The sequence below is a fragment of the Ktedonobacterales bacterium genome (genome assembly GCA_036557285.1).
Taxonomy (GTDB): domain Bacteria; phylum Chloroflexota; class Ktedonobacteria; order Ktedonobacterales; family DATBGS01; genus DATBHW01.
The window spans coordinates 1-57671 of sequence record DATBHW010000076.1; the positions used below are offsets into that span (position 1 = coordinate 1).

At 59.3% G+C, this 57671-nt stretch carries 52 protein-coding genes (1 of these 52 running past the window's edge); 25 read left to right on the forward strand and 27 right to left on the reverse strand.

Annotated elements, in window-relative coordinates; genetic code table 11:
• Nucleotides 1-162: 162 nt before the first annotated feature.
• From VH599_20460 to coxB, 11 genes are all read right to left on the reverse strand, one after another.
• Nucleotides 163-393, reverse strand: a complete 231-nt coding sequence (locus tag VH599_20460; protein ID HEY7350694.1) for a hypothetical protein — start codon at nucleotides 391-393, stop codon at nucleotides 163-165.
• Between the two features lie 80 nt (nucleotides 394-473).
• Entirely contained in the window at nucleotides 474-1238 is a 765-nt protein-coding gene (locus VH599_20465; GenBank protein ID HEY7350695.1) for a cytochrome c biogenesis protein CcdA, read from the reverse strand.
• 53 nt (nucleotides 1239-1291) lie between these two features.
• The gene (locus tag VH599_20470; GenBank protein ID HEY7350696.1) at nucleotides 1292-1891 is read right to left on the reverse strand and encodes a TlpA disulfide reductase family protein; all 600 of its coding nucleotides are present in this window, start codon (nucleotides 1889-1891) and stop codon (nucleotides 1292-1294) included.
• Nucleotides 1892-1909: 18 nt separating this feature from the next.
• On the reverse strand, nucleotides 1910-2608 hold the full coding sequence (locus VH599_20475) for a response regulator (protein HEY7350697.1): 699 nt from the start codon (nucleotides 2606-2608) through the stop codon (nucleotides 1910-1912).
• 161 nt (nucleotides 2609-2769) lie between these two features.
• Entirely contained in the window at nucleotides 2770-4677 is a 1908-nt protein-coding gene (locus VH599_20480; protein HEY7350698.1) for a response regulator, read from the reverse strand.
• A 170-nt stretch (nucleotides 4678-4847) separates the two neighbouring features.
• Nucleotides 4848-5279, reverse strand: coding sequence for a DUF3054 domain-containing protein (locus tag VH599_20485; GenBank protein ID HEY7350699.1), 432 nt, complete (start codon nucleotides 5277-5279; stop codon nucleotides 4848-4850).
• Nucleotides 5280-5399: 120 nt separating this feature from the next.
• On the reverse strand, nucleotides 5400-5810 hold the full coding sequence (locus tag VH599_20490) for a hypothetical protein (GenBank protein ID HEY7350700.1): 411 nt from the start codon (nucleotides 5808-5810) through the stop codon (nucleotides 5400-5402).
• A gap of 126 nt (nucleotides 5811-5936) precedes the next feature.
• Entirely contained in the window at nucleotides 5937-6548 is a 612-nt protein-coding gene (locus VH599_20495) for a cytochrome c oxidase subunit 3 (protein ID HEY7350701.1), read from the reverse strand.
• Nucleotides 6549-6562: 14 nt separating this feature from the next.
• Entirely contained in the window at nucleotides 6563-6856 is a 294-nt protein-coding gene (locus tag VH599_20500; GenBank protein ID HEY7350702.1) for a cytochrome c oxidase subunit 4, read from the reverse strand.
• Nucleotides 6857-6929: 73 nt separating this feature from the next.
• Nucleotides 6930-8627, reverse strand: coding sequence for a cytochrome c oxidase subunit I (ctaD, locus tag VH599_20505; GenBank protein ID HEY7350703.1), 1698 nt, complete (start codon nucleotides 8625-8627; stop codon nucleotides 6930-6932).
• Between the two features lie 109 nt (nucleotides 8628-8736).
• Nucleotides 8737-9939: a cytochrome c oxidase subunit II gene (gene coxB, locus VH599_20510; GenBank protein ID HEY7350704.1), complete on the reverse strand. Its 1203-nt coding sequence runs from the start codon at nucleotides 9937-9939 to the stop codon at nucleotides 8737-8739.
• A gap of 250 nt (nucleotides 9940-10189) precedes the next feature.
• Between coxB and VH599_20515 the strand changes: the two genes are divergently transcribed.
• The 3 genes from VH599_20515 to VH599_20525 all read left to right on the forward strand — a co-directional run bounded on the left by VH599_20515 (nucleotide 10190) and on the right by VH599_20525 (nucleotide 13342).
• Nucleotides 10190-10486, forward strand: a complete 297-nt coding sequence (locus VH599_20515; GenBank protein ID HEY7350705.1) for a hypothetical protein — start codon at nucleotides 10190-10192, stop codon at nucleotides 10484-10486.
• 342 nt (nucleotides 10487-10828) lie between these two features.
• Nucleotides 10829-12703: a heme o synthase gene (locus VH599_20520; GenBank protein HEY7350706.1), complete on the forward strand. Its 1875-nt coding sequence runs from the start codon at nucleotides 10829-10831 to the stop codon at nucleotides 12701-12703.
• Between the two features lie 18 nt (nucleotides 12704-12721).
• A complete protein-coding gene (locus VH599_20525) occupies nucleotides 12722-13342 on the forward strand; it encodes an SCO family protein (GenBank protein ID HEY7350707.1) in 621 nt (206 codons plus the stop codon).
• A gap of 128 nt (nucleotides 13343-13470) precedes the next feature.
• Here the strand turns inward: VH599_20525 and VH599_20530 are convergent, their stop codons facing one another.
• The 9 genes from VH599_20530 to VH599_20570 all read right to left on the reverse strand — a co-directional run bounded on the left by VH599_20530 (nucleotide 13471) and on the right by VH599_20570 (nucleotide 22527).
• Complete coding sequence (locus VH599_20530; GenBank protein ID HEY7350708.1) at nucleotides 13471-13872, reverse strand: plastocyanin/azurin family copper-binding protein; 402 nt, start codon at nucleotides 13870-13872, stop codon at nucleotides 13471-13473.
• Between the two features lie 105 nt (nucleotides 13873-13977).
• Entirely contained in the window at nucleotides 13978-14334 is a 357-nt protein-coding gene (locus tag VH599_20535) for a DUF983 domain-containing protein (GenBank protein ID HEY7350709.1), read from the reverse strand.
• 21 nt (nucleotides 14335-14355) lie between these two features.
• On the reverse strand, nucleotides 14356-15192 hold the full coding sequence (locus VH599_20540; protein ID HEY7350710.1) for an alpha/beta hydrolase: 837 nt from the start codon (nucleotides 15190-15192) through the stop codon (nucleotides 14356-14358).
• 21 nt (nucleotides 15193-15213) lie between these two features.
• Nucleotides 15214-16212, reverse strand: a complete 999-nt coding sequence (locus VH599_20545; GenBank protein HEY7350711.1) for a dipeptide ABC transporter ATP-binding protein — start codon at nucleotides 16210-16212, stop codon at nucleotides 15214-15216.
• A 20-nt stretch (nucleotides 16213-16232) separates the two neighbouring features.
• On the reverse strand, nucleotides 16233-17204 hold the full coding sequence (locus VH599_20550) for an ABC transporter ATP-binding protein (protein ID HEY7350712.1): 972 nt from the start codon (nucleotides 17202-17204) through the stop codon (nucleotides 16233-16235).
• A 32-nt stretch (nucleotides 17205-17236) separates the two neighbouring features.
• Nucleotides 17237-18316 carry an ABC transporter permease gene (locus VH599_20555; GenBank protein ID HEY7350713.1) on the reverse strand — a complete coding sequence of 360 codons (1080 nt, stop codon included), beginning with the start codon at nucleotides 18314-18316 and terminating at the stop codon, nucleotides 17237-17239.
• A 71-nt stretch (nucleotides 18317-18387) separates the two neighbouring features.
• Entirely contained in the window at nucleotides 18388-19335 is a 948-nt protein-coding gene (locus VH599_20560) for an ABC transporter permease (GenBank protein HEY7350714.1), read from the reverse strand.
• A gap of 219 nt (nucleotides 19336-19554) precedes the next feature.
• Nucleotides 19555-21219, reverse strand: coding sequence for a peptide ABC transporter substrate-binding protein (locus VH599_20565; GenBank protein HEY7350715.1), 1665 nt, complete (start codon nucleotides 21217-21219; stop codon nucleotides 19555-19557).
• A gap of 375 nt (nucleotides 21220-21594) precedes the next feature.
• Nucleotides 21595-22527: a DUF1028 domain-containing protein gene (locus VH599_20570; protein ID HEY7350716.1), complete on the reverse strand. Its 933-nt coding sequence runs from the start codon at nucleotides 22525-22527 to the stop codon at nucleotides 21595-21597.
• 466 nt (nucleotides 22528-22993) lie between these two features.
• Between VH599_20570 and VH599_20575 the strand changes: the two genes are divergently transcribed.
• From VH599_20575 to VH599_20625, 11 genes are all read left to right on the forward strand, one after another.
• Complete coding sequence (locus VH599_20575; protein HEY7350717.1) at nucleotides 22994-23878, forward strand: FKBP-type peptidyl-prolyl cis-trans isomerase; 885 nt, start codon at nucleotides 22994-22996, stop codon at nucleotides 23876-23878.
• A 3-nt stretch (nucleotides 23879-23881) separates the two neighbouring features.
• The gene (locus VH599_20580; protein ID HEY7350718.1) at nucleotides 23882-24709 is read left to right on the forward strand and encodes an SDR family oxidoreductase; all 828 of its coding nucleotides are present in this window, start codon (nucleotides 23882-23884) and stop codon (nucleotides 24707-24709) included.
• 5 nt (nucleotides 24710-24714) lie between these two features.
• Nucleotides 24715-26325: a carboxyl transferase domain-containing protein gene (locus VH599_20585; protein ID HEY7350719.1), complete on the forward strand. Its 1611-nt coding sequence runs from the start codon at nucleotides 24715-24717 to the stop codon at nucleotides 26323-26325.
• Between the two features lie 40 nt (nucleotides 26326-26365).
• Nucleotides 26366-27535: an acyl-CoA dehydrogenase family protein gene (locus VH599_20590; protein HEY7350720.1), complete on the forward strand. Its 1170-nt coding sequence runs from the start codon at nucleotides 26366-26368 to the stop codon at nucleotides 27533-27535.
• An 11-nt stretch (nucleotides 27536-27546) separates the two neighbouring features.
• Nucleotides 27547-28908 (forward strand): acyclic terpene utilization AtuA family protein, encoded by a 1362-nt coding sequence (locus VH599_20595; GenBank protein HEY7350721.1) that lies wholly within the window; start codon nucleotides 27547-27549, stop codon nucleotides 28906-28908.
• A complete protein-coding gene (locus tag VH599_20600) occupies nucleotides 28905-29234 on the forward strand; it encodes a hypothetical protein (GenBank protein ID HEY7350722.1) in 330 nt (109 codons plus the stop codon). The genes VH599_20595 and VH599_20600 overlap by 4 nt, the downstream gene beginning before the upstream one ends.
• Nucleotides 29235-29241: 7 nt before the next feature.
• Nucleotides 29242-30024 carry an enoyl-CoA hydratase-related protein gene (locus VH599_20605; protein HEY7350723.1) on the forward strand — a complete coding sequence of 261 codons (783 nt, stop codon included), beginning with the start codon at nucleotides 29242-29244 and terminating at the stop codon, nucleotides 30022-30024.
• A 38-nt stretch (nucleotides 30025-30062) separates the two neighbouring features.
• Complete coding sequence (locus VH599_20610) at nucleotides 30063-32045, forward strand: acetyl-CoA carboxylase biotin carboxylase subunit (GenBank protein ID HEY7350724.1); 1983 nt, start codon at nucleotides 30063-30065, stop codon at nucleotides 32043-32045.
• Between the two features lie 305 nt (nucleotides 32046-32350).
• Complete coding sequence (locus VH599_20615) at nucleotides 32351-33217, forward strand: DUF2785 domain-containing protein (GenBank protein HEY7350725.1); 867 nt, start codon at nucleotides 32351-32353, stop codon at nucleotides 33215-33217.
• A gap of 81 nt (nucleotides 33218-33298) precedes the next feature.
• Nucleotides 33299-34993: a protein kinase gene (locus VH599_20620; GenBank protein HEY7350726.1), complete on the forward strand. Its 1695-nt coding sequence runs from the start codon at nucleotides 33299-33301 to the stop codon at nucleotides 34991-34993.
• Between the two features lie 150 nt (nucleotides 34994-35143).
• Complete coding sequence (locus tag VH599_20625) at nucleotides 35144-36880, forward strand: AMP-binding protein (protein ID HEY7350727.1); 1737 nt, start codon at nucleotides 35144-35146, stop codon at nucleotides 36878-36880.
• Here VH599_20625 and VH599_20630 read toward each other — a convergent pair whose 3' ends face one another.
• Entirely contained in the window at nucleotides 36881-37309 is a 429-nt protein-coding gene (locus VH599_20630; GenBank protein HEY7350728.1) for a TIGR03668 family PPOX class F420-dependent oxidoreductase, read from the reverse strand. It abuts the gene before it with no gap.
• Between the two features lie 193 nt (nucleotides 37310-37502).
• Between VH599_20630 and VH599_20635 the strand changes: the two genes are divergently transcribed.
• From VH599_20635 to VH599_20645, 3 genes are all read left to right on the forward strand, one after another.
• The gene (locus VH599_20635; GenBank protein ID HEY7350729.1) at nucleotides 37503-38156 is read left to right on the forward strand and encodes a sigma-70 family RNA polymerase sigma factor; all 654 of its coding nucleotides are present in this window, start codon (nucleotides 37503-37505) and stop codon (nucleotides 38154-38156) included.
• Nucleotides 38128-39279, forward strand: a complete 1152-nt coding sequence (locus VH599_20640) for a hypothetical protein (GenBank protein ID HEY7350730.1) — start codon at nucleotides 38128-38130, stop codon at nucleotides 39277-39279. Before VH599_20635 ends, VH599_20640 begins: the two co-directional genes overlap by 29 nt.
• Before the next feature lie 565 nt (nucleotides 39280-39844).
• Nucleotides 39845-41227, forward strand: a complete 1383-nt coding sequence (locus VH599_20645; GenBank protein HEY7350731.1) for a cytosine permease — start codon at nucleotides 39845-39847, stop codon at nucleotides 41225-41227.
• A gap of 232 nt (nucleotides 41228-41459) precedes the next feature.
• Here VH599_20645 and codA read toward each other — a convergent pair whose 3' ends face one another.
• Nucleotides 41460-42752: a cytosine deaminase gene (codA, locus tag VH599_20650; protein ID HEY7350732.1), complete on the reverse strand. Its 1293-nt coding sequence runs from the start codon at nucleotides 42750-42752 to the stop codon at nucleotides 41460-41462.
• 929 nt (nucleotides 42753-43681) lie between these two features.
• On the opposite strand from codA, the gene VH599_20655 reads away from it, so the two are divergent.
• Nucleotides 43682-45559, forward strand: a complete 1878-nt coding sequence (locus tag VH599_20655) for an alpha/beta fold hydrolase (GenBank protein HEY7350733.1) — start codon at nucleotides 43682-43684, stop codon at nucleotides 45557-45559.
• A 694-nt stretch (nucleotides 45560-46253) separates the two neighbouring features.
• Here VH599_20655 and VH599_20660 read toward each other — a convergent pair.
• Entirely contained in the window at nucleotides 46254-47249 is a 996-nt protein-coding gene (locus tag VH599_20660) for a methionyl-tRNA formyltransferase (GenBank protein ID HEY7350734.1), read from the reverse strand.
• Between the two features lie 49 nt (nucleotides 47250-47298).
• Here VH599_20660 and VH599_20665 point away from each other — a divergent pair, with 49 nt between their 5' ends.
• A complete protein-coding gene (locus VH599_20665) occupies nucleotides 47299-47631 on the forward strand; it encodes an oxidative damage protection protein (GenBank protein HEY7350735.1) in 333 nt (110 codons plus the stop codon).
• Nucleotides 47628-49019 carry a CUAEP/CCAEP-tail radical SAM protein gene (locus VH599_20670; protein ID HEY7350736.1) on the forward strand — a complete coding sequence of 464 codons (1392 nt, stop codon included), beginning with the start codon at nucleotides 47628-47630 and terminating at the stop codon, nucleotides 49017-49019. Before VH599_20665 ends, VH599_20670 begins: the two co-directional genes overlap by 4 nt.
• 31 nt (nucleotides 49020-49050) lie before the next feature.
• Here the strand turns inward: VH599_20670 and VH599_20675 are convergent, their stop codons facing one another.
• Entirely contained in the window at nucleotides 49051-50349 is a 1299-nt protein-coding gene (locus tag VH599_20675; GenBank protein HEY7350737.1) for an ATP-grasp domain-containing protein, read from the reverse strand.
• A gap of 270 nt (nucleotides 50350-50619) precedes the next feature.
• Nucleotides 50620-51204 carry a hypothetical protein gene (locus VH599_20680; protein ID HEY7350738.1) on the reverse strand — a complete coding sequence of 195 codons (585 nt, stop codon included), beginning with the start codon at nucleotides 51202-51204 and terminating at the stop codon, nucleotides 50620-50622.
• Nucleotides 51205-51458: 254 nt separating this feature from the next.
• On the opposite strand from VH599_20680, the gene VH599_20685 reads away from it, so the two are divergent.
• Nucleotides 51459-52055: a hypothetical protein gene (locus VH599_20685; GenBank protein ID HEY7350739.1), complete on the forward strand. Its 597-nt coding sequence runs from the start codon at nucleotides 51459-51461 to the stop codon at nucleotides 52053-52055.
• 33 nt (nucleotides 52056-52088) lie between these two features.
• Nucleotides 52089-52925, forward strand: a complete 837-nt coding sequence (locus VH599_20690) for a methyltransferase domain-containing protein (GenBank protein ID HEY7350740.1) — start codon at nucleotides 52089-52091, stop codon at nucleotides 52923-52925.
• Here VH599_20690 and VH599_20695 read toward each other — a convergent pair.
• Nucleotides 52897-54159, reverse strand: a complete 1263-nt coding sequence (locus VH599_20695) for a hypothetical protein (protein ID HEY7350741.1) — start codon at nucleotides 54157-54159, stop codon at nucleotides 52897-52899. The two genes, VH599_20690 and VH599_20695, sit on opposite strands and share 29 nt — an antisense overlap.
• A 188-nt stretch (nucleotides 54160-54347) precedes the next feature.
• A complete protein-coding gene (locus VH599_20700; protein ID HEY7350742.1) occupies nucleotides 54348-55274 on the reverse strand; it encodes a CHAP domain-containing protein in 927 nt (308 codons plus the stop codon).
• A gap of 285 nt (nucleotides 55275-55559) precedes the next feature.
• Between VH599_20700 and VH599_20705 the strand changes: the two genes are divergently transcribed.
• The 3 genes from VH599_20705 to VH599_20715 form a co-directional block, all read left to right on the forward strand.
• On the forward strand, nucleotides 55560-56033 hold the full coding sequence (locus tag VH599_20705; GenBank protein HEY7350743.1) for a maleylpyruvate isomerase N-terminal domain-containing protein: 474 nt from the start codon (nucleotides 55560-55562) through the stop codon (nucleotides 56031-56033).
• A gap of 104 nt (nucleotides 56034-56137) precedes the next feature.
• Complete coding sequence (locus tag VH599_20710) at nucleotides 56138-56515, forward strand: helix-turn-helix domain-containing protein (protein ID HEY7350744.1); 378 nt, start codon at nucleotides 56138-56140, stop codon at nucleotides 56513-56515.
• Between the two features lie 325 nt (nucleotides 56516-56840).
• Nucleotides 56841-57671, forward strand: partial view of a S53 family peptidase gene (locus VH599_20715; GenBank protein HEY7350745.1) — the 5' portion only. 939 nt of this gene lie beyond the right edge of the window; the window shows 831 of its 1770 coding nt (coding positions 1-831); it begins with the start codon at nucleotides 56841-56843; its stop codon lies beyond the right edge, outside the window.

Here is a 57671-nt window from a genome sequence, read left to right on the forward strand (position 1 = left end):
CCCTGGACGACCTGCACGAGACCCAAGCCAGCCGCTGCTTGACGCTTCAGGCAAACCCTGAGCGTATCTGTGGCCTCACCGCCTTCCATTGGTGGCCGCAACTCGCATGATAGCACTGCTATTTAACAGGATTTGGTATAACTTGGGAGAGAAAACCACTCCCTACGAACTGCTGCGGCTGCGCGCGCGCTGTGGCAAGATCACCTTGCCGCCCTCCTGCCAGCACTCCGAGTCAGGAGTTGGCAAGTGTTCACAACGAATCCAGTCGTTCGCATCTTTGAGAACCTTGCCCCGCAGACACTTGGCGTACTGAATGTTGTCGTTGACTGCTGGGTCTTCCGGGTCAATATCAGCCGTCACAATCTTGGGAAAGAAAAAACGACACCAGGCCACTGCTTCTAAGCCTCCATTGAAAAGGATGAATCCTTCGTGAACATAGTACCATTACAGGAAGTGCTGCGCCAGTCAGTTGTTTATTGAAACAACGGCGGCATCACCCGCTGCGCCCAGATAGAAAAGGTATATACCTGGCCTGAGAGAAAGAGGAGTCCCACCAGAATCAGCGCGACCCCGCTGACCAGCGACACCGCCCGCCCATACTTGCGTGTCCAGCCCAGCGCGTTCAGCCCACTCGCCCAACCAACACCAATCAAGAGAAACGGCACAGCGAACCCCAGCGCATAGATCGCCAGCAAGAAGCCCCCAAGCGCCAGACTGGCCGAAGCGCCAGCGTAAAGCAAAATGGAGCCAAGTACCGGGCCAATACATGGCGTCCAGCCAGCCGCGAAAACAATACCCAGACCAAAAGGCGCTGCCCCGCCTACCCACCGCCCGCGCAGATGCAGCTTTCTTTCCCGATACAGCACATTCATCAACGCCGGAGGCAGCAGGCCAAGTAAAAACGCCCCCATCAGGATCATCACAATCCCCGTGACGGCTTCCAGCGCCGGGCGATAGGCTCCGAGCAGCGCGCCAAACCACGCCGCCATAAATCCCAGCGCAATAAACGCCACAGAAAAGCCAGCCACAAACAACAGGCTCACGCGCAATGCCGGGCGACCATACCAGGGCCGTTGTTTATATGCCCCCTTCTCCGCTTCTGGCGCTGCGCCAGACCCCGACAGATAGGTGATGTATCCTGGAATCAGCGGAGCGACACAGGGTGATAAAAAAGAAGCTGCCCCGGCAACGAACGCAACCAGAGCAGCCTCCCAACTCAGTTGACCAGTGATAGGCACTCCAGTCTCTGCCTTTCAGAACTTCAGCCACTATATACAACGAAGAAACAACACTATTTTAGCAGTTGTTGTATTTCAGCATCCAGCGTTTTGGCGTCAACCGGGCCAAGATGCTGGCGCACGACGACACCTGAGCGATCAATAAACACAGTTGCCGGAACGTTGCTCACCCCAAAGTCAACGCTGATCGTGCCGGAAGCATCCGGGCCGTTGGGGTAAGTGACGTGATACTTCTGCAAAAACTGCCGGGCCGCTTGCTGCTGATCTTGATAATCAACCCCAATGAAGACCACACCAGCCGCCTGATACTGCTGCCAGGCCGCCTGAAACTCAGGCGTCTCCTGGTTGCAGGGAGGACACCACGACGCCCAGAAATTGACGATCACCGGCTTGCCTTTCAGCCCCGAAAGCTGGATCGTCTGCCCCGACGGGTCATTCCAGTTGGTAAGGGTAAAGTCAGGCGCGGGATGCCCAACGAGCGGAATGGTCGCTGCTCCGCTGATAATATGCTGCGCGGTAGCCAGGCGCGACCAGAGGACACCCACCAGCACGATATTCAGGGCAGTGAAAAAGACCAGAGTGATAATCGCCCGTCGCTTCTTCTGTGGCGGCTTTGCCGACTGGCTCTGTGTCTGTGCTGGTTCATCAAGCATACGCGCGGCCTATCTTTCTCACGCCGGGCCAGGTCTCGCGCCCGGCTCAAATCCCCACAGGAGCATAGACACCAGCACAACGCCAATCCCAAGCGCCACCAGAGCCGGATGAATCAGCAGCCCGCTAACCGCGATCATCAGTCCCAGCGCCAGCACAATCGGCCAGATACTCGGCGCTGATGTGCGCGTTTCTTCATCGGTCTCCGTCGGCCTGGTATAAGCAGGAGCATAGAGTTTCTCAGCCGCCATTTCAGCAACCGCTGCGGACTTCTGACCATCTGCGGAGGATAGGCTCTCAACGCTCGCCAGAAGAACGCTTTCGACCCGCCGACGCTGCAAGGCGGCCTCCAGCAGCGCCTCAGCCTCTGCAAAGAGACGGCGGGCATCAAAAGGCTTGGCAAGACAGACCGCCGCGCCATCGCTGCTCATCTGCTCTCTCAAATCCGGCGAACAATCCCAGGCCAGAACGACGGCAGGCGTCGCCGCCAGCCCATCATAAGCCCGCAGGTCCGGCAGCAGCATACGGTCACTGGCAAAGCCGCTGTCAACATCAACGACCAGCAGCGATGGACGCTGGTCCAGCAGCGCGCGCGCCTGCTGGGGCGAAGCAGCCTCCAGCACGCTCATGCCTTGCTGCCGCAAGCCCATCGCAATCACGCGCCGCAGCGCCGTATCTCCCTCTACCAGGAGAACAGTATTTGTATCAGCTGCTTCCATTGTGCTGTCCCCCTTCGATGGGAGCAAAGCCAGGTAAGGCGAACCCCTGGAGAACTTTTCCATGCTGAAATATACGGCAGGCGCTGTGCAAAGTTACTGACAAATTGAGGATACGCCTTACAATTACCTGAAAGCGGCTGTCGTGTGTCCCGCTTTCAGAGTCACTGTGCAGGGCGAGCCAGCTTATAGCCAACTCCAGGAACCGTCAGAATGTAGCGAGGCTGGCTGGGGTCAGGTTCGATCTTGCGCCGCACGCGCCGAATATAGACCCAGATAAAATCCATCTCGCGGTGATAGCCTGGCCCCCAGACCTTTTCCAGCAGCAACTCGTGAGTCAGAACCATTCCCGCGTGCTGCGCAAGCACCGTCAAAAGCTTGTACTCCGTCCGGCTCAGTTGCACATCCCGTCCGGCCATCCGTACCTGGCGTTGAGCAAAATCTATCGTGAGATCGCCCGACGAAAACAGCGCGCTTTGCGAACTGCGCTGCTCTGGCTGGCCGCCACGTCGCAGCGCCACGCGCACCCGCGCCAGCAGTTCTGGCATCCCAAACGGCTTGCCGAGATAATCTACCGCGCCCAGATCGAGCGCCCGCACACATTCATCTTCTCCGCGTCTCGCGCTGAGCATCACCACTGGCGCTGTTGAAAACTCACGCAAGCGCCCCAACAAATCAAAGCCGTCCATGCCTGGCATCCCCGCCTCAACAAGAATCAGATCAGGCTCCTCGCGCTCGACAAGCTGGAATGCCTGCGAGCCATCGGCTGCGGAGAAGACGCGATAATGCTGAGCCTCAAGGTTGGCGCGCACATAGCGTACAATGCCGGGGTCGTTATCTACAATGAGGATGGTTTGCCGGTCAGTAGCGCGATTCAGGCGTATGTTCTCAGTGGGGGGGGCCAGTGGGCCACTCGCGGGGCGAATCGGCGCTGAAACCGTTGATAGGCGGTGAGCCGCAAGCGGTAAGGCTACATGAAAGACCGCACCTTTTCCTGGGCCAGCCGACGCTGCCCAGATGCTGCCGCCATGCGCCTGAACCACCGCTTTGGCGACGGCTAACCCCATCCCGCTGCCAGGGATATGCTCGCCCTCACCAGGAACACGATAAAAGCGATCAAAAATGCGCTCCAGGTGGTCTTGCATAAGACCACGCCCCTGATCAGCAACGGTAATTTCAATTCGCTCTTCACCAGCCAGCGCCTCAATGGCAATTTCACCGCCCGCCGAATACTTCACCGCATTATCCAGCACATGATTCAAGACCTGCTCCAGTCGGCTTCGATCAGCCATCAGCGACGGAAGATCAGCAGGTAATGCCAGCGTTATGCGATGTTGAGGGGAAAACTTTTGCCAGCGATCCACGAGCGGTTCCAGCAGTTCCGGCAAGTGAATCAGCGTTGGATTGATCGGCAGCAAGCCCGCATCCAGGCGCCAGACATCGAGCAGACCGTTCACCAGTTCGTGCAACTGGTCGCACTGCTCATCAATCAATTGCAGCATCTCGCGCTGAGCCTCTGGATCCCAGCGCAGCGAATGAGCGAGCAGCGTCGTCGCCGAGCCTTTCATCACCGCCAGGGGCGTTTTGAGCGCGTGAGCGGCCAGCGCCAGCGCCTCAGCCTTCACCTTCTCTGAAGCGCGCTCCAGCGTCACATCATCCAGCAACATGCCCCAGCCCAGCAGATCGCCGGGCACATCGCGCACCGGAAAACTGCGCACCCGCAGCCAGCGAACCGCCGCGTGCGCCAGCGCCAGATCAGCGACCACTTCCTCATCACTGGCCCAGACCCGACCAAGCTCCTCTTCGGCCAGATACGGATCAGCCGCCAGGGAAAGCAATTGCTTGCGAAAATCAAACGCCGGGCGATCAATCAGCGCGCCTGCTTCCAGGCCCAGCAAATCCTCCGCGCGCGCGTTGGCGAAGGTAATGCGCTCCCGGCGGTCCAGCAGCACAAAGCCGCTCGTCATATTGCTGGTGACGCTGGCAAGAACCTGATGCTCCTGGGGAAGCTGCGCGAGTACGCTCTCCGACGCCTGAGTTCTTGATCTCCTTCCCCCGAAAGCGGTCTCCATAACTAGCTCCTGATTGATATATAGCAATAAGAGAATAGGCTAAGATGATAAAGAGGACTATATGATTTTATCATCTGCACAGCCGGGGCAACAAATATTACCCCTCCATACTATAGGTCAGCCCGGCCAGGAGCGCCTTGCAGTAGGAAGAAGGTCCGGCGGAACGCTTCCTAGCGGCTGCGATGCGCCAGCAGCGCAAACAGGCCACGCCAGACGCTCAGAAAGAGCAGATTGGCGATCAATACAACTATCGCAAAGCTGATTGGCGGAGCCTGCTGTGTAAAAAGCCAGCGCAGCAGCAGCCCCACCGGCCAGGCACAGACCCAGGCCAGCGCCGTTCGCGCCAGCATCGTGCGGGCGCTGGCTGCGACAGATTCCCGATAGACGCCAAAGAACGGTGCGACCACAAACCAGCCAATGGCAAAAGGCGCAGCCGTTTGCACGATCAGCAGAAACGCATCAAGCCCTGCCGCCTCATGATGGCTGGCGCGGCCAACCCCAGCAAAGATCAGGAACATACAGACATCGCCAACAATTAAACCGACCAACCGCCAGAGGTGTCCGGCGCTTGTGAGCGGCAAGATTTGTTTTTTGGAGGCCATCGCAGGCTCCTCTCAGCAGGAAGTGAGCGGCTTTCCTTTACACAGAAAACACGGCGAGAAAGGTCTGAGCCTCCCTCGCCGTGTGAAACTGGCATCGAGCAATCTTGATGCGCCGCGCCATCATTTGGCAAGCTGCGCCAGCAAAACGATAAGCGCCAGATGGAACAGCATTGCCCCGGCAAATCCCCAGTAGAGAAACGTTATCCAAAGCCGGTCTTCCCGATCAGCATTGGAGCGTTTTGCGCGGGGCCAGCGTTCGGAGGCCACCAGCCCAATCGCCACGCGCATCCGCATGGGGCTGCGCAGCGGCGAACGCTCAAGTTCCGCCAGCACCGCAGCGTGGCAGGGCTTGCAGAGTACCCAGGACTGTTGAGGCGCTGGAGCCTCATCTGGGTCTTGAAGCGTGAGCGCGCCAGCCCAAATGCGCTTGCGGCAGATCGCGCAGCGAATCACCGCATCACTCGATCCGTCGTTCTTCGCCGCGTCGGCTGCAATAGTCTGGTTGGCGCTGCCTGAAATCTCTTGATCCATCTGCTGGCCTGTCCTTCTCAGCCCTGGCGAGCTGTGCCTGAAACGCCATTTCGCGCTGACGCCATACAAAGAAGTACCCTCTCTGTATGGACTCGCATTCAACAGGCCAGGACTATCGCTGGCCTGCTAGAGCAGATATACAAGACTGAACAGAGCAATCCAGACAACATCAACAAAGTGCCAATACATCTCGCCTGCCTGGAGCGAAAAGTGCTTCTCTTTGGAGAGTTGCCCCCGCAGCGCGCGGAAGAAGTTGACCAGCAGGAAAATCACGCCAACCGTCACGTGCGCGCCGTGAAAGCCGGTCAGGGTATAGAATGTCGAACCTACCAGACCATCCCCGATGCTAAAACCGTTGTTGATATATTCTACCGCCTGCAAGCTCAGAAAGGTCGAACCCATGACAATCGTTGTCAGAATAAGCCAGGGGACATTCCGCAGATGACCTCTGCGAATAGCCCTCCCCGCAAAAATCATCGGGATGCTGCTGCCGAGCAGGATGACCGTGTTGATGAGCGGCACCGGATTTCTAAAAACACTTTCCAACTCTGGCCCGCCAGGGGGCGGCCAGGTGCCTGCCCGCACGCGGAGGTAAAGATAACCAGCAATCAGATTAGCAAAAAGCAGGGCTTCGGAAGCGATAAAGAAGACCATGCCCCACCAGCCAAGGCTTCGCCCTGTCTCGTGGGCAGCCTCGCCGCTCACACCAATGGGCTGTTCTTTATGGGCAATGCTCATAACGCGCTATTCCTCTATTCTACGTGTGCTTCTTGATGGCCCTCCAGCCCCCAATTCATTCCCCAGCCTATGCCAAAGATGAAGGCGAGCAGCAGCCCGACAGCAGCAAGGCTAATATCAATCAGCAGCCCAACCATCGTGAGCGCCATCGCAGCCGCCAGCAGGATCGGCCAATAGCTGGGGCCGGGCAGATGGATATGCTCCTCTTCCGCGTCGTGGTGTTTGGCTGCCCCATATGAGCCAGCCGGAGTCACTGTATCTTCTTGTTCAGCAGTATCGCTGACTTGTTGAGCATGTTCTTGTGACAAGGCTATACACCTCCTGATAAGGGCATAACGGACGCCGGGGTTTGCCCTGATTCTATTATACCCGACCAATCGCCTAATGGGAACGTTTTCGCCAATCGGCATTCTCCGGGTTCTTCTTGTCATAGAACGGGCGTCGGCTGCGCACTGTCGGGATCGTCTTGAAGTTGTATTCAGCCGGCGGCGAGGTCGTCATCCACTCCAGTGTAAAGGCATCCCACGGATCATCCCCAGCCGTCTTGGGGCCGCGCATGCTCAGGAAGAAGTTGGTGATGAAGATCAGCACCCCTATGGCAATAACAAACGCGCCGATAGTCGAGAACAAGTTCAATTCATCCCAGGGGGGATTCGAGGCGTAGGTATAGATGCGGCGCGGCATCCCCAGCAGGCCCAGCAGGTGCATCGGGAAGAACGCCAGGTTCAGGCCAACGATGAAGAACCAGAACTGAACCTTGCCCAGCTTCTCGTTCAGCAGCTTACCGCTCATCTTGGGGAACCAGTAGAACAGCGCGGAGAAGACGCCCATTACCGTCCCGCCGAAGAGAACATAGTGCAGATGGGCAATGACAAAGTAGCTGTCTGTGACCTGATAGTCAAACGGCACAATGGCGAGCGCCGCGCCGTTCAGACCGCCGATCAGGAACATCGCCACAAACCCGACGGCAAAGTACATGGCTGTCGTGAGATGGATTTTGCCGCCGTAGACCGTCCCCACCCAGTTGAATATCTTGACCGCCGTAGGAATAGCGATCAGCGTCGTGCTGGTGGCAAAGAAAGTTTGGGCGCTGATCGGCAGACCTGTCGCAAACATATGGTGCGCCCAGACGGTGAAGCTCAGGAAACCAATAGCGATCCCTGACCACGCCACGAAGGTGTATCCGAAAATCGGCTTACGCGAGAAGACCGGCAGCACCTCTGAGACGATGCCGAAAGCCGGTAAGATGAGAATATAGACCTCCGGGTGGCCGAACGACCAGAAGAGATGCTGCCAGAGCAGCGGGTCGCCGCCAAAAGCGAATTGGTAGAAGTGCGTACCCAGGTGGCGGTCCAAGAACAGGAACGCGCTGGCTGCCGTCAGGCTGGGGATCGCAAAGAGCAGGAGGAAGGAGGTAATCAGCGTCATCCAGGTGAAGAGCGGCATGCGGTTAATCGTCATGCCCGGCGCGCGCAGGCGCAGAATCGTTACCACGAAATTGAGCGCGCCCACGATGGAGGCCACGCCTAGAATCTGAATACCCAGAATCCAGAAGTCCATATTCGTGCCTGGCGAACAGAGACCCGGACGGGAGCCGCAGGGGATGTTTTCCGTCAGCGGCGCGTAACTGAACCAGCCAGCATCAGGCGCGCCACCCGCGATGAAGCTGATATTCATAAAGACGCCAGCAAACACGACCAACCACAGGCCCAGCGCATTCAGGCGCGGAAACGCCATATCGCGCGCGCCAATCATCAGCGGCACAATATAGTTGCCCAGGCCCGTCAAGAACGGCATCACGAACAGGAAGATCATCGTGGTCCCGTGCATCGTGAAAATCTGGTTGTAGAGATTGGGGCTGAGTACCGTATTGTTCGGTTCAGCAAGCTGCGTGCGGATCAACAGCGCCTCACTCCCGCCGACCAGAAAGAAGAGGAAGCCGGTCATCATATACATGACACCGATCTTCTTATGGTCAATCGTGGTGAGCCACGCCCCAACAGGGGTCTGACTGAAGCGTCGGGCCGAGAATATGCGTTCCTTTCTCTGCGGAACGGCTATTCCTCCCTGGATCGCCATAAGTGTCTCCTCCAACGCTCTGCTAGTGTTCGCTCAAAGATATATCAGCGCCCATCTGGAGCGCATCGGCGCCAGATGGTTTTGCAAACGTTCTGCTATCTCAGACTGTCTATTTTAGACTGTCAAGGTAGGCGACCAGCGCCGCAACCTGATCGGGGGTCAGGCCCAGATCGGGCATATCGTTCCCCGGTTTGAGGTTTTGCGGATTGGTGAGCCATTGGGTAAGGCCATCTGGCGTATTTGGCGCGACGCCACCGGCAATCAAATCGCGGCTGCCAAAGTGCGTCAGGTTTGGCCCGACGATGCCCTGCGCGACGATGCCACCATAATTGCTTCCGTAGATCGAGTGGCATTGGATGCAGGCAGTATTATTCGCAAAGGTTGCGCAGTAGAAGAGGTATTTCCCCCTCAGCGCCTGATTGCTGCCGCCAGGATCGCCATCGGCGCACTTGCGGGCCGTCGGCTGGCTGCTCTCAGGGTCAACTGCTGGAGCCTGCTGGGCGAGACTCCACTCGCCGAAGCTGTTTGCGCCTGTGCCTTGCTGCTTGACGACCACCTCAAAGCGCATATGCGCGTGCTGGTCGCCGCAGAACTCCGCGCAAGCCCCCTGATACGTTCCAAGCGTATCGGCCTGGAACCACATATGATTGGTATGGCCGGGAATCACATCCGTCTTGCCGGTAAGCTGGGGTATCCAGAAGCTGTGAATGACGTTATCCGAGACCAGATTGAGATGCACCGTCGTCCCTACTGGCACGACCAGTTCATCGGCAGTCACAACGGTTGGTTTGGGCGAGTCATCGGTAGGATTGGCGTGCGGCGTTTCGGCATTGGTGAGCGCATCGTTCGCGTTATCGTAATAGCGGAACTCCCACCACCACTGATGCCCATACACGTTGACAGACATGGTGGGGTTATTGGGGTTGCTGGCCGGTTCCTGAATATTAAAGAGCGTTTGCACCGTCAGGCCCAACACCAGAAAGAGAATCAATGAGGGTACAATCGTCCACCAGATTTCCAGCTTGGTGTTGCCGTGAATCTGGCGCGGCTCTGGCGAATCGGGGCGGGCGCGGAAGCGAAAGACGGAATAGATCAGAGCCGCTTCCACGAGGACAAACACGATGGTTGCCACAACCAGAATAAACCAGAAGAGACCGGATTCTTTAAGCGCAACCGGCCCTTGCGGATTCAGCGTGTTGGAGTTACCAACGCTACAGCCAGCTACTATGAGCAGACACAGGCCAAGCAGCACCGGCAGCAGCCAGCGCATCAGCCTGCTCGGAACTAACCCATCAGGCGAGAATCTTCGCACCCTGGGACCTGCCTTCCACAACGTATTCTAAAAGGGACAGACTTCTCCCGCTATTACGCGGCTATTCTAATGTGAACTGCTAACATTTGGCTTGCAGGGATGCCAGAACCCCTTACAAAGCCCTGAACACAGCAGAAGCTTCAAGAAAAGGCGAGCTAAATAGCTGAGATTGCGATCCTGATCGGCCCCTGATATAGTAAACACTGCACAGACAAAAACCTCTTTCAGCCAGAATCAAGGATATGACACCATGCAGGGAAAAGTTGCCATCAGTCTCATTTTATTTCTCTTCCCCGCTCTGATAACGCCGCTCTTGCTGCTCTCCTTCCTCACCAGAGCGCCAGGGGGGGTCGGCTTGTTCTTCAAAGACTATTCGTTTGCGTTCCTGTGGGGCTGTTATCTGCTGCTGATCGCTGGCGGCGTCTTCCTCTATTACTATTTCAAGCGACGGACAGCACGGCAGGCGCAGGCCGATTCAGCCGCTCACGACGCCTCCGCCAATGAGCCACGCGCGGTGATGAGCGAATCGCAGCAAGACGAGTGCTGAAGAGGTATTCGTCGCTGGTGCCAGAAACATGACAGCCGTACCGCTCAGAAAAGCGGCGATCTGGCCGCGCTTCACCGCTGGCCCCCAGCCGTAATGCTTCCTCAACGGGCCACACGCTTCCTCTCTGGAAAACGACCTGCGCGCAGGTCTGATACTCGTACTATAGCGTCTGCGTCAGAATGTCGCAACTGGCGCATCGCGCATTATAGCGGCTGCACGGGCGCGCAGATGTTCAGGCTTTTGTAAGGTAGAGACTGGAGCATTGCAAGGTGGGTGTCAGGGGTAGGTGGGACAATCCGGCATGTTATAAGGCTATCGTTATTATATTACGAGGGAATGAGCATGACCCGACTACGCCGTCTGGGCTGGGTGACTGTTGGCTTTACGTACTTTCTGGTGCTTGTCGGCGGGCTTGTGCGCATCACCGGCTCCGGCGAAGGCTGCCCCGATTGGCCGACCTGCCACGGGAGCCTGATCCCCAGCTTCGATGAACATACGCTGATTGAATACTCCCACCGGCTGACCGCCTCTGTGGTCAGCTTCCTCGTTATCGCGCTGGCCCTGGCGGTGCTGATCTGGGCGCGACGGCGGCGCTATGTCATCCCCGCACTGATTGCCGTTGGGCTGCTTGCCGTTCAGGTCGTGCTGGGGGGGATTACCGTTCTCAATGATCTGCCCGAAAACATCGTCACCGCGCATCTGGGTACGGCCCTGGCGCTCTTCGCCACGCTCATCATCGCGGCGGTGCTGCTGCGCCAGAATACCCCCGTTGTAGGCAACTTCCAGAGCGCCCGACGCTTCGCACGCCTGGCCCTGACAACCGCCATCCTGACGTACCTGCTGCTGCTCAGCGGCTCGAATGTGCGCGGCAACAGCGCCGATCTGGTCTGCCCTGGCTGGCCGCTGTGCGGGCGCGAAGACATCCCTGGCTCGGTGGTGTCGCTGGTCGTGATTAACCTCTTCCATCGCTTTTTTGCCAGCTTCGTTGGCCTCTTTATTATCGCCACGATCATCTATGCCTGGCGGCGCAGGCGCGAAGCGCCCAAACTGGCCGCCATTGCCCTTGCTGCAGCGGTCTTCTTCGTCATTCAGGTCGCGGTTGGCGCGGCGATGGTTCTGCTCGGCTCCCACGCAGTAGAGGGCGGATATGAAGCGGCGCAGGGTTTCCATCTGGCGTTTGCTACCGCCGTCTGGGGAGCTATGGCTGCTCTGGCGGCTGTGGCCTATCGTGACCTGCCCGCAAAGACCGACGCAGAGTCGCCATCCGGGCAGCCCGCCCCCGAAAAAGAGTGGGTACGCGCGCCAGCAGATGCAGCGGTAGCCGCGCCGGAAGCGGCAGGCGAGGCAGGCTCCTTGAAACTGCTCCTGAGCGGCTACCTCAACCTGATAAAGCCGCATGTCACCGTGTTACTGCTCGGTGTGACGCTCGCTTCAATGGCAATTGCTCAGGGTGGCTTCCCGCCCTGGCAACTGGTCATTGCCACCCTGTTTGGTGGAGCCTGCGCGGCAGGCAGCGCCAACGCGATGAACTGCTATTTTGATCGTGACATCGATCAGATAATGAGCCGCACAAAACGCAGATCGCTCCCCGCCGGGCGCATCCCGCCCGCGCATGCCCTCATCTTTGGCGCGGCGCTGGCCGTGATCTCTTTTGTAGACCTGGCGCTGTTCGTCAATCTGCTGAGCGCCCTGCTGGCTTTCTCAGGCATCGTCTTTTACATTCTGGTGTACACGCTCTGGCTCAAGCGCAATTCCACCCAGAATATTGTCATCGGCGGGGCAGCAGGCGCAGTTCCTCCGCTCGTCGGCTGGGCTGCCGTCACAAACTCGGTTGGCTTGCCTGCCCTCTGGCTCTTTGCCATCATCTTCTATTGGACGCCGCCGCATTTCTGGACCCTGGCGCTGCTTATCAAAAACGATTACGCGCGGGCGCATATTCCTATGATGCCGGTGGTGCTGGGCGAGAAAGAAACCAAACGCCAGATTGTCCTCTATACCCTGCTGCTGATCGCGGTGACGCTTGTCCTCTTCTCAACCCGTGAAATGGGCTATCTCTATCTCGCCTCGGCTATCTCGCTGGGCGCGGGATTTCTGTACCTGGCTATCCGCGTACTGCGCGATGAAACCAAACGCTGGGCGCGCACGCTGTTCTGGTATTCGAACTGTTACCTGGCATTGTTGTTTGCCCTGATGGTCATTGATCGCGTTCTTACCTGACCCACCGCGAGGAACATCATGAGCTGGCGTCTTGCTTCCCGTCTCTCGGTTCTTGTTTCGGCGATCCTCGTCATCATCGTCATCGTCATCATTACGCATGGCTCCTCGAACAACCAGCCGACTCTTCAGGGGACCGATCTGGGCGGCGTCAACGCGCCCGATTTCCGCCTGAGCGATCAGTTCGGCGATCCGGTCTCGCTTTCCCAGTTTCGCGGGCATCCCGTCGTGCTGACCTTCCTCTACACCCACTGCCCCGACACCTGCCCGCTCATCGCAGATAAGCTGCACCTTTCACTGGAAAAGCTGGGGGCCGATAGCTCCAAAGTGAGTGTCATTGCTGTCAGCACCGATCCTCAAAACGATACGACACAATCAGCCTATCAGTTCTCGCAGGTTCATCACCTGCTCAATCAGTGGCACTTTCTGGTTGGGAGCAGCGCCCAGCTTACGCCCATCTGGTCGGCTTACCATGTCTTCGCCGCGCCTACAACGCCCACAACTACCGATAAGAATACGGTCGAACATACCGTTGCCATCTATCTGATTGATAAGCAGGGGCATGAACGTGTCTTTCTTTCCGAAGATTTTGACCCAAATGTCCTGGCAAGCAATCTCCAGACGCTTCTGAAGGAGTCATAACCTGTCGCTCGCGCGTCCCTTCCAGGCGGCGAGCGATTAGCCGCCGGGGACGGCGGCGCTACAAGTGTAAGAAGGCCACCCAGCCAGATAGAGCGGCTGGGTGGCCTTCTTCCTGCTAGAGTTGCGGTCTAGCCGGGTACAGTGACAGTCAGATTCATCGTTGTCGGATGAAGGGCGCAGGTGACATGAAAGGTACCGGCAGTGTTCCAGGCTCCTGTCGTGAAGCTTTTCCCCACCTGGATAGTCTGGCCGTTTGCGCCAAAGTCAGGCGCGCCTGTTTCGTTAGTAGCAGGGGTACCCTGGGTTCCAATCAGCAGAATATGCTCTGTGCCGCTGTTCGGGTCGTTCGTAAAGGTAATCGTGCTGCCTTTGGTAATCGTAATCGAGTTTGTGCTGAACGTCTGCACACCCATCGTAATAGTGTTGGAACCGCCATTGTTGCCAGTATTGCCGCTATTGTCAGAGCCGCCACAAGCTGCAAGCAGAGAGACAGCCAGAGCAAGCAGAGCGAGAAGAGCTACTTTTTTCACAGGAAATCACACCCTTTCGATAAACATGGGATTGCCCTCAAAAATCAATCCCTGCAATCTCATACGGCATGGGATACAGGCTGGGCCGCCAAAAGTGATTTGGCTTCAATCCTCAACAGGGTGGAAGATGTGATCGAGGCTCATCCAGAGTCCCTTGGAGTGGCGATAAAAGAGGAGCGGCAGGAGGATAGCTAACGCGCCACCAACCAGTACAAACAGGAGAAGTGACATTCCAGGCAGAAGGGCCAGCGGGATAGCAACAGCCGCCAGCAGCAGTTCGGTAGCAACCAGATTGACGGCCATCGCGCCGGTAAAATAGCCTTCTTCGCGCTCGAAATGAAAGCCGCAGACAGGACAGTCGTCATGCATCTTGAACCAGCCAGAAAAAATTCGACCTTCACCACAGACCGGGCAGGCCAGGCATATTCCCCGCCAAAATAAGATGAGGCTTTCTTTGAGCAAGACCGCCTTTCCCCCTCTGTGTTACGTCCCTGTCAAAAAGTCCCGTACCGCCTGGATATAGCGATCTGATTCCTCCATCTGAGGCATATGGCCGCTGTGCTCAAAGATAACCAGCCGTGCTCCAGGGATACCCTGGAGCATTATTTGCGCCGGGTTCAGGCTGCACACGCGGTCATGCCTCCCGGCCAGAATAAGCGTAGGCATACGAGCCTCGCCTAGACGCGGGCGCACGTCATAGAGCGGCATCTGATTGACACTCCACCAGCTTGAAAGGGCCGCAGAATAGCGCGTGCGCTCCGCCCAATCTTCAGCCACGCGCCTGATCTCATCAGGATACGTAGCAAAGTAGAATGGCAGTTCATCGAGGATGATCGCCCGCATATCTTCATCAGATTGTATCTCATTTTCGCGGGCAAAAGCAGCTTCGACTTTCGGATCACCAAAAGCGGCCAGTTGTTCTTCTACTTCCGCCCCAATATCGTAACTGGGCGCGGAGCAGCTAACAATCAGGCGCGAAACAGACGAAGGGTGGGCCAGAGCGTAGCTGAGAGCGATAAATCCGCCAAACGAATGACCCAGGACAGCCATCTGCTCGAACCCAAGCGCCAGGCGCAGCGCCTCGACATCCTCCACCACCGCAGCCGTCGTAAACTGCTCTGGCGCAATACGCTGTGAACGTCCATTCCCCCGGTGATCGAGGTAGATCAGCCGGGCGCTGGTCGCCAGGGGCGAGAGCCAGGGAACGAATTCCTGATGATCCAGCCCTGGGCCACCATGTAAAAACACACACGGCGGCCCATTTCCTTCTTCAGCGTAGAAGAGTTCAGTCCCGTTGACGACTATGCGATGCTCTTGCACAGCAGCATACTTCTCCTTCGGTTATCCTGGGAAAAAGCAGGCGGCCAGATGTTCGCTGTCTTTGCGCTCCAGACGCGGTACCTCAGTGCGGCAAATCTGCTGCGCTTTCCAGCAGCGCGGGTGAAATGGGCAGCCACTGGGCGGATTGAGTGGGCTGGGTACGTCGCCCTCCAGAATAATCCGCTGGCGCTGGCTTTCGATCTCTGGATCGGGGACCGGAATCGCTGAAAGCAGCGCCTGGGTATAGGGGTGCAGCGGCTTTTCATAGAGCGCATCGCGTTCTGCCACTTCAACGACTCGCCCCAGATACATCACCGCGACGCGGTCACTGATATATCTGACCACAGAAAGATTGTGCGCGATGAAGAGATACGTCAGGCCGAAACGCTCTTGCAGGTCTTGCAAAAGGTTCAGCACCTGCGCCTGAATCGAGACATCCAGGGCGCTGACCGGCTCATCACAGACCACAAATGCTGGATTCAACGCCAGCGCGCGGGCGATACCAATACGCTGACGCTGGCCGCCGCTGAACTCATGGGGGAAGCGGTTGATATATTTGGGATTGAGGCCCACCACTTCAAGCAGTTCCTCAACCCGGCGGCGGATGTCTGTCCTTGAGCCAGACTGGAAGTTTTGGAGAGGCTCAGCGACAAGCTCTCCGACAGTAAAGCGGGGGTCAAGCGAGCCATAGGGGTCTTGAAAGATCATTTGCATATCGGCGCGCATCTGGCGAACCCTGTTCGCTTTCAGGCTTGTTAGCTCTTGATTTTTAAAGCGAACAGAGCCAGCCGTTGGCTTAATCAATTGCAGGATAGCGCGCCCGGTGGTTGATTTGCCACAGCCGCTTTCACCAACCAACCCTAACGTCTCCCCTTGCTTGACCGTCATGTCCACCCCATCCACCGCTTTGACATTGGCGCTTGTCCTTCCCAGCAACCCGCCACGCACAGGAAAATAGACCTTCAAATCTTTGACTTCCAGCAGCGTGGTACCCGCTGCAACTTCAAGAGTCTTCTCCATCTGGGCGCTCCTCTCGCTGATTAAAACGGATAGAAGCAGGCGGCCATTTGATTGTCAGCCACCTCTTCCAGAGGTGGTGTCTCCACCTGGCAGCGGTCCTGCACTTTGGCGCAGCGCGGTGCGAAGGGACACCCAGGGGGCAGGTTCACCAGATCAGGCGGCTGCCCCTTAATAGGAGCAAGGCGCTCTTTTTTGTCGTCCACCAGACGTGGGATGGACTGCAAGAGCGCCTTCGTATAAGGGTGGGCGGGCCTGGCGAACAGTTGTGAGGTTGGCGCTTCTTCCATTACCCGCCCGGCGTACATCACTACGACCCGTTGGCACATCCCCGCAACGACACCCAGATCGTGGGTAATGAGCATCACCGCCGTCTGGAACTCTTTGCTGAGTGCTCTCATCAGGTCAAGAATCTGCGCCTGAATCGTCACATCCAGCGCGGTTGTCGGCTCATCGGCAATCAACAATTGGGGATTGCAAGAGAGCGCGATGGCAATCATGACACGCTGACGCATGCCACCACTGAACTCATGCGGGTAGCTCTTCAAGCGTCGGCGCGCGTCAGGAATGCGCACGCGCTCCATCATCTCCAGCGTCCGAGCCTCGGCGGCCTTGCCGGTCAGCTTAAGATGGGTCTTTACCGACTCAGAGATCTGGAAGCCCACCGAAAAGACCGGGTTGAGCGAGGTCATCGGATCCTGGAAAATCATCGAGATTTTGCCGCCACGGAGTTCGTGTAATTCGTCCTCCGTCAGTTCCATGATGTTATCGCCACCAAAGACGATCTCGCTCCCGGCCTCTATCTTCCCTGGCGGGCTGGCAACCAGGCGCATGACGGAGAGGGCGGTCACGCTCTTCCCTGAGCCGCTCTCGCCCACAATGCCAAGGGTTTCCCCCTCTTTGATGTGAAAACTCACTCCGTCAACGGCCTTGACCACACCGCCACGGGTGTAGAAATTTGTCTTGAGGTTTTTCACCTCCAAGAGCTTCTGCATCACAATTCCTCAATCTTCGTACCCAGTGGTTGTTAATCTTTTGAGCGTGGGTCAAAGGCATCGCGCAAACCATCGCCAATGAAGGAGAAGGAAAGCACCAGGATGACCAGAGCAAGGATCGGCCATATGATCTCAAAGGGGAACGCCTGGAGATAGCTTGAATACTGGAAGATCATCAGTCCCAGGCTGGACCCCGGACGCTGCACACCCAGGCCAAGCAGGCTCAGCGCGCCTTCGGCGACTACCGTCGCGGCCATGTTCAGCGTGGAGACAACGATAACCAGGCTGGCAATATTTGGCAGGATGTGGCGCCTGATGATCTTGAAATTGCTCGACCCATTCGTGCGCGCGGCTTCAATGAACTGCTGTTCTTTGAGTTGCAGCGTCTGACCGCGCATGAAGCGAGCCATTTGAGGCCAGACGATGAATCCGATGACCAGCGCCGCCAGCACTATCCTCCCATACGGAGCAAACCCATGACCGAAAATCTTTTCAGTCTGAAGCTGAAATGGCTGCCCAAAAATGGCCGTAACCAGAATGACAAAGAGCAGGCCAGGGAACGCGAACATCAGGTCCGTGAAGCGGGCGAGGATCGTATCAACCATGCCGCCAAAATAGCCGGCCAGGACGCCAAAGAAGACGCCGAAGAGAATATCCTGTATCTCAACAGCTATCGCAACGAATATTGAGACCTGCCAGCCTTTGAGCAGCCGCGCCAGAATATCCTGGCCGGCATCATCGGTCCCCAGCCAGTGCATCCCGTTGGGCATGTTGATCAGGCGCGTAGCGTCTTGATAGTCCGGGCTGTGATACAGCGTGGAGGGGAGGGACACCACAAACCCAGGAGCCGGGTGAAGCTCAAAGGTCTGACCGACATGCTCGTAAATGGGGGGAAAGACTATGGAGATAAAGAAAACAACACCCAGGACGAACACCGAGGTCATGGCACGCTTATCGCGCCGCAAGCGCCTCAGTGATTCACGGAGCGGCGAAACTGCTGGCCCTTTGGCCCCAGTTTCCTCAAGGACCGCAGGCACTTCCAGTTCGATCTGAAAAAGGCCAGCCGCCATCGGCTCCTGGATCTCATGTTCAGAACTCTTTTGCAGATCCATCAGGGCAACCTCCCTTTAAGCTAGCAACGTAACCGTTAGGTAGCCAGAGAACGACACAATCGGGGGCGCCATCACGAAAGCCGGATGCGCGGATCGACAATGCTATAGGCAATATCCGTGAGGAAGTTCATCACCACGACTGTCAGCGCCAGCAGCATCACTGTTGCCTGCACCACCGGCCAGTCGCGGGTCGAGATCGAATTGATGGTGATAAAGCCGATGCCCGGCACAGACATCAACAACTCGGTGATAAAAGCCCCGGTGACAATAAAGGCCAGTGATGGGCCAATGACCGTCAGCAGAGGAATCATCGCGTTGCGCAGCGCGTGCGTATAGATCACGACTCGCTCGCGCAGCCCCTTGGAGCGCGCGGTACGCACGTAATCCTGGCCCAGCACCTCCAACATGACGGTACGGGTCAGCCGCGCAAAGAATCCCATACCAACTGCCGCCAGGACCACTACAGGCACGATTTTATATTCCGGTCCACCCTCCCAGCCAGAGATGGGCAGCGGCGGACTCTCCATGCCGAACTTCTGGACAAAGAGCACCATCAGCAATTGGTAGAGGGGGATGAGTACAAACGTGGGCAGCGCAAACAGGAAGAGCATCACACCCATGCTGGCGGTGTCCATCCAGGTGTTGCGGCGCAGCGCCGCGAAGATGCCCACCGGAATGCCCACCAGCAGCGTCAAGGCAAAAGCCATGAGTCCTAGCTGCACGGAAACCAGCAATGGGGGGCCAATATAACTGGTCACTTTCTGGCCCAGATTCTCAAAGGAAAGGCCAAAGTCACCACGCAGCGCGTGGGTGATGTAGTTCCAATATTGTTGGTACCAGGGTACGTCAAGCCCGTAGGTGTGGAGCAGCCTTTCATGGATACCGCCAGTACAATGGACGCCGCACAAGCCAATGATGGGATCGCCTGGCGCAAGATACCCCATGATGAAGGTGACAAACGAGACCCCAAACACTACAAAAATCAAGCCTATCACACGTTTGATAATGAATTGTACCAAGGGAAGCCTCCTTCCGTCAGGAAGAGCCGCGAGATTTCCAGGTTACTGCGTGAACATCCTCAGATTCCGTGTGAACGCCTTTAAGGGGGGTAGCTATTGGGCGCTGGAGAGATAATACTCCACAGCGCCCAATAGCGCAAGAGACTGTTACAACGAGTGTCTACGCCTTCAGACCCTGCGCATCAATGCTTCAGAATCTTGACAGACGACCAGGCAATATCAGGAATGCTTCAGAATCTTGACAGACGACCAGGCAATGTCAGGGGTCGTCCCCTGAGCAGACACGTTGTAGCCCGACACCCACTTCTGGAAGACATAGATGGTCTTGCCCTGCGTGATGGGAATCCAGGCCACTTGCTGGACAGCAATCTCTTCAGCCTGATTGTAGAAACCGAGGCGCGCGTTGGCATCCAGCCCTGAATCGCCCTTCGCAACCAGTCCGTCTACATCAGTGTTGCTGAAGTTCATGTTGTTGTTGCTCGAAGTGCTGATCACCAGATCCATGAAGTCCTGCGGATCAGGATAGTCAGCGATCCAGCCGAGCGCGTAGAACTGATTCGGGTAAATGCCCGCAGCGTTCTTGCTGCCGACATCATTGAGCAGTTGTCCGAAGTCTACCGCGTTCAGGTTCACATGCACGCCCAGGTAGGTCTGCCAGTCCTGCTGCATGGCTGCGTACAGCTTGTCACCAGTCACACTCTTCGAATACTCCAGCGTGACTGCTGGCATCTTGCTCACATCAGGATAGACCGAAAGCAGCTTGGCCTTGGCATCATTTGGATCGAAGGGCAGGCCCTTCAGATTCGCATTGTACCCCGGCATGCCTTGCGGGACGATATGATTGGATGGGAGGCTCGCGCCCGAAAGAACCTGGTTGGCAAGCTTATCGCGGTCAACGGATTCCGCGAACGCCTGGCGCACCGTCACGTTATCGAAGGGAGCGACCTTGCTGTTGGGGGCAACATAGCCAACCGACAGCGACGGGCCTTCGTAGAACCTGCTGGGGCCATACGCCTTGGCAATGTTGTAGTCTGCCGCGGGAACAGGGGAAACATCAACCTGGTTGGCCTGGAAGTTGTTCCACGATGTGGTGGAGTCGGCAATAATCGGCATGTCAACTTCGGTCAACGTGGGCTTGTCGCCCCACCAGTTGGGGTTCGGCACCGCGACCAGTTTCACCTTATGCTGGAAGGACTTGAGTTCGAAGGGGCCTGCGCCTACAAAGTGTCCATCCCACCAGGACGCGCCAAACTGATCGACGACTTTCTTGTCAACTGGATAGCTGACGGGATAGGTCAGGGCTTCCAGGAACCAGAGGGCCGGGCCAGTAATGTTGATCTGGAGGGTCGTGTCATTGACGACCACCAGCCCCTGGCCGATCATTGAGGGGATTTTGCCGTTGCCGCGATCTTCGCCACCAACGATCCCGGCATTGATACCACCCTGACCGCCCAGGTAGTAGTCCGGCGTATACGACGTACCGAATATGTCTGGACCAAACGCGCGGTCAATGGCATAGGCAAAATCATTTGCCGTCAGCGGATCACCGTTGGAGAACTTGAGGTTGGGGCGAATGTGGAAGGTGTAGCTCTTGCCATCCGCTGAGACATCCCAACTGCTGGCGAGGTTTGGCTTCACCGCAAGTGTCTTGGGATCGAGCGACACCAGGCCACTTCCTATCAGGCTAATCACCTGAGCAGAGTACAGGTCTGTGATTAACGCGGGGTCGAGCGTCTTGACATCCTGCGACGCCACGATGGGGTACGTGAATATCTGCTTATCTGCAAGGTCAGAGCCTTGCGGCGTCCCGCAGCCCGCGAAGACAATGCCAAGCACTCCCATAAAGAGGAGCGCCTGAGAGACAATAAACATTTTCTTCCGCATGAGATCTGTGTCCTTCCGCTTTTGCTCTACGCTCGCGCATCAGCGAGGGTAGGCTGTGGTTCCGACGTGAAGTTGTTCACGCAGACTGGACTGATTAGACAAACCGACCAAGAGGCAGTGATGCGTAAATTGCCCCAAAATTATCGCTGCGTTGCTACAACCTGGTCGTTCTTTCCTATGTGTGCTATCCCCCTTTCCTGTAATTCGCAGCCACATGCCGGAGGCTGTCAGCCATCATTTTCATATGGCATACACGGCTGGCGGGCAAATTGTAGTAAGCGCAAAAATACTTACTACACCGCGAGAGACACTCCCTCGCTATTAGATACGCTCTTCCACTAAAAGTTTTCACAGTAAGCAGGGGGAGTTCGTATCTCACGATTGGACAAAACGCTGGCGAATAAAGCGCAGCGCGACCCCATCAATCTGCGGCCCTTCCACCCAACGATCTTCCAGGTTCTCGCGCATACTGAACGCATTGAAAGCGTTGCGCGTCGCTTCATCGTAGACCCCGCTGATGGCCCCCTGGTAATCACCCACCCGCTTGAGTACCCCTTGAAGTTCGCGGGCGATGGCCTCATCAATCGGCACAAGGTCAGCAGGGTTCGTCTTAAAAAGATAGAGCTTGTGCAGATCAAGCAAACGCGCCAGCTCCTCGATGGGGTGCGGATGGTCATCAACCCGCAGATCAATAAAGCGGTCATTGAAACCCCCGTAGCCGCCAGCCTCGCGGACCACCAGCAGCGCCGCCGATTCCTGGCCGCGACTATCACCACCAGCCGCCTGACCAGCCGCCAACGCCGCTAGCAAGCGATCCCACAGGCCGCCCGCTGTGGCCTCAAACGTGCGCGCCAGCGCCTGCACTGTGGCCTCGCTGACCAGGATATTGCCCTGGCAGCTATAGTTTGGTCCGACGATGCCACCAGCCCAGGCAAAACATTCACCGCCCGTATAGGTTGCCGCCTGGCCTTTGGCGTCCACAATGCCCACCTGCCGCTGCGCGCGGTGTTCATCCGGCTCAGTCAGCGCGGCCATCACTTCATTGGGAGTCTTTCCCTGGGCCAGCAGTTCCAGCCCTTTTGGTCCATAGGTGGTATTCGCCCATGATTGGGTAGCAATGGCTCCTACCCCTGCTTTCGCCCAGGGTACTACTGCGCCCACAGCCAGGAACTTTGACTCGACGGCAATTCCCAGATCGCCAGTGGCAGGATCGCAGGCAACAATGGAAAACGTGGAGACACATCGGTCAGCTTGCGAGGGAAGACGTGGGGGAAGCGATGGTGTTCGCCGGAAAGATGGTAACGACACGACAAGGTTCCTCCTCGGAGCCGAGAAGTTGGCACATCAAAGGATATGCTCTTGCTCAGTAGTATAACGGATGAGAACTATTTCTGACTAGCCCCCTTTCATCTCAATCGTTAAAGCATGAGAAGCGGTTCCGCCACACATGAGGTGTTGGCAAGCGAGACCTGGGACTTGTAGCGCCGCCTTCCAGGCGGCCAGCCCGTAGCGCCGCCTTCCAGGCGGCTCAACGTTGGCCCGCCGGGACGCTGGCCCCAAGGGCGCACGCTCGCCAGGGCGCAGCGTTGGCCGCCAGGAAGGGACGCGCGAGCGACCAACGGGAGCGAGACTGCCGAGGCCCAGCCGAGGCAAGCGGCCCTTCCCGAAGGGAGGCGGCGCTACAGGTGGTGGAAGCATCAGAAGCTGAGAGTTGCCTCAACGGTGGCCCCATTGTATACTAACCACCGAAAACCGTCTGGAGGAAAGCACTACTATGCCACCAATTGAAAAAACCAAAAAACCCACTGCTGGGGCTGCCGATAGTCGCGCAAAGGGTTCTCAAAAGGCAAGCCAACGCCAGGCCGCTCAACCTGGCCCCAAGGGAGAGAAGGAACCAGAAGCAGCAGAGCCAGCGGCAGGAGGGGCGCGCGAACGCAAGGCCAGCTCAAAACTTCCGGCGTCTGCCTCTAAAGAGCGTAAATCGGCTGCCTCGCGCGTTGAAGCGCGTGAACGCAAGCTCACCCCTCAGCAGCAAGCCCACCTGGCGCGCGCCCGTCGCCGCCAACTCAACCAGCGGCTAGGGTTAGGGGCCATTGCCGTGATAGTGATCGTGGTGATCGTGGTGGTTGTTCAGCAGGCCATTACGAAGAATGAAGAGGCGACACGCCTGGCAAATCTACACGCCGCAGCCACCTCTACCGCTATCGTGAAAGCCACCGCAACCGAAAATGCCCACTGCCCTGCCATTCCGCCCACGCTGACCGAAACCCCGGTCAAATTGAAAAGCGATCTCCAATATATTGACACCACTGTAGGGACAGGGCCAGCAGTTAAAGCAGGCGATACCATCAGCGTGCAGTATATAGGCTGGATAGAATCAACCAACGTCAAGTTCGATTGTTCCTACGATCACGGTACCGACGGGCAGCCAACCAAGTTCCAGCTTATAGGTGGGCCTAACGGTGTTATTCAAGGCTGGGTTGATGGGATTCCTGGCATGAAAGCTGGCGGGAAGCGTCGGCTCATCATTCCCCCGGCGCTTGCCTATGGAGAAGCTGGTATTCCCGGTCAAAATGAAGGCGACCCACCATTAGTTCCACCCAACACGACGCTTATCTTCGACGTTCAATTAGTGAGCATTGACACAGCGAGCAGTTAAAATATGGGCTATCGCTCCATCTTTCGAGATGGCCTCTTCAACGAGCAGGTCATCATCGTCAGCGGCGGGGGTACCGGCATTGGCCGCTGTATCGCGCATGAGCTGGCGAGCCTGGGCGCAGCCGTCGTCGTCTGTTCGCGCAAGCTCGCCAACGTGGAGCGTACCCGCGATGAGATTCTGGCGTCGGGCGGCAAGGCGCTGGCGCTGCCCTGCGACATTCGCAGCGCCGAGCAGGTGGAAGCCCTGGTGGACACGATCATAGAGCGATTCGGCAAGATTGATGGGCTGGTCAACAACGGCGGCGGCCAGTTCATCAGCCCTGCCCAGGACATCCGGCTCAAAGGCTGGAACGCCGTCATCGAAACGAATCTGACAGGCGCGTTTTTGATGTGCAAAAACGCCATGCTGCGCTCCATGCGCGATCACGGCGGCGCTATTGTCAATATCCTCATGGACCTCTGGAGCGGCTTTCCAGGCATGGCCCACAGCAGCGCGGCCCGCGCGGGCGTGGAGAATCTGACCAAAACGCTGGCGGTAGAATGGGCGCCCTATCACATTCGCATCAACAGCGTCGCTCCTGGTATCATTCAATCAAGTGGTTTGAGCAACTATGATCCCGCTGTCCTAAAAGATATTGTCAGCTATATCCCGGCCAGGCGTTTAGGCAGCGAAAGCGAAGTGGCGGCTGCTGTCACCTTTCTGCTTTCGCCTGCCGCCAGTTATATTACCGGCGATACCCTGCGCGTTGACGGCGCGAGTTCGCTCTGGCGAACTAATTACGACATAGCCGAACATACTCCAGCCCAACCCTACCACGGATTCGAGGAGTGACCCCCTTGAGCATCCTCCGCTCACAGATTGATATGCAGAGCGCGGAGTACCAGCAGAACCGCGAAGCCTGGCAGCGGCTTGTGGACGAACTGCGCGAACGTCAGGCAAAGGTGCGCGAGGGCGGCGGCGAGAAATATACCCGCAGACACCGCGAGCGCGGCAAGCTGCTGCCCCGCGAGCGCGTTGAGTTACTGCTGGACCCCGGCACGCCATTTCTGGAACTCAGCCCGCTGGCCGCCTGGGGCATGTATAACAATGAATCGGTTGGCGGCTCGCAGATTACCGGCATCGGCATCGTCAGCGGCGTCGAGTGTATGATTGGCTCAAGTGACCCGACGGTGAAGGGCGGCTCCAGCTATCCCATGACCGTCAAGAAGGGCTTGCGGGCGCAGGCCATCGCCAGGGAGAACCGCCTGCCCAGCATCCATCTGGTCGAATCTGGCGGGGCCAATCTGCTCTATCAGGCAGAAATGTTTGCCGAGGTTGGCGGGCGTACCTTCGCCAACCTGGCGCAGATGTCAGCGATGGGCCTGCCGCAAATCTCGCTGGTCTTTGGCAGCTCGACGGCTGGCGGCGCGTATGTGCCTGGCCTCTCGGACTATACCGTGATGGTGCGCAAGAAAGCCAAAGTCTTTCTGGGCGGGCCACCGCTGGTGAAGATGGCAACTGGCGAAGAGGCCGATGATGAAACGCTGGGCGGCGCGGAGATGCACACGCGCATCTCTGGCCTGGGCGATTACCTGGCCGAAGACGACGCCGACGCCATTCGTATTGGCCGAGAGATTGTCGCCCGGCTGAACTGGCGCAAAGAGATCAAAGCTGTGCTGGCTCCGCCGGAAGAGCCGCTCTATGACCCCGACGAACTGCTGGGCATCGTGCCGATAGACACGCGCAAGCCCTACGAAGTGCGCGAAGTGATAGCTCGTCTTGTGGATGGCTCGCGCTTCACCGAATACAAGCGCGACTATGGCCCGACGCTGGTTGTCGGCCACGCGCACATCAACGGCTTTCCTATCGGCATCATTGCCAACAATGGCATCCTCTTCTCCGAGTCGGCCAACAAAGCGGCCACCTTCATCCAACTGTGCAATCAGACGCGCATACCGCTGATCTATCTTCAGAACACCACCGGCTATATCGTTGGCTCCAAATACGAGCAGGATGGCATCGTCAAGCATGGCTCCAAGATGGTCAACGCCGTCGCCACCTCGACAGTCCCCCAGTTCACCGTCATCATCGGCGGATCGTTTGGCGCGGGCAACTATGGTATGTGTGGCCGGGCATATGATCCGCGCCTGCTCTTCACCTGGCCCAACAGCCGCATTGCCGTGATGGGCGGCGAGCAGGCGGCTGGCGTGATGGCAATTATTCAAGAGGACGCCGCGCGCGCCAGGGGCCGCGAAGCCGACCAGCAGCAGCTTGAAGCGATGCGCAGCATGATCGTAGGAAAGTTTGACGAAGAAGCGTCCGCGTATTACGCCACCGCGCGTATCTGGGATGATGGTATCATTGACCCACGCGAGACGCGCAAGGTTCTTTCCATTGGTCTCTCGATGGCCTATAACCGCGATTTCGTCTCTGAAGGCGCGCCCAGGTACGGGGTATTTCGGATGTGAATGTCGAATGTTCCCAGCACGCAGCAGGAGGTTCCCAGCCATGCACTACAGTCCCATGTACTTCACCGAAGAACACGAGATGTTTCGCCAGAGCGTTCGCTCGTTCGTCGAAAAAGAGATCAACCCGCATGTGGATGAGTGGGAGGAAGCGGGCATCTTCCCAGCCCATGACCTTTTCAAGAAGATGGGCGACCTGGGCTTTCTGGGGCTGAACTATCCCGAAGAGTACGGCGGAGTCAACGCGGATTACTGGTATACCGTCGTCTTTGCGGAGGAGCTGGCTCGCGCCAACTGCGGCGGCGTGCCGATGGGCATCGTCGTGCATACCGATATGTGTACGCCCGCGCTGGCCCAGCATGGCTCGCATGAACTGAAAAAGAAGTTTCTGGAGCCAGCCATTCGCGGCGAGATCGTCGGCGCGATTGGCGTCAGCGAACCCGACGCCGGATCGGATGTAGCCTCCATCCGCACCCGCGCCGAAAAAGACGGCGACGACTATATCATCAACGGCACAAAACTCTATATCACTAACGGCACACAGGCCGATTTCATTTGTCTGCTGACGCGCACCAGCAACGAGGGCGGCTATCGCGGTATGTCGCTGATTATCGTGCCTACCAAAACGCCGGGTTTCAGCGTGGGGCGCAAGCTGCGCAAGCTGGGCAATCTCTCCAGCGACACCGCCGAACTGGTCTTTGATAACGTGCGCGTCCCCCAATGCAACCGGATTGGCCCCGAAGGCCAGGGCTTTATTCTCCAGATGCAGCAGTTCCAGAAAGAGCGACTGATCGCCAACGTCATGGCCCACAGTTCCGGCGAACGCACTGTGCGTGATACCATCGCCTATACCCAGCAGCGCAAAGCCTTTGGTCGCCCGCTGATTGAAAACCAGTGGATTCACTTCAAGCTGGTCGAACTACTCACCGAGCTTGAGGCGCTGCGCCAACTGAATTATCATTCTGCGCGCATGCTGATGGCCGGGCAGGATGTGACCCGCGAAGTTTCGATGGGCAAGCTCAAAGCCGGACGCCTTGGACGGGAAATCAACGACACCTGCCTGCAATTTTACGGCGGCATGGGCTATATGGAAGAGACGCCCATCTCGCGGCGTTTCCGCGATGGTCGGCTGCTCTCCATCGGCGGCGGAGCCGATGAGATCATGATTGGCATCATCGCCAAAATCGAAGGCATGTTGCCCAAGAAGGCATAAGGAGCGGGCAGATGCTACGCATCGGTTCAGCGCAGGGCTTCTATGGCGATGATGTCACCAGAGCCTTGCCCATGATCGAAGGCGGCCACGTGGATGTTGTCTGCTTTGAGGCGCTGGCCGAACTCACCCTGGCGATTCTGCGCAACGATATGCTCAAAAACCCCGCGCGCGGGTTTACCTGGGATATTCCCATCATCGCTGAGCAGATTCTGCCCGCTGCCTTCAAGCGCCGCATTCCCCTGATTACGAGCGGCGGCGGCCTCAACCCAACCGGCGCTGCCGAGGTCGTGCGCGCCAAAGCGCAGCAGTTGGGGCTGCATGGTCTGAAGATCGCTATTGTCACCGGAGACGATCTCTTACCCCGATTATCTGATCTGATCGCTGAGGGCGAACCGCTGGCGAACATCGAGACGGGCGAACCGTTGAAGCTGGATGGCCCGCCCATCGTCACGGCCAGCGCCTACCTGGGCGCGTTTCCCATTGTCGAGGCGCTGCGCCAGGGCGCGGACATCGTGATTACCGGGCGCGTGGCTGACCCCTGCTTGTATCTTGCCCCCATGATTCACCGCTACGGCTGGGGCGCTGATGATTGGAATCGGCTGGCGTCGGGCATCGTCGCCGGGCATCTGCTGGAATGCACCGGGCAGGTGGTTGGCGGCAACAGCCTGGCGTTAGTTGATGAGATCGAAGCAGGCGCGCTCGCGCACCTGGGCTATCCCATCGCCGAAGTCGAAGAAAACGGCGCGTTTGTGCTGACCAAAGTACCCAATACCCCTGGCCGCGTCTCTGTCGAGACGGCTAAAGAGCAACTGCTCTACGAGATTCACGACCCGCGCGCCTACATCACCCCCGACGTGATCGCCAACTTCACTACACTGGAGCTTTCGCCCGATGGGCCGGACCGCGTGCGCGTGACCGGCGTGACGGGCAGCCCAAGAACCGATTCGCTGAAAGTCAACGTCGGGCGCTTTGAGGGCTACAGCCGCGAACTGATCTTCACCATAGGCTGGCCCAAAGCGCGCCGCAAAGCAGAGCAACTTGAGGGCATGGTACGCGAAGCCTGGAAGGGTCTGCTGATTGAGCGATGCTCGTTTGATTACCTCAGTGTCAACAGCCTCTACGGCAGTATCGGTTCGCTGCCCGATGACCCGCTGGAACTGGCTGTGCGCGTCACGGCGACGGCCCGCGATCCCCAAACATTGAAACAGGCGGTGCGCCGGATGATGGCGCTGGGGCTGAGTGGCCCCGCAGGCATGTCCGTTTCCGGGCAGACGGTTGGCGCAGAGCCACGCCCGATCCTGGGTCTCTGGCCCGCGCTCATTAGCCGCAACAAAGTGCAGCCAAAAATTGACATGTGCGAGGTCGAAGCATGAACAAGCAGCAGCGCCCCGTTCGCCGCCTCTATGATCTGGCCTACGGGCGAGCAGGCGACAAAGGCGATATTTGCAATGTCAGCGTCATCGCGCGCTCGCCGGAAGCCTACGCCGAGTTGAAAACGAAGCTGACGCCGGAGCGCGTCAAGGCGCACCTGGGATCGCTCGTCAAGGGCAAGGTCGAGCGGTACGATCTCGATAACATCGAGGCGTTCAACTTTGTGCTGCACAACGCTCTCGACGGCGGCGGCACTCGCTCGCTGCGCATTGATGCTCTAGGCAAGTCGTTGGCGGGCGCACTTCTCTATATGGAATGGGAGGAATAAAACGGTAATGGATTACGAGACAATTCTGATCGCCCTTGATGGACCAGTTACCACCCTCACCCTCAATCGTCCAGAGGCGCGCAACGCCATGAGCCATCGGATGGTTGAGGAGATGCTGGATTACTTTCAGCGCATCCGCAACAACCGCGACATCCGAGTGGTTGTCATGCGCGCCGCTGGCAAGACGTTCTGCGTTGGGGGCGATGTGCGCGACCTCAGCGCGCCGCGCACCGAGGCCGAGGAAAAAGCCGCCATTGGCAGGCTCGATACCCTGCTGCGCGCCATCAATCGCGCGCCACAGGTGGTCATCGAGCGCATTCACGGCGCGGTGATGGGCGGCGGCATTGGCCTGGTCTCTGTCTGCGACATTGCCATTGCCAGCGCCACTACTCGCTTTGCCTTGCCAGAGGTGCGCCTGGGGCTGGTCCCGTCGCTCATCTCGCCTTTCGTGGTTCAGCGGCTTGGACTCACGCGCGCCCGCCAGTGGATGCTGACCGGCAGCCAGTTCGATGCCAGGGCCGCGCAGGAGGTTGGTCTGATTCACGAAGTCTGCGACGAAGAATCGCTCGATCAGCGCGTCAGCGCAGCGGTTCATGAAGTCTTGCAGTGTTCGCCCAGGGCGCTGGCCGAATGCAAAAAGCTGCTCTTTGAGGTGCTGGAAACACCCGACACGCTGGCCTATCGCGTTGACCTGCTCAACCGCCTGCGCCACAGCGACGACGGACAGGAAGGGATGCGGGCGTTTTTAGAGAAGCGCCCGGCAAAGTGGGTTCCGCAGAACGAGGCGTAGAGTGATCGAGGCTGAGTAGCCGCCAACAAGGATTAGATATGCGTATCATTCGCAAAATCCTCATTGCTAATCGCGGCGAAATTGCCTGCCGCATCATGCGTACCTGCCGCAGCATGGGCATCGCCAGCGTCGCCGTCTTCTCAACGGTTGACGCGCAGGCGCGGCATGTCCGCGAAGCCGACGAGGCTATCCATATCGGCGATAATCCGGCTACCGCCTCGTACCTCAACATCCCGGCGCTGATCGTAGCAGCGCGGCGCAGCGGCGCGGATGCCATCCATCCCGGCTATGGCTTCCTGGCCGAAAACGCCGACTTTGCCACCGCATGTCTTGAGGCCGGGCTGATCTTCATCGGCCCCAAGCCGGAAGCCATCCGGCGCATGGGCAGCAAGCGCGAGGCCAAACTGCTCATGCAGGCGGCAGGTGTGCCGACGATCCCTGGCTATCAAGGTGAAGATCAGAGCGACGATACGCTGATTGAAGCCGCCCACAAGATCGGCTATCCGCTGATGGTCAAGGCGGCGGCTGGCGGCGGCGGCAAAGGTATGCGCGTCGTCACGGAATCCGATGCCCTGCCCGATGCGCTGGCTGCTGCGCGGCGCGAATCGCTCAGCGCCTTTGGAGACGATACCCTGATTCTGGAGCGTGTCATCGCGCCCGCGCGCCACGTAGAGTTTCAGATTTTCGGCGATCAACACGGCCAGATCATCCACCTGGGCGAGCGTGAATGCAGCATTCAGCGCCGCCACCAGAAGATCATCGAAGAGACGCCCTCCACCGCGCTCACCTCGGAACTGCGACAGCGTATGGGCGAAGCGGCTGTCACCGTTGGCCGCCAGATTGACTATGTGAACGCTGGGACCGTCGAGTTCATCCTCGACGAAACAGGCGGCTTCTATTTCCTCGAAGTGAATACGCGCCTTCAGGTCGAGCATCCCGTCACTGAATGTGTCACCGGACTTGATCTGGTGCGCTGGCAGATTGAGGTTGCCGAAGGCCGCCCGCTGCCGCTGAGCCAGAACGAAGTACGCTTTCACGGCCACGCCATTGAATGCCGCGTCTACGCCGAAGACCCGACCAATAGCTTCTTGCCCGCTGTCGGCGATATTCTGCTCTGGCGCGAGCCGACGGGCGACGGCGTGCGCGTGGACGCGGGCATCCTTTCCGGGGGCGCAGGCGCGGTCTCCGTCTACTACGACCCGCTGCTGGCAAAGATCATCACCTCTGGCGCTGACCGCGCCGAAGCTCTGCGCCGCATGGACCGGGCGCTCAGCCAGACCGCTCTGATGGGCGTGCGCAATAATATCGCTTTCCTGCGCCGCGTCCTTCTCCATCCAGAACATGTCGCGGGCCGCCTGAGTACCAGCTTCATCGAGCAGCATCTCTCAACCGCGCCAGCCCAGGCTGCTGCGCCCGCGCCAGCAATCCTGGCGGTGGCTCTGGCGCGCGAGTTGGCAAGCCGCGCCCCTGGCTACTGGCGCAATAACCCCAACGCCCCCATCCGCTCGCGCTTTCGCGTCGAGAGCAGCGAAGAAGTCGAAGCTCGCCTGACCCCTGGCAGCGATGGCACGTCTCAATGTGTTCTCCAGCAGGCTGAAGGCGAGACGAACTGCCGCATCGCGCTGGTAGAATATCACCCTCCAGATGTGCGCTTCTCGCTTGATGGCCGCGTCCTTAGCGCCATCGTAGTTGAAGCGCCGCAGCATCGCTATTGGGTCCAGGTTGACGGGACCACTTGCATGCTCACCTGGCTCTCACCGCTGCCGGAGCCGGACGAGCGCCGCGAAGGTCAGGGATCGCTGCGCGCGCCGATGCCGGGCAATGTGCGCGCTGTCCTGGTAGTCGCCGGCCAGCAGGTGCGCAAAGGCGAGACGCTGATGCTGCTGGAAGCGATGAAAATGGAGCATAGCATCCGAGCGCCCTATGATGGCGTGGTCACATTCGTTGCTCATCAGACCGGCGCGATGGTGCAGGCGGATGCTGTTCTGCTGGAGATCGCGCCAGCCGATGAAACCGCTTGACGAGAGATTTGCAGCGATCAAGACGTAGATATGGCGTAGATAAAATGAAGTTTGACCATTCCATGAGGTTTTCGTCTTAGAGCGCCTGACAAAACCTCCGCACGAGCAGGGGCGGGGTTGTAGCGCCGTCCTTCCAGGCGGCAGGGGTGGGGCCAATCGTCGGTTGTGTGAGGCGCTCTTAGCCCGCGCAGGATGGCTCTGTGGCGCAGCCTCCAGGCGCGGCCTTCAGCCGCCAGCCCACGTCGGCCTGGAAGACCCAGATAAAAAGTCACACTTCATTATCCTGAAGAAAGGCTTGCACACCCTTGGATAAAGCGTTCTGGCAAGGCGTCCTGGACGCCGACTGCGCTGTACCACCCAACTATACCCCTACGGACCTGACCCGCGAACTGCTCTCCTACCTCGGTTCTACCGATCATCAACTGCGCGATGTGTTTGGCTATCCCATCCTGGCAGCCTGGATAAGCCAAAAGCTCTACACAGCCGATGAATTGCGCGCGATGACCACACAGCTTATCGGGAACCTGAAGATTGGCCTGGGTGAGAAAAATACGGATACCGTTTTTTTGCGCGCGTTTTCGGCGTTGGTGTTGGCAGAGATTGTCTATCAGCACAACAAAGAGCCTGTACTGGAAGAAGCTGATATACGCGGCTTTTTGGAGCAAGCCCTGGCTTATTATCCAGCCGAGCAGGACTTGCGCGGATACATCGCTGGCCCAGGTTGGGCACATGCTGTCGCTCACGGCGCTGATCTGCTCTGGGTGCTGGCCGAGAACAGCTACCTGGGCGCCCCGGACCTGGAGCGCATCATGGAGGCGCTGGCAACGAAGATCGCCCCGCCAGTTGAGCACGTCTATCTTTATAATGAAGAGCAGCGCATTACACGAGCGGCGCTGGGCGCGTTGAAGCGCGATTTGCTCTCGCTGCCTTTTCTAAGCGCCTGGCTAGATCGCCTGACCTCCTATGAAGGTCAAAAGATCACATTTGATGGACTGATCACCGGCGAACCACCCCTCATCCCCTCTGAGATTGGCATGCGCGTCCTGCACAATACCAGGCAATTTTTATCGGCGATCTACGTTCACTTGACCGCCGATGAGCAGAAACCTGCTGTCGCGGCTGACTTTGCGCCGCTCGTGCTGGCGGCCCTTCACCCGATGAATAGCTGGTGATCAAGACCGCCCGAAACTGGCTTGACAGTTGGGTACAATCTCTCTATAATCGGCCACTGGATAAGCCAGTGGAGGTCGGATATGACCGATTATAGAGGGCTGCGCTTTGGCAATTATCAACTTATTGACGTGTTGGGAAAAGGCGGATACGCTCACGTCTATCTAGGCGAACAGATCTTTCTCAAGACACGGGCAGCTATCAAAGTGGTAGACTCTCCGTTGGAAGACCAGAAGATTGAGCAGTTCCGCTTTGAGGCAGGCGCGATTGCCCATCTCGATCACCCGCATATTGTGCGCCTGATGGACTTCGGCGTCGAAAACACGATCCCCTATCTGGTGATGGACTACGCTCCCAACGGAACGCTGCGGCAGCGCCATCCCCAGGGCATGCCAATTCCACTGGCGGTTGTCGTCAGGTATGTGCAGCAGGTGGCCGCTGCGCTGGACTACGCGCATCAGCACCGGATCATCCATCGAGATATAAAGCCGGAGAACCTGTTGCTGAGCCGCAAGAATGAGGTCTTGCTCAGCGATTTTGGCATTGCCGTCGTGGCTCATCGCACGAACTCTATGACCACCCAGGACGAGGTAGGCACTATCAGTTATATAGCCCCTGAGCAGTTGCGGAGAAAACCCCGCCCGGCCAGCGATCAGTACGCCCTGGCCGTTGTGGTGTACGAGTGGTTGACCGGAAACGTGCCGTTCCAGGGGTCGCTTATCGAAGTTGCCATGCAGCACATGGAAGTTCCGCCCCCGCCGCTGCACGAGCCGGGAAGTTCCATTTCTGCGGAAGTAGAGCGGGTGGTACTGAAGGCGCTGGAGAAACATTGGCAGATGCGCTTTGCCAGCGTGCGCGAGTTTGCTATCGCGCTGCAAGAGGCGCACTCCCCGCGCCCCCCCTTTGTGCGCGAGCCTGGAACGCTCCCCAACTTCGCCCCAGGTGTGCGAGAGAACCTGCTGGATAACGCGCCAACCGCCGCGCCGCCTGGAGCAGCCAGTACGCCAGAAGTCCCCAGGACTCGGCCCGATGAGATTCCAGAGGAAGAGACCTGGAACGAGGAACGGCAGGTAGGGGAGCCGGTGCCTGGCGATCCCAGGGGCGAGCGTCCAACCAATCCAGCCACGCAATCACCTGGAAGCAGCGTCCCTCTAGATGTCCGGCGTTCCCGGCCACATCGCCTGAACCGACGGACGGCGCTGCTGGCATTAGCAGCCCTGCTCATTATCGCCGGGCTTGGACTTGGGAGCCTGCTGCTGGCGAGCGGTTCAACGCCTACTGCCAGGGGCGTCGGGCCAGGGCTGACGCCCGGCCAGACACAACAGGCGCAGCAAGGGACGACACCCCCACCTGGGGCTTCGGCTGCCCCAACGGGGAACCCTACCACCAACCCCGCTACTCCTACAACTCCTGGCACGACACCTAACCCGACCCCTACTGCTGCGGCCAGCCCAACCGCCACAACAACGCCGCCGCAGTTGTTCGTCAGTCCAGCCAGCCTGACGTTTTCTCTGCACCTGGGTTGCCTGCTCAACCAATCTCAAAAAACTTTGACTATCCAGAACACTGGCGGAGGAGAACTCTCCTGGCAGGCTTCTATCCAAAACACTAATTATCTGGACATTGACAAGAAGAGTGGCTCTCTCGGCCCTGGAGATTCAACGCAGATCGTTGTGACCGCAAGCTGTGCCATTCTGATCACCACCACCGATACGATTACCTTTCACTGGAGCGGCACAGACATTAACGTTCCTGTCCGCATCAGCGTCTTATTATAGTCAGCACGCCGCGCCAGCAAGCTCTTGAGAAGCCTCGCCCCCTGGCGAACCCTTCTTGCGCTCAGCCGATCAGAGGCGTATACTTGCCCCACTCAGGCGTATGAAGAGCATTGGACCAGAGCATCACGCTTCAGAGGGAGGATTTCTGCAATGGGCATGCGCAATGATGGCCTCTCGTATTGGGAGGCGCAATCCGAAGGATTCCAACTGCTGAATACGACTATTGGCGATCTGCTGGACGAGCGCGCCGCCAGCTATCCAGATCAAGAGGCGGTTGTTTATTCGGCTTACCCTGAGTTCGGCCCGGCGTTGAATCTACGCTGGACCTATCGTGAGTATTGCGAGCGCGCCAATGCTGTCGCCAAAGGGCTGATGGCCCTCGGCCTTGAGAAAGGCAAGCATATCGCCATCTGGGCGGTGAACTTCCCTGAATGGATTCTGCTGGAGATGGCAGCCGCCAAGGTGGGCCTGGTGCTGGCAACCGTCAACCCGACGTATCGCGCCGCCGAACTGGAGTACGTGCTGCGCCAGGGAGATATTGTCGCGCTCTTCTTCCAGGCGAAAGTGCGCGATCACGATTGCGTGGCAACGGTGGGCGAGCGAGTCACACCAGCCGAAGGGTCAGGAGCCGTGCGCAGCGCCACGCTGCCCAAACTGCGCTGCGCTTTCCTTATCGGCCCGCCCGCGCCCGCCGATGCCCCCTGGCAGCCTACGCCCTTCCGCGAATTGATCGCCCTGGGCGCGAGTGTCAGCGATGAAGCCTTGAAAGCGCGCCAGGCCGAGGTGAAGCCAGACGATCCGGCGCAGTTGCAGTATACATCTGGCACGACGGGTTTCCCGAAGGGCGCGCTGCTCACTCATCACAGCATCCTCAACAACGGCGCGGTGGTCGCGCACCGCCTTGAAACCAGCCCTGAGACGCGCTTCTGTACAGCCATGCCGCTGTTTCATACCGGCGGCTGCGTGCTGGGTGTCCTTTCGGCGCTCTATGGGGCGTGCGCGCTGATGCCGCTGTTGGCGTTCGATCCGGTCAAGGCGCTGGATACGCTTGCGAACGAGCGATGCACCCGCTTTGGCGGCGTGCCTACCATGCTCATCGCCATGCTGCAACACCCGCACAGCAAAGAAGTTGATCTAAGTCATCTCAGGCACGTCTTCAGCGGTGGCTCGCCGGTACCCGTCGTCCTGATGGAGCAGGTGAAGGAGCAATGGGGCGCGGATGTCGGCATCGTCTTTGGGCAGACTGAAGCCAGTCCGACCATCACGCAGACGCTGAACTCGGATTCATTTGAGTTGAAGTCGGCAACCGTAGGCAAGCCCCTGCCACATACCGACGTGAAGATCATCAATCCACTGACCGGCGAGGTGGCGCCCTGCGGCGAACGCGGCGAACTGTGCTGCCGGGGGTATCTGGTGATGGCCGGATACTACAACATGCCAGAGAAAACCGCCGACGCCATTGACGAAGAGGGCTGGCTGCATACGGGCGATCTTGCCACGATGAGCAAAGATGGCTATGTGAACATCGTCGGTAGGCTCAAGGATATGGTCATTCGCGGCGGCGAAAATCTCTTCCCCACTGAGATTGAAGAGTTCCTGATGCGCCACCCCAAAATCGCCGACGCGCAGGTGCTGGGTGTACCCGATCAGTTCTTTGGCGAAGAACTGCTGGCCGTCGTCATGCCCAAAGCGGACCAGGAGATCACCGAAGAGGAAGTGCGCGCCTTCTGTACCGGCCAGATCAGCCATCAGAAAATCCCGCGCTACTTCAAGTTTGTCACCTCCTATCCGATGACCGCCAGCGGCAAGGTGCAGAAGTTTGTGCTGCGCGAGCAAGCCGTTCAAGAGCTTGGGCTGGAGGCGGTTGCAAAGACGCGCACCGCCTGATTACACAGCGCCCCAGGATACAATCGCCTCTGGTGTTATCCGCAGAACAGGCTGCTGGTCAATCGCCATCGCCCTGTACTGCGGATATTTTGCGCGCAGCAGACGAATAGCCTCAGCATGCTCCCCTGTCCCTTCGACGAGCAGATCGGCCCGCCCGCGTATCTGGATGTAGGCCAGCGCGCGCCAATCTTCGCTGTAATCATCAATCACCAGAGCAACGCGCGGGTTGGCTTGAATATTCCGCACGCGCTTCAGCCGTGTTGGCGCTACACTTTTCGGCTTTTCGTCCAGGGCTGAATACACCGAGAAGCCGTCAAAAGCATAGCAGATGGGTACGACAAAAGGGCATCCTTGCGCATCTGCTGTTGCCAGCCGCGCCACTCGATGCTGCTGCATAAACTGTTGTTCTGCTTGCGAAAGCTCGCGCATGACACTTCTCCCCTGGCTGCATCCTATGCCGACGCGCCGCAGAAAGCAAATGCGCGCGGATACCTCTTGTTAAAAAAGGTTCAAGAAACTGGTGAGTTTTTGAGAGAGGCGACGTATGTTCTTTATATAGCAGACCCTTCAAGCTTGAGAGGGGATACATACCAGAACAGGGCGGGATTTCACAAGGAGAGGCATGGCGCAAGACGGTTCGTTGGACGAGCAACAGCTCATCCAGGGATTGCGCGAACGCGATCCACGCACCCTGGAGGCGCTGATTACTCAGTACTCGCATGAATTGTTCTATCTGGCACGCCTGATCCTGGCAGGGGCAGGCTCACCCCAGGATGCCGAAGAGTGTGTCAATGATCTCTTCGTCACCGTCTGGCAAGAGTTCGACTCCTACGACCCGGCGCGTGGCTCGCTGCGCACCTGGCTCACCATGCGTACCAGATATATTGTTCTGGACCGCCGCCGCAAACTGATGCGGCAGAATCCAGCAGATTCACTGGTGGCGAGCCTGCACGAAGAATATACCCTGGCGGCCCTCTCAGACGGCGTAGAGTCGGAGCGCAGACCAACAAATCTACCCATGACCGCCGGGATAGATACCCTTCTTGAGGAGCGTGAGCAGCGGCAGGCGATGTATACGGCTCTAGAGAACCTGCCAGAGCTAGAGCGTTTGATGGTCTATTTGCGCTATTTCAAGCTAGCGAGCGTTGATGAGATTGCCTCGCGTGTTGGATTGACGAAACACGCGGTTGATACCCGGCTGTGGCGAGTGCGCAAGAGTCTCACAAAGGTTCTTCAGGAGCAGGTCTATGATCCCTCGCTCAAAACAACCAAATGACCCTGATCATGATGCTGGCAGCGGCAGGGATGAGGGATTGGCGGATGGAGAATTGACAGCGCACACCGACTTTTCGGCTGAGGAGTTGGCGCTGATTCGTAATCTCCAGAGGCTCTTCCCACTGGAACAAGAGCAGTTGCCCCCGCGCTTTGTCCAGACGCTTGCCATTGAAGAGGGAGCCTGGACCCCTCCCAATGGCCTGGACAACCGCATCATCTATCGGGTGTTCCGACGCCTGCATCTGCCTCGACGCCTGTTTGCGCCGCAAATTGCAGGGGGAGATGATGGCCCACGCGGGCTGCGACGGCTGGGCGGGGTGTCACGTCTGACGGCGCTCAGCACCATGCTGGCGATGCTGGTTCTCTCGCTGATCGCGGTGGCTCCCACTTTTGCCCAGGGGCTGCGTCTGTTCCTGGGGAAAACCGGCGTCATGGTGGTTCCCCAGTATCCTCAGCAAACGCTTGATCCGCAAGAGGCGATTCAATTTCTTTCACTCACGACAGTGCGGCTGACGGTCCCCTTTCCCGTGTACTGGTTGGGCCTGAACTCAGGCGCGTATGAGTTCCAGAACCTGGTCTTGCACATGGGCCAACCCTGGGCCGATGGCCCGGTGGTCGAACTGCAATATCGTCTGGCTCACGGTCAGAGCTTTGGCGGCCTGCTGGTGCGCGAGTTTCGCCCGGCAGCCGGAGCCACCGTCCTGCAAGTGGTGGCCCAGGGAGCCGCTCATCCAGTGCAGGTTGGGAATCAACCGGCGATCTTTATTGACGGGCAGTGGGTGCAGCGGCGTCAGGAAACGGTCTGGAAGTATGGGACGAAAGCCGAACTGCTCTATCAAGCCAATGGCCTGATCTTCTGGATTACGGCTGACCAGCGCGATGGGGCAGGGGCCGAGGCGCTGGAAGCCTGGGCGCAGGGGTTGAATACGATGTATCTGCGCGAAACACCACCGCGATTGACCGACATGATGGAGCCGTCCAGCGCCCAGGTCGCTTCGGCGTTGACTACGGCCAGGCTCGGAGAAGTGATCGCCTTGATTCAAGCAGGCGCACCAACCAATACCGGCGCTGCCGTCTATATCGCCCTGGGCATCCCACCGGATGGCTATCAGCCTGAGGGCTGACCTCACCACATCCTCCTGAATGCCTGCGCATGCCACTGGTAGCGCCGCCATCTTGGCGGCCAACGTTTCGCCAGCGCGAGCGTTCGCCCTCCAGGCCACCGGACCAGCAAGCCAGCGTTAAGCCGCCTGGAAGGCGGCGCTACAAGTGGCATCCCCCCACGATAGGTGGTGGAATCCGACGATCTTCGTCCATTCCAATCTGAACGGTGATAGTGTATACTATGCCCAGATGCTAGCCTTTTGCCATCATCTTGTTATCCAGAGCATGCCGCCTGGCTGCTCTCATCGCGCTCTACATGCTGGAACGAAACAACAAGCAGCACCATCCCGATGATCGGTTTTCTGCTGCTGCTCCATGCTGGCCTGATTCGGAGGTTCATCAAGGATGCTCTGATCGCCAGCATTTCATTGTTGTTGGGCATCAAGGTATGCGCAAGTCTTCGTGGGCCTGGGGAACCCGTGAAGTCCAGAGGTCCGCTTGTGTAGCGGATCGTCTCGCTCTGGACAGCGCCTGCCAGCGAAGGACTCATTCAGATCAACATCAGCTAGTGAAAGAGGGAGTTGTATGGCTGTTACAACTGAACAGCAATCAACCACGTTTGAGGTAACGGGCATCGAGCGCGTGACCGAAGACAACCGCCAGCACACCCAACTCTGGGATACGATGTGGCTCTGGTGGTCAGCAAACTCCGTCGTCGCCACCGTCGCGCTAGGAACACTCAGCGCCTTTTTTGGCCTGGGATTCTGGGGTTCTGTCCTGGTCATCGTCATCTTTAACGTGCTTGGCGTCTTACCTGTCGCCTTCCTCAGTACTCTTGGCCCCAAGACCGGCCTGGCTCAGATGCCCCTCTCGCGCTTTGCCTTTGGGCTTCAAGGCGCCAGGCTTCCGGCCATCTTTAACGCACTGGCCTGCATTGGCTGGAGCGCCGTCAACGCCTTGATTGGCTCACAAATCATTGTCACCTGGAGCGCCGAAGCGATTCCCCAGTGGGCCGCGCTGCTCTTCCTGGCGATTGTCACCACTGTCGTCAGCGTCTTTGGCTACTTCATCGTCCATCGCTACGAGCGCTTTGCCTGGATACTGATGTTCATCCTCTTCGGCTATGTCTTCATTGCCTCGGCGGGCAAATTCAACCTCGATGCCGTCGGCGCGGGCGCCCTTGGTGATGGCTTGCTGCTGTTCTCCGGCATTGCCACCTTTGGTGGCGCTATCCTGGGCTATGCCATTGGCTGGTCTTCCTACTCAGCAGACTATACGCGCCGCCAGCCAGCAAACACTCCTGCCAACAAGGTGTTCTGGTATGCCTTTTCTGGGGTCGTGGTCCCCTGCATCTTGCTGGAAACCCTGGGCGTGCTGCTGGCAACTGCCGCCACTGGCGATACCGCTGGAGCATTGATTGCCAACGCCATCGGTACCGGAGGTATTGGTGGCTTAGTTGTCGTCTTGCTGGCTTTCAGCACGATTGCCAACAATGTTCCCAACGACTATAGCTTTGCGCTCTCCACCCAGGTGTTGGGTCTGAAGAACATCAGGCGTTGGATTCTGACCATCGTTGGCGCGGTGGCTTACGTGGCGCTCGCGTTCTTTTTTCTGGGAAGCAATTTTAACGCCAAATTGGAAGGTTTCTTGCTGGTGATTGCTTACTGGCTGGGCGCCTGGAACGCGGTGGTACTGCTTGAGCACTTCGTCTTCCGCAAGGGCAAGTATCCAGTTGAGGACTACGAAACCAGCAGCAAGCTTCCTGTGGGCATTGCGGCAATTGCCGCAATGGTGATTGGCCTTGGAGTCGCGGCTCTTGGAGTCAATCAGGCAGCAACGTTTGGCTACGAGGGGGTTCTCTCACCAAAGATTGGGGATGCCGACATTGGCTTCCCACTGGCAATTGTAGTGACCGGAGTCCTCTATTACTTCCTGCGCCGCTGGGAACTCTCGAAGTACAAACGCTAACCGAAGCCTGGCCCGCCCTTGCCTGGGGCGGGCGTCTACTTGTAGCGCCGCCATCTTGGCGGCTCAACGCTGGCCTGCCGAGACGTTGGCCTGGAGGGCGAACGCTCGGCAAGGCGAAACGTTGGCCGCCTGGAAGGCGGCGCTACAAGTTGGCCGCCAGGGCGATGGTACATGGGCTATGTATCCGCAGGTCAACGTTGGCCGCCTGGAAGGCGGCGCTACAAGTTGGGCGTCAGGTGGTGGGCGGGCCGGGGACAAAGGTGACGGCTTCCTCGACATCGGCGCGGAAGAGACGGCTCTGGCTGGGCGTCGTGCTGGCAACGACGCGCCCACCTTTGATGACGTGCAGCCGCGCAGGCGTCAGGCGCAGCGCGTCGTGTGGGTCGGCGGCATCCACGATGATGAAATTGGCCGGTTTGCCCACCTCGATGCCATAGCGGTCTGTGACGTTGAGCGTGCGGGCGGCATTCGTCGTAATCAGATCGTACATCGCGGCGATCTCCTCGTGGCCGCTCATCTGCGCGATGTGCAGCGCCAGGCTGGCGGCGGCGAGCATATCGCCCCGGCCCAGCGGATACCAGGGGTCCATAATCGAATCGTGGCCCAGCGAGACGTTGACGCCCGCCTGCAACAATTCTTTCAGCCGCGCCATGCCCCGCCGCCTGGGGTAGCTGTCGAAGCGCCCTTGAAGAATAATGTTGTCGTAGGGGTTGCAGATGACGTTCATCCGGCCACGCGCCAGCAGCCGAATCAGCTTGAAGGCAAAGGCGTTATCCCAGGAGTGCATCGCCGTACAATGGCTGACCGTCACCCGACCATGCCAGCCCTGTTGCAGCGTGTTGGCTGCCATCACCTCGGTAAAGCGGGAATGCGGGTCGTCGGTTTCGTCGCAGTGGCAATCAATGTCGCGGTTATAGCGGCGGGCCAGGTCGAAAGCGACATGCACATCTTCCACGCCCATCTCGCGGGTCCACTCGTAATGAGGGATGCCGCCGACCACGTTCGCGCCCAGCCGCATCGCTTCATCCATCAACTCTTTGCCGTTGGGGAACGAGAGGATGCCATCCTGCGGGAAGGCGACTATCTGCACTTCGCAGATGTCCTTCACCTCTTGCTGCACCTCCAGCATGGCCCGCAGCGCCACCAGCCTGGGGTCGCAGACATCCACATGCGAGCGTATGAAGAGCGCGCCCTGCGCCACTTCCCACTTGATCGCCTCGGTGGCGCGGCGCTTCACATCCTCGTGGGTCAGCGTCGGCTTGCGCTCGCTCCAGATTTGGATGCCCTCAATCAACGTGCCGCTCTGGTTATGGCGCGGCTGGCCGACGGTCAGCACAGCGTCCAGATGCACGTGGCAATCAATGAGCGGCGGCGACACCAGCCTGCCGCCCGCGTCAATCTCGCGGGCCGCGCGCTCCTGTATCTGCGGGGCAATCCGCGCAAAAACGCCATCGTGCGCGGCTATATCGGTCAGGTCGGTCTGCCCTGGCAGGCGGGCATTACGAACAATCAGGTCTATTGCCATCAGTCTCTCTCCTCTCTGAATCGCGTGCGGCTTTCAGCCAATCGCATTCTATGCCCGGCTTTCCCGATTGTCTACTGGCATGCCCACCACACAGAAGGTGCTGGCAGGCGAAACGCTCACTGGTAGCGCCGCCGAGACGGCGGCTCAACGATTCGCCAGCGCGAGCGTTCGCCCTCCAGGCCAACGTTTCGGCACGCCACCTGTAGCGCCGCCATCCTGGCGGCCAACGTTTCGCCAGCGCGAGCGTGCGCCCTCCGGGCCAACGTTTCGGCAGGGCGAGCGTTCGCCCTCCAGGCCAACGTTTCGGCAGGCCAGCGTTGAGCCGCCAAGATGGCGGCGCTACAGGTGGCATGCCCCGGCGCTGCGGGGGGGGTTGCCTGGGGTATGTTCGCGGTTTCTTCTCGGTTTCTTCTCCATATCCTGGAGGCTCCCGGGCCAGGTGCAGACTGGGGCGAGGAGGTTAGTTCGCTTTTTTCGCTTTTTTCTCCGCCCCCAGACAACTGCGTCAGGAGAGGATGATTTGGGGGGGCAGAAACACAATCCTATCTGGATATATTGATCTGGATATATTGAGAGAAGGATAGGAGCAGACAAGAGCACAGGCTGCTTCTGCTCTTGCTTCTTTCCTGCACACCCACCCACACTTCTTCAATCACACTCTTGCGGCATTCGGCAGCCCTGCCAACAGAACCAGATACGACAGGGCCGCCGAATGCCGATGTCGTGATAGTCCCTGCTGGAGAAAAAAGAGAAATAACACAAAGAACCCCCTCAGCCCAGGCAGGGAGCGGGCTAGCGAAAGAGATGGTTGGAGGAGAAACCGCGAAGAAACCGCGAGCAAACCCCCAGGAGACGCCGGACCCGCTGCTAAGGTATAATCTACAGCGCAACACATACCACAGAACCAGAGAGGTTAAAGGAGGAGTCCCTTGCCTTACCCTACTGCCCGACCAGGGTTTTATGAAACAACCTTTACCCCTGGCATGATCGCCAGCCTGCGGGCGCTGAGCGAGCCGCGCTGGTCAGACGACGGCGCGGGCGCGTTTGTGCTGGAAACGCACGATGGCCGCGCCAACCTGCTCAGGCTCCCGCTCGACGGCGGGCCGATCTTGCGCCTGACCTCCGATCCCGCGCCCGCGCCCGCCGGAGCCTACGCTGGCGGTTTCTATACGGTGCGCAGCGACGCGCTGGCCTTTGTCGGCGCGGATGGCAAACTCTGGCTGATTTCGCTGCCGCGCGGCGGCCAGGCCCGGCGCATCATCACAGGCGAGGGCCGCGTATCCGCCCCCACCTTTTCGCCCGACGGCAAACTGATCGCCTATGTCGCCGACGATGGCAAAACCAGCAGCATCGGCCTGGCCGACGCCGACGGCCAGGACTGGCCGCGCCGCGTCCCTGTTCAGGCAGATTTCGCCATTGACCCCGCCTGGTCGCCGGATGGACGGCAGTTGGCCTGGCTGGAATGGGACGTACCCAACATGGGCTGGGACGAAAGCCGCGTCGTCATCTATGATCTGGACACGGGCGAGCGCCGCGTGGTGCTGGGCGAAGCAGAAGTGGCCTGCGCTCAGCCGCGCTGGTCGCCCACCGGCAAAACGCTGGCGTTCCTCTGCGACAAGGGCGGCTACCTGAACCTCTGGCGCGCGGCAGGCGATGGCTCCGCGCCCGCGCCCTGGCACGAAGAGGCGATAGAACACGGCGGCCCGCAGTGGTCCTCTGGCGCAAGCACCTATGCCTGGTCGCCCGATGGTGGGCAGATCGCCCTGGGACGCAATGAAGACGGCGTGTGGAAGATCGGGCTGCTGGACATCAACGAAACGACAGGCGCCATCAGCGCAGCGCGCCATCTCGGCCCGGAGCGCGGCTCCTATTCCAGCCTGCGCTGGTCGCCGCGCGGCGATGCCCTGCTGGCCCTGCATCACGGGCCAACCCTGCCGCCTACCGTCGTCAGCATTGACCTCTCTTCAGGCAAAGCGCGGGGCATCTATACCAGCGCAGTTGGCGGATTGACCGGCGAAGGCATGCGCTCGCCTGAATCGCTCGCCTGGCAAAGCGCCGATGGCCTGACGCTGCACGGCTTCTTCTATCGCCCGGCGCAAGCCAACGACGGCCAGGCCAACATTCCGCTGCTGGTCATGATTCACGGCGGCCCCACCGGCCAGTCACCGATTGATTGGAATCCCACCGCCCAATATTTTGCACAGCGCGGCTGGGGCGTCTTCGTTCCCAACGTGCGCGGCAGCACCGGCTATGGTCGGGCCTATACGCAGGCGCTGCGCAATGAATGGGGCGGCAAAGACATGGCCGATATTGTCGCCGGGGTTGCTGCGGTCGTGGCGCTCGGCTGGGCTGATGCTGGCCGCGTTGTCCCCTGGGGCGGCAGCGCGGGCGGCTACGCGGTGCTGCAACTGCTGGCAACCTATCCTGAGCGATTCAAGGCCGGGGTCAGCCTCTTTGGCGTCACCGATCTCTTCAACCTGGCCCGCACCACGCATCGGCTGGAAGCCCATTACCTGGACCGCATCGTCGGCCCGCTTCCCGAAGCCGCCGCGCGCTACCGCGAGTGGTCGCCGTTCTTCCACGTCGAACGCTTCCAGGCGCCCGTCCTGCTGCTGCAAGGCGAAATAGATAACGTCGTCCCCAAAGACCAGGCGACAGCCCTGGAAGAAGGGCTGCGGCGGGCGGGCAAAACCGTCGAGATGGAAATCTACCCCGGCGAGGGACACGGCTGGGCGCGCGCCCATACCATCAGCGCCTATCTCACACGCATGGAGCGATTCCTACAAGATTATGTCTTGCTGCGCTGAGCAGCACACGCACTGTATGTACCTGTAGCGCCGCCTTCCAGGCGGCCAACCGCTCGCCAGGGCGAGCGTTCGCCCTCCAGGCCAGCGGACCAGCAGGCCAACGCTGGCCGCCAAGATGGCGGCGCTACAGGTACTCCGCCCCGCAGCCCCCTGCCGCCGGGACGGCGGCGCTATAGGTACTCCGCTTTTTGGCAGAACCAAAAGCACCAGGATACTTGACAGAGGAGCGCCTGGCAGGCTATACTCTCTCCATACCCGTTCGCTTGTCCTACTTCTGTTTTGGAGGGTAGCTCACACCCAGCGTATTGCACCATCTGAAGAACGGCTGGCAGGGCCGGTGTTAAACCCACCGGCTGTGCCATGACCCCACATTCGGCACAACCAGATATGGGGCTGGGGAGTATTGTACCATCGAGACCCCAGCCAGACCCCCCAGCGACCATATCTGTGAACCCTCCGGCCTCTCCAGGCCAGGGTTCCCCGATGTGGTCGTTCCATTTTTCTGCCGCACAACGGCAAGAAGGGGGAATCTCTCATGGGTTCATCTCACGCATCTATCCCCTGGTACAACCTTCCGCCGCGCGCGTTCCCAGCCAAAACCTGGCTGGAAAACCGCTATCCGTTTCGGGTTTCACCCGCATGCTTCATCCAGCCTCTCGCGCGCCCGGCTGGCGGCTTGCGGGCGGCTGCCGCGTCAGGGCGGCGCGCGTTCCCGGCCAAACGCTGGCTGGCTGAGCAGCACATGTAGCACGCCCGGCTCGCACTGCGCCCACAGTTCATCGCCCGCGCGCCGATAGGGCTGCCCCAACCGGGCATCCGGCTGATAGTCCAGCGCCTGACGTACCGGAAAGCGTTCATGGTTGATACGCAGTTCCAGCGGGCCAGCCCAGTCAGCCACGCCGCGAATGAAGTTGAACGCCCAGCGAGCCGGGCGCGCCACTGGTACGCTGAAATCCTCGTCTTTCGGCCAGGAGTAATAGCTGCTGCCCTCCGTCGGCTGCGGCGTTCGGGCAGCCGTTCCAGACGCCAGCGCCCGCACCGCCCGCGCCATCAAGGGCGCGCCCAGCGTCGCGCACTCTTGTTCCAGCGCGGCGCTGCTGATGCCTTCGGGAATCTCAAACGCTTGCTGAAGCAGGATGTCGCCCGTATCCAGATGCTCATCCATCAGGTGGATGGTCACGCCGGTATATGGCTCGCCATTGCGCAGCACCCAGAACCCCGGACTCGGCCCGCGATAGGCAGGCAAGAGCGACGGATGCAGATTCAGGCAGCCCAACGGCGGCAGTGTGAGCAGCGCCCTGGGCAAACGCTGCGGAAAGCAGGCGACACAGATCACATCGGGCTGGAAAGCCGCCAGCGCCTCCAACGTCCGGGCGCTCACCAGCGCGCCAACTTCAACCACCGGGATACTCCGCTCCCAGGCTATCTGCGCGATGGTCCGATTCATGAACGGGGTAAGGATGGGAAGCCGCGAGCGTCCACCCTGCGCGGGGCCATATCTGATGATTGGATCGCTGGCTGCCCGCCCCGACGCAGGCACAACCACCGCGCAGACCTTCAGCCCATCAGCCAGCAGCGCCTCCAGCGGCGGGCGCGAAAAGTCGCCCGGCGTTCCCAGAAAGAGGACGCGCCTGGCTTCGCTGCTGGTCTTCTTCACTGGTTGGCTATTTGACAGCGCCGTGTTCTTCACGATACTATTCTCTCAAGAGATGCTTTTACTGGCGACAGGAGAAACGACAATGCCACGTATGGTTCACTGTGTCAAACTGGGGCGCGAATTGCCTGGCCTGGACAAGCCGCCATTCTCTGGCGAACTCGGCCAGCGCATCTACGAGCATATCTCCGCCGAAGCATACGCCATGTGGCCCGCCCAGGCGACACTCATCATCAATCATTATGGCCTGAATATGGCCGATCCCGACGCCCGCAAGATTTTGCGCGAGCAAATGGAAGAGTTTTTCTTCGGTGAGCAAGCGCGCATGCCCGAAGGCTGGACCCCCGAAGGCAGCAAAGGTGGCGCGCCCGTTGGGGCCGGACACAAGGGCGGCGGAGCGCCTCAGCGCAAGAAATGAGAACACCCGGCGCGATCCTCCTGGTTTCCTGCTACGAGCTTGGGCATCAGCCGCTCAACCTCGCGTCGCCCCTTGCTGTCCTCGCGCAAGCTGGTTACGCGCCCGTCGCCATTGACACCGCCGTCGAACCGCTGACGGACGAGATGATCATCCAGGCCAGACTGGTCTGCATCTCTGTCCCCATGCACACCGCGCTGCGGCTGGCAATGCGCGTGGCCGAGCGTGTCCACACACTGAACCCAACGGCGCGGCTCTGTTTCTATGGCCTGTATGCCTCGCTGAACGCCGATTACCTCCACGCGCAAGGCATCCATTTCGTCATCGGCGGCGAATACGAGCAAGCATTGCTCGAACTCGTTCAGGCGCTGGAACAGGGCAACCCCGATTCACTGCCCGGCGTCAGCACACCTACCGCGCCCGCCGCGCCCATTTTGCGCCGCCTGCCGTTCACCCAACCGGACCGCCGGGCGCTGCCCCCGCTTCAACGCTACGCCCGTCTCCAGCAGGGGGAGCAGTTGTCGCTGGTAGGCTATGTCGAAGCAAGCCGAGGCTGCCTGCATACCTGCCTGCACTGCCCGATTACGCCCGTCTACCAGGGCCGTTTTTTCGTCATCCCCAGGGAGATCGTCCTTCAGGATATTCGCGCTCAGGTACAGATGGGAGCGCAGCATATCACCTTTGGCGACCCCGATTTCCTGAATGGCCCCGGCCACTCGCTGAAAATCCTGCGGGCCATGCGCACCGAGTTTCCCGCGCTCACCTTCGACGCCACGATCAAGATCGAACATATCCTTGAACACCGCGCCCTCTTCCGCGAGTTCCGGGCGCTCGGCTGCGCCTTCATCGTTTCGGCGATTGAGGCGGTCAGCGATCACGTCCTGGCGCATCTGGACAAAGGCCATACCAGGGCTGATGTGATTGAAGCCCTGCGCATTCTGGAGGATGCGGATATTCCCATGCGCCCCTCGCTGCTGCCTTTCACGCCCTGGACCACGCTCGACGATTACCTGGACTTGCTCACCTTCATCGAGCAGTATCACCTGATTGAACAGATCGATCCCGTCCACTACTCCATCCGGCTTCTCTTGCCGCCAGGCGCGGCGCTGCTGGATAAGCCAGCGATGCGCCCCTCTCTAGGCGAACTGGATGCCGCCGCCTTCAGCTATCAATGGACACATCCCGACCCACGCTTGGACCGGCTTCAGCAAGAGGTTGCCGCGCTGGTAGAGGCTGGCGAGCGATCCAACACACCAGCAGACGAAACCTTCTACGCCATCAAGGCGCTGGCCGAAGAGACAGCGGGCCTCGTTCTAACCGCTGCTGGCAGGGCGCGCCCGCCGTTCGCCCGAAAAGAGACGCCGCACCTCACCGAATCGTGGTTCTGCTGAGCGGAACCCAATCAGGGCCAGTTAGGCTCTCTCACCCGCTAGTCGCTTCGCTCGCCCGCCGAGAGACGCTCGTCAGGCTGATGACCGGCAGCAGCGGCTCAATCGTAAACTTCAGCTTGCTGTGCGCCTTGCGCAGCACCGCTTCTACCTGGGCCGGACTCTCGCCACGCGCAAAGAGAAAGCCGAGATAGCTATCGCCTTCTGGCAGCGGCACAACGGGGTTATGCAGCCGGGCCGTCATCTCGAAGCCGACAATGCCCGGCGTCGCCTGCGCCTGCTCCGCTCCCTGTACGCCGCGCAGCATACCCGCGCCAGGGATAGGGATCATCATCACGCCTACCGCCTGCTCCTCGCGGTCCAGCGAGTCAATCTCCAGTCCGACAGCCTGGCGCAGAATCAACTCTTCCAGGCACATATCCACCCCAAACTGCAAAATTGTGGAGCAGAGACCGCCAATCGAGCGCCCGGCCATCTCGACGATCCAGGCTCCGGCGTCATTCACCCGCAGTTCCGCGTGCACCGGCCCCGTCCGCAAGCCCAGCGCCGCCGCCGCTCTGGTCGTGCAATCGGCAATGGCGGCCTGTGTCGCTGGCGGCAGCCGGGAAGGCGTCACATAGATCGTCTCCTCAAAGAACGGGCCATCTAGCGGATCGGGCTTATCAAAGAGCGCCAGGACGTTCAGTTTCTGATCGGTCAGGATGCCCTCCAGCGCCACCTCGAAGCCAGGAATAAAGCGTTCAACCAGCAGCGAAGTCCCCTCCGGCGCGCTGCCATCGGCCAGCAGCATCTTGCGCGTGCGCGTAAATGCCGCGATCAATTCATCCGGCGAATCGGCGCGAATCACGCCGCGACTCCCCGACAGACGCAGCGGCTTGACGACACAGGGATATTCGACCTGCGCCGCTACCTGGGCAGCATCATCTGTGGCGGCAAAACACCGGAACCAGGGTACAGGCACTCCGCCCGCCGCCAGCATCTGGCGCATCACATATTTATCGCGCGCCGCCAGCGCGGCATCCGGTGAATTATGCGCTAATCCCAGGGCGGCGCTGGCGCGAGCCGCTAAGAGGCTGGCGCTGTCATCAACAGAGATGATGGCATGCAGCGGGTGTTTTTCGGCATAGGCCACGATTGCCCCGGCTGCCTGTTCTGGGTTGCCGAAATCCAGGCCCAGCGGCACATGCCAGTATTCGGCCAGCGCCTCCGGCAGATCAACGCCCTGGACCACCTCCAGGCCAAGCCGGTTTGCCGCCTCTACAAAGGGGCTGGCTCGATAGGAGGCTGGCGAGAACAAGAGCAGCACGCGCTTCTGCTCAGAAGAAGTATCCATTGCGCTTTTCCTGACGAAGAATCAAGATGATCCTCTTAATTCATTCATTGTAGCACACGGCGCGGCTTTCAACCGTCAGCCTCCCCTAGCGGCGATCCACGACCTATCGGGGGCTACTTGTAGCGCCGCCTTCCAGGCGGCTCAACGTTGGCCCGCCGGTGCGGTGGCCTGGAGGGCGAACGCTCGCCTTGGCGAAGCGTTGGCCGCCAGGATGGCGGCGCTACAAGTAACACGCCTCGCTTGCCAACACCTCATGTGTGGTGAAACCCCTTAGCAGCGATTTGAGTCGCCAATAAGGTGGGGCTGAGCCACCAGCGCGGCCAGAGCCTCACGCCAGGGCGCTATCTCCAGGTCAATCACCGGTACGCCGCGCCATTCGGCAAAGCCCATCGCAAAGCGCGTTCCATTCGCTTCGCCATGCGGCCAGGCCAGCACAAGGCGCGACTGGAGGATGATACCGGCATTGCGCACATAGCGCAGGCTGGTCGCCCGATGGATCGCTGCCCAGGGGCCAACATAGGCAGCCCGCTCTGCCTCCCAGTAGCGGCGGGCCGCCTCCGCCCATTCAAGATGCTCCTCAACGTATCCGACGCTGATCTCAGGCGGCGGGCTGCCGCTGCCATGCGGAAAATGCTGCCAGGGGAGGCAGACGATCAGGCGGGTCGGATTGAGATAATACGCCCCGGCGGCGAAAGCGGCGTCAGCCCAGTTGGCCCAGTCATCCCGCCCTGGCGTGCCGGGTGTCGCCCCGGTAACAACCGTATAGCCTGCCCGGACCAGTCCCATACCCATCTCGCGGCAGGCGTTCGCGCTCTCTGGCGGAATCTCGCGCGAACCAATACAAGCAATCTGCATACACACTCTTCTCGCTCATTGTCTGCTAAACAGTCGCCTCAACACGACCAACCGCCAGGCAACAATGCAAGAAGCACGCCAATTGAGCGCGGCGTCAGGCGGATTGAAAACATGCCCTGATGGGCCTTGCCTGAATGGACAGGCAAGAGTAGAATGGAAACAGAAGTGGTTTATCAGCAACTGAACATCGTGCGAAGCAATGTTCTGCGTAAGCGCCCTTTGCAGAGATAACGCCAAACGATCAGGAGGCGCTGATGAAACCGGAAACCCAGGCGGCGCTTGAGCGCGCTGCCCAGGCTGATGCGCTCCTCTATGACACCTCTATCCTGATTGACGTTGATCGCGCGTGGGCTGTCCTGGTCTGCGAAGACCAGACCCTTCGCGGAAAGACCGCCGCTGCGTTTGCCCGGTGGCTTCGACAACGCGGCTTGCTGCCCCAGGCGGGCCAGTACGCGCCCTGGCCCAATCGCCCGCGCCAACGCCGCGCCCTTTATCAGCTGGCCGATCTGCTCGCCCTGGTGGAGCAGCTTACCTCGCAGAAAGCGGTGTTTGATGCGTCCATGAAACGCCGGGCGAGCGCCAAAGCGGCGCACCCACGCGCCGCTGTTGTTCAAGCGACCAGAACACGCCAGGCGACAGCCCAGGCGCTGGCAGGCTTTGATGCCGAGGCGTTGGCTCTGCTGGAGCGTCTGCGCCGATTGGATTATCCTCGCGCGGCAGCGGTGCGCGCCATCCAGCAGACGCCACGCACGCAACTGCTGGCGCTGCTTGAGCGCGTAGAGGCCGGGGTACAGTCGGGCGCTCTGTATCGCCCGGCAGCCTATCTGGCCGCAGCCCTAGAGGAACGCTAACTTCAGAAGACCACCCTAGACAGAGAGGTTTTCATGTCAGACCTAACCGATCAATCTTATCTGTTGAACGAGCAATACAAAGATGCGTCTAACCTGAATGCGCGTATCCAGTTGCACGCGCGCTTTAGCACCAACAAGCGCGGCTGGAACCGCTGGCTCTTCGACCAGTTCAAGATTGCTCCGGGCAGTCGTATCCTTGAACTTGGCTGTGGTCCGGGGAAACTGTGGCTCAGCAATCGGGACCGCATTGCCGACGACTGGCAGATCACTCTCTCAGATTTCTCGCCGGGGATGCTTCAGGAGGCGCAGCAAAACCTCAGCCAGCGCCAGCACTGCTTTACGTTTCGGGTCATTGACGCGCAGACCATTCCGTTTGATGACGCCAGTCTGGACGTGGTTATTGCCAATCATATGCTCTATCATGTGCCAGACCGCTCACGGGCGCTGGCAGAGATTCGCCGCGTCCTCAAGGCAGATGGTCGTCTGTATGCCTCAACGATTGGCGATACCCACCAGCACGAGATACGCGATCTGATGGGCCGGGTTGACAGGCGCTTTTCTCAGAGAAGCACCAGCTTCTCGTTTACCCTGGAGAATGGAGCAGAGCAGCTTGCCCACTGGTTCGCATCGGTCACGCTCTATCGTTACCAAGATGCCCTGGTGGTCACAGAAGTCGAGCCATTGATCGAGTATATCCTCTCCGGCCAGGCGAAAGCCGTCTTCGTGGGGGAAAAACTTCAGCGGCTGCGCGAACTGCTGAAGCAGGAACTGATTGCACAGAAAGCGATCTACATCACCAAAGACTCAGGGCTATTTGAGGCGTTTGGCAGCGCCGGAAGGGTTATTGGTCCCAGCCCCGACGCTCGATGACTCTGGCCGCCCAATTTACCCACCAGGCCAGGGCTTCGATAGCCCTGGCGCGGCGGGCTGCGGTTCTGGCAAAGCGTATTTCCTGGCCCATCGTCTCACCGCAGGTCAGCACGGTGCGCGCCGCCGCCAGATCAACCAGCAGCCGCCACTGCGCAGCGCCGATGTCCAGACCACGCCGCGCCAGATGCAGGACCAGACGCTCGCGGTAATAGAGCAGGGCCAGGCGTGTATCAACCGTTCGCCAGGCAAAGAGCAGCCAGAACGGATCAAAACTCGCCGGGCCAGCCGTCGCCAGCGCCCAATCAATCAAAATCGTGCGGCTGCCAGGATACCCGCCATATCTCCCGCCTATCCCACGTTCGCCGGGCAGGCTGCCCATGTTCGGCGGCCAGGCGTCGCCATGCAGCAGCGTTGACGGAACACTGGCGGCGTCTGCCAGAAAAGCTGCCGGAGCATCAAAGACCCGCTGAACCTTGCCGAGCGCCTCCGCTGGCCCATACGTGAAGAAGGCTTCCCAGCCAGCCTGTGACACAGGCAGATAGGGGTGGGCGTCACCTGTGGCAAGCTGCGCCTGTATGGCCGCCGGGGCAAGCATCAACGACGCTTGCTCCACCGTAGCCAGCGCAAACCGCGCGGCGTCCAGGCGCGCGTCTTGCCAGTAGTGCGCGTGCAGCCGGGCCAGGTGATCGAGATACAGCCTCAACTGGCCGGGCGGCGCCGGGGCAAAGCAATCCTCTAACGTCCCCAGCCAGCGCGTCACATCCGCCAGCAGCAGCGCGGCCTCTCCGGTGTCTTCATCGTATGCAGCCGCCAGCACCGGCACACAGAGCGCGCGGGGCGCATCGGCCAGCAGCCCATGCCGCCAGAGCTGCGCCTCTCGACAGCGCGTATCGCCGCTGGAGCGCATCAGCCAGCTTTGGTCGGGCTTGATGCGCTTGAAGATCAGCGGAAGCGTATCCCGTCGAACTCCTGTCGGCCCTTTAATGGCAAGCTCCACCAGCAAGCGTTCCAGATGCGCGCCCGAAACGCCGCCCTTCAGCGGCTCCTGGCGTACCCCTACGACACGCCCTCGCAGATTACGGCCTCTAGAAGAAATGGCCTCACTCCCTTTCGGACAGTGAGGCCAGCACAGCGATGATCTGCTCAGCACTGTTTCCAGCGCATCTGGTTGCAGCAACTGCTCTGGTCGCTGCCAGACCAGCCGCTCGCCCGTCATTCGGCTGGCTTCAGTCACGACTATTCCGCCGTTTCTTATGTATCTACGTTGGTTCCACCACCTATTGGGGGTTGCCACTTGTAGCGCCGCCTTCCAGGCGGCTGGTCGCTGGCCGCCTTCCAGGCGGCGCTACAAGTACCATGCCTCGCTTGCCAACATCTCATGTGTGGTGGAACCATCTACGTTTCTCAGGTATCTATCAGGTATCAGTGGATAAACCAGACGCCTGAGCCGACATGAATGTAACGATAGTTCACGCGAGCGAACCCGCCGCCGTTCCAATTAAAATTCATCTCGCTCACCAGCACCCAGCCACCGGTCAACAGCTTTTCCACATGCGAGACATGGCCCTGGGGACTCGCTCCCTGCACACCCGGCGCAAAAACGACCGTCGCGTTGGCCGCAGGGGTCGAGGTGACCGTGTATCCACGCGCACGCGCGCCGTTGGCCCAATTCATGGCGGCGCCCATGCCCGCCAGGTTCTCATCGGGCCGCTTGTATTGCGCCCACCACACACACTGACCAAACACGCTGGCCCAGGGATCATTTGCAGGCTCGGTGACGGCAAAACTGGGATACCCCGGCGGGGGTGTTCCGTTCGAGTAGGGGCCATCAGGCGTGTAGGTTGGCGGAGGTGGCGGCGGAGGTGGTTTCGGTGTCGGGGTCACTTCCGGTGTCCTGGACCCGACCCGAGGGTTATGCGCCGTCACAGGAATGGATGCGATGCCAGCCTGAGAACCTGATGGATCCATTGGCGTAGGCGCGACAGTCGTTGGGCTGACGCCCACTCCAAATGCCAGCATGCCTACATGCGAGCCAAGCAACGTTGCGCTCACTCCCAGCAGCGCCAGCAGTGCCGCTGCCACTACGATCATCCGACGGCGTAACATCCAGTGCTGGCGGCGGGCGAAGCTCGCAGACTTGCGAGGCGATAGCCCACTGCTCGTCACTGACTCTGTCACTGTGGCAGCCGCTTCCCCATCCTGGTCTGCTGTCAATCCGCGAAGCGCAGCCCGAAAAGCGCGTGTGCTGCTCCCTTCAGGGGGCAGGTCAACATCTTGCTCGTCGAAGCCAGGAAGTCTACAGAGGCCAACCCGTGAAAGCGGCGCACGCTCATCTGATCGAAAGTGCATTCGATACTCTGGTCCTTTCTCTCTTGACAAAACCCGTCCTCCCATCACCCGGCAGTGGGCGAGACCACCTGAGCGACAGGGACGATAGGGACATTAAGAACAAGTATGCCATACAGGCGCGCCAAAACCCGCTGTATAGGATAAAGCAGGACTTATTGGCTGCCCCGTTGGGGTATTTTTCGAGCGAGTGGGATTGTGATATGCTAAGAGAGAGGCGCAGCAGACAGGAAGGCCAGGCCCAATGCCAAGGCTCTGTTGCAGCGCAGTGAAAGGCGGTTTTTAGCTATGGATGACCCGGTTGCGCGTTTCCAGAAATCTCAGGAGGAGTTGGAGGCCGTCATCGCGCGTTTTTCCGATGAAGAACTGACAACACCCGGAAAACTGGGGGATTGGTCATTACGAGAAGTGCTGGCGCACATCGCCGCCTGGGATCGCTGGGGGCAGCGCGCTATCGAGGTGCGCCTCACAGAAAATGACCTGCCCGCCAACATGCTGGAAGAGGCGCGCAATCCCGACCCCTTCAACGCTCGCGCCGCCGAAGCATGGAAGGGATATGATGCCAGGCAGGCGCGCGCTGATTTTGCAGAGGCGTATAACGATCTCATCAGTTTCCTGAAGGCCACCCCACACGAAAAACTCTATCGCCAGATTCCCCGGCCTAATGGGAAAACGACCAACCCTACGGCAAGCCTGACCGCTTTGGCGCGCCACAAAGATGAACACCGCGCGCTCTTAGAGGAATTGCTCGCCAATCAGTGAGGCGCTTTTCCTGTGATACAATGCTGCTTTAGAACAGTTTTTAGAAGGTCTTGAGCCTGTAGGCGATAGGAAGCGGCCTGGTAGAAGAGAAGAAGGGCCATATCATGAGTCAAGAGCTTGAGGCGGGGCACCTGGCGCCCCCGATAGCCGAAGAACACCATCTCTCAGCGTTCTGTCCCCGCTATCATCATGCTATGGAATTGATTGGCCGACGCTGGACCGGGGTTATCTTGCGTGTCCTCATTAATGGCCCTCACCGTTTTAACGAATTGCTCGCTGCCATCCCCGGCCTCTCTGACCGGCTCTTAAGCGAACGCCTCCGCGAGCTTGAAGCGGAAGGGCTGGTCATCCGCCATGTCCTACCAGGGCCACCTGTCCGCGTAGAATACTCGCTGAACGAGCGCGGCTATGATCTGGAGCAGGTGATCCGCTCTATCGCGGCCTGGGCGGAAAAATGGCTCCCCTCCCCCCAGGATGGCTGAGGCTTCAGAGCGCGCTACTCGTAGCGCGCCCTCAGCCAGCAGAGATACAAGATATTGATTACTCAAGCGGCCAAACCCCATATCTTGGGTTTTTTGCTGTTTTTCGCGGGTAGGACTAAAGATTGCTGCCTGGGGGCCATGAACGACGGGAATCGAACTGTGATGGGCTTCACTGCTGGGATGTTGCGTAACTACTTTCATTTGATGACATTCTCCACTACACTACTAAAGGGCATTCTGCTGCGGGATGATTTCGTCTCCCTGGGTGTCTGCTGCAACGGGAGCAAACCGCATGAGCCACGAATGTTGGCAGAGGAGGATACACGTGAAAGTAGTACATATCGTCGCCTCGATGACCCGGCTACCACGAGGCGCCAGGCGAATAGCACAGCAGCCGTGGCTCATTGGGATGTTGGCCGCCTTACTCCTATTGAGTGGTTGTGGAGGTTCTCCAGAGCCGCAGCCATCGCGCTCTACGTATTTGCCGCCGCTTCCGGCCCTCTCAGGGCTGCCAACTGCGGCGCTGCAAGGAAAACTCATTGGCTTGCTGCCGCTTGACCAAACGCTTCAGTTGACAATTGGCTTAAAAATCAATCGGCAGGCGTTGGCCCAGGCAGCACAAGACATCTATGACCCCTCTTCGCCGCGCTACGGCCAATATCTCTCCCCACAACAAGTGGCCGAGCAGTTTGGCGCAGACGCGGAAACCGTCCAGCACGTGACCACCTGGCTTACTCAGCAGGGGTTTCAAGTGGTCAACGCCAGCCCACTGAGAACCACCTTGACCGTACAGGCCACCGTCCTACAAATAGCAAAAGCCTTTCAGATTGTTCTCCAGCAGCGGTCGCTGAATGGGCAAGACTTCTTTGGACCAAATCAAGCCCCCGTCTTGCCAGCCGATATTGCGCCGTTGGTTACGGCCATCATCGGGCTGGATAACTTTGCCCACTTCCAGGGCCAACTGAGTCGGTTGCACAGCAGTTCTCCCCAGCAGAAGCAATCCCCAAAACTTGGCGACTGTACGCTGTATAGCCTGATGGGACTGACGCGGGACCAACTGGCGCAGGCATATTCCTTCGACGCCCTCTATAAGCAGGGAATCCGAGGCCAGGGAATGAAAATAGGCATCGTGGAGGTAGGTGAGTCTTATGATCGC

Bases quoted from the DNA above. Each gene is read 5' to 3' on its own strand.
- VH599_20470 (HEY7350696.1), bottom strand. From the start codon at position 1,891: ATGCTTGATGAACCAGCACAGACACAGAGCCAGTCGGCAAAGCCGCCA.
- VH599_20475 (HEY7350697.1), bottom strand. From the start codon at position 2,608: ATGGAAGCAGCTGATACAAATACTGTTCTCCTGGTAGAGGGAGATACG.
- VH599_20480 (HEY7350698.1), bottom strand. From the start codon at position 4,677: ATGGAGACCGCTTTCGGGGGAAGGAGATCAAGAACTCAGGCGTCGGAG.
- VH599_20485 (HEY7350699.1), bottom strand. From the start codon at position 5,279: ATGGCCTCCAAAAAACAAATCTTGCCGCTCACAAGCGCCGGACACCTC.
- VH599_20490 (HEY7350700.1), bottom strand. From the start codon at position 5,810: ATGGATCAAGAGATTTCAGGCAGCGCCAACCAGACTATTGCAGCCGAC.
- VH599_20495 (HEY7350701.1), bottom strand. From the start codon at position 6,548: ATGAGCATTGCCCATAAAGAACAGCCCATTGGTGTGAGCGGCGAGGCT.
- ctaD (HEY7350703.1), bottom strand. From the start codon at position 8,627: ATGGCGATCCAGGGAGGAATAGCCGTTCCGCAGAGAAAGGAACGCATA.
- VH599_20515 (HEY7350705.1), top strand. From the start codon at position 10,190: ATGCAGGGAAAAGTTGCCATCAGTCTCATTTTATTTCTCTTCCCCGCT.
- VH599_20520 (HEY7350706.1), top strand. From the start codon at position 10,829: ATGACCCGACTACGCCGTCTGGGCTGGGTGACTGTTGGCTTTACGTAC.
- VH599_20525 (HEY7350707.1), top strand. From the start codon at position 12,722: ATGAGCTGGCGTCTTGCTTCCCGTCTCTCGGTTCTTGTTTCGGCGATC.
- VH599_20545 (HEY7350711.1), bottom strand. From the start codon at position 16,212: ATGGAGAAGACTCTTGAAGTTGCAGCGGGTACCACGCTGCTGGAAGTC.
- VH599_20550 (HEY7350712.1), bottom strand. From the start codon at position 17,204: ATGCAGAAGCTCTTGGAGGTGAAAAACCTCAAGACAAATTTCTACACC.
- VH599_20555 (HEY7350713.1), bottom strand. From the start codon at position 18,316: ATGGATCTGCAAAAGAGTTCTGAACATGAGATCCAGGAGCCGATGGCG.
- VH599_20565 (HEY7350715.1), bottom strand. From the start codon at position 21,219: ATGCGGAAGAAAATGTTTATTGTCTCTCAGGCGCTCCTCTTTATGGGA.
- VH599_20575 (HEY7350717.1), top strand. From the start codon at position 22,994: ATGCCACCAATTGAAAAAACCAAAAAACCCACTGCTGGGGCTGCCGAT.
- VH599_20580 (HEY7350718.1), top strand. From the start codon at position 23,882: ATGGGCTATCGCTCCATCTTTCGAGATGGCCTCTTCAACGAGCAGGTC.
- VH599_20590 (HEY7350720.1), top strand. From the start codon at position 26,366: ATGCACTACAGTCCCATGTACTTCACCGAAGAACACGAGATGTTTCGC.
- VH599_20595 (HEY7350721.1), top strand. From the start codon at position 27,547: ATGCTACGCATCGGTTCAGCGCAGGGCTTCTATGGCGATGATGTCACC.
- VH599_20600 (HEY7350722.1), top strand. From the start codon at position 28,905: ATGAACAAGCAGCAGCGCCCCGTTCGCCGCCTCTATGATCTGGCCTAC.
- VH599_20605 (HEY7350723.1), top strand. From the start codon at position 29,242: ATGGATTACGAGACAATTCTGATCGCCCTTGATGGACCAGTTACCACC.
- VH599_20610 (HEY7350724.1), top strand. From the start codon at position 30,063: ATGCGTATCATTCGCAAAATCCTCATTGCTAATCGCGGCGAAATTGCC.
- VH599_20620 (HEY7350726.1), top strand. From the start codon at position 33,299: ATGACCGATTATAGAGGGCTGCGCTTTGGCAATTATCAACTTATTGAC.
- VH599_20625 (HEY7350727.1), top strand. From the start codon at position 35,144: ATGGGCATGCGCAATGATGGCCTCTCGTATTGGGAGGCGCAATCCGAA.
- VH599_20630 (HEY7350728.1), bottom strand. From the start codon at position 37,309: ATGCGCGAGCTTTCGCAAGCAGAACAACAGTTTATGCAGCAGCATCGA.
- VH599_20635 (HEY7350729.1), top strand. From the start codon at position 37,503: ATGGCGCAAGACGGTTCGTTGGACGAGCAACAGCTCATCCAGGGATTG.
- VH599_20640 (HEY7350730.1), top strand. From the start codon at position 38,128: ATGATCCCTCGCTCAAAACAACCAAATGACCCTGATCATGATGCTGGC.
- VH599_20645 (HEY7350731.1), top strand. From the start codon at position 39,845: ATGGCTGTTACAACTGAACAGCAATCAACCACGTTTGAGGTAACGGGC.
- codA (HEY7350732.1), bottom strand. From the start codon at position 42,752: ATGGCAATAGACCTGATTGTTCGTAATGCCCGCCTGCCAGGGCAGACC.
- VH599_20665 (HEY7350735.1), top strand. From the start codon at position 47,299: ATGCCACGTATGGTTCACTGTGTCAAACTGGGGCGCGAATTGCCTGGC.
- VH599_20670 (HEY7350736.1), top strand. From the start codon at position 47,628: ATGAGAACACCCGGCGCGATCCTCCTGGTTTCCTGCTACGAGCTTGGG.
- VH599_20675 (HEY7350737.1), bottom strand. From the start codon at position 50,349: ATGGATACTTCTTCTGAGCAGAAGCGCGTGCTGCTCTTGTTCTCGCCA.
- VH599_20680 (HEY7350738.1), bottom strand. From the start codon at position 51,204: ATGCAGATTGCTTGTATTGGTTCGCGCGAGATTCCGCCAGAGAGCGCG.
- VH599_20685 (HEY7350739.1), top strand. From the start codon at position 51,459: ATGAAACCGGAAACCCAGGCGGCGCTTGAGCGCGCTGCCCAGGCTGAT.
- VH599_20690 (HEY7350740.1), top strand. From the start codon at position 52,089: ATGTCAGACCTAACCGATCAATCTTATCTGTTGAACGAGCAATACAAA.
- VH599_20700 (HEY7350742.1), bottom strand. From the start codon at position 55,274: ATGCACTTTCGATCAGATGAGCGTGCGCCGCTTTCACGGGTTGGCCTC.
- VH599_20705 (HEY7350743.1), top strand. From the start codon at position 55,560: ATGGATGACCCGGTTGCGCGTTTCCAGAAATCTCAGGAGGAGTTGGAG.
- VH599_20710 (HEY7350744.1), top strand. From the start codon at position 56,138: ATGAGTCAAGAGCTTGAGGCGGGGCACCTGGCGCCCCCGATAGCCGAA.